The sequence below is a fragment of the Vogesella indigofera genome, assembly GCF_028548395.1.
In the GTDB taxonomy this organism is placed as follows: domain Bacteria; phylum Pseudomonadota; class Gammaproteobacteria; order Burkholderiales; family Chromobacteriaceae; genus Vogesella; species Vogesella indigofera_A.
On sequence record NZ_JAQQLA010000005.1, the window covers coordinates 110,283 to 166,269 of the forward strand.

The 55,987-nt window shown below is 66.9% G+C and carries 54 protein-coding genes and 1 pseudogene (1 of these 55 running past the window's edge); 34 read left to right on the forward strand and 21 right to left on the reverse strand.

All coding sequences use genetic code 11. The features are described from left to right. Together PQU89_RS11105 and PQU89_RS11110 are read left to right on the forward strand one after the other, a co-directional pair. On the forward strand, positions 1–679 hold the final stretch of the coding sequence (locus PQU89_RS11105) for a cbb3-type cytochrome c oxidase subunit I (protein WP_272757081.1). The gene continues 776 nt to the left of window position 1, outside the view; 679 of the gene's 1,455 nt are visible here — the last part of the coding sequence; its start codon lies beyond the left edge, outside the window; the stop codon is at positions 677–679. Positions 680–741: 62 nt separating this feature from the next. Beyond that, positions 742–1,326 (forward strand): cytochrome c oxidase subunit 3, encoded by a 585-nt coding sequence (locus PQU89_RS11110; protein WP_272765884.1) that lies wholly within the window; start codon positions 742–744, stop codon positions 1,324–1,326. Between the two features lie 6 nt (positions 1,327–1,332). On the opposite strand, the gene PQU89_RS11115 is transcribed toward PQU89_RS11110, so the two are convergent. Next, complete coding sequence (locus PQU89_RS11115) at positions 1,333–2,253, reverse strand: LysR substrate-binding domain-containing protein (RefSeq protein WP_272765885.1); 921 nt, start codon at positions 2,251–2,253, stop codon at positions 1,333–1,335. A gap of 147 nt (positions 2,254–2,400) precedes the next feature. On the opposite strand from PQU89_RS11115, the gene yfcF reads away from it, so the two are divergent. The 7 genes from yfcF to PQU89_RS11150 all read left to right on the forward strand — a co-directional run bounded on the left by yfcF (position 2,401) and on the right by PQU89_RS11150 (position 8,599). Next, on the forward strand, positions 2,401–3,033 hold the full coding sequence (yfcF, locus tag PQU89_RS11120) for a glutathione transferase (RefSeq protein ID WP_272757085.1): 633 nt from the start codon (positions 2,401–2,403) through the stop codon (positions 3,031–3,033). A gap of 79 nt (positions 3,034–3,112) precedes the next feature. Next, positions 3,113–3,979: an AraC family transcriptional regulator gene (locus PQU89_RS11125; protein ID WP_272765886.1), complete on the forward strand. Its 867-nt coding sequence runs from the start codon at positions 3,113–3,115 to the stop codon at positions 3,977–3,979. Between the two features lie 263 nt (positions 3,980–4,242). Then, positions 4,243–5,211 carry a DMT family transporter gene (locus PQU89_RS11130; RefSeq protein WP_272765887.1) on the forward strand — a complete coding sequence of 323 codons (969 nt, stop codon included), beginning with the start codon at positions 4,243–4,245 and terminating at the stop codon, positions 5,209–5,211. An 82-nt stretch (positions 5,212–5,293) separates the two neighbouring features. After that, positions 5,294–5,554, forward strand: coding sequence for a hypothetical protein (locus tag PQU89_RS11135; RefSeq protein ID WP_272765888.1), 261 nt, complete (start codon positions 5,294–5,296; stop codon positions 5,552–5,554). Positions 5,555–5,566: 12 nt separating this feature from the next. Then, positions 5,567–6,376: a CbbQ/NirQ/NorQ/GpvN family protein gene (locus tag PQU89_RS11140; protein WP_272765889.1), complete on the forward strand. Its 810-nt coding sequence runs from the start codon at positions 5,567–5,569 to the stop codon at positions 6,374–6,376. Continuing rightward, the gene (locus PQU89_RS11145; RefSeq protein WP_272765890.1) at positions 6,366–6,755 is read left to right on the forward strand and encodes a hypothetical protein; all 390 of its coding nucleotides are present in this window, start codon (positions 6,366–6,368) and stop codon (positions 6,753–6,755) included. Before PQU89_RS11140 ends, PQU89_RS11145 begins: the two co-directional genes overlap by 11 nt. A gap of 17 nt (positions 6,756–6,772) precedes the next feature. Then, positions 6,773–8,599, forward strand: a complete 1,827-nt coding sequence (locus PQU89_RS11150; RefSeq protein ID WP_272765891.1) for a nitric oxide reductase activation protein NorD — start codon at positions 6,773–6,775, stop codon at positions 8,597–8,599. Positions 8,600–8,674: 75 nt separating this feature from the next. Here PQU89_RS11150 and PQU89_RS11155 read toward each other — a convergent pair whose 3' ends face one another. Beyond that, positions 8,675–9,592 (reverse strand): bestrophin family protein, encoded by a 918-nt coding sequence (locus PQU89_RS11155; RefSeq protein ID WP_272757093.1) that lies wholly within the window; start codon positions 9,590–9,592, stop codon positions 8,675–8,677. 262 nt (positions 9,593–9,854) lie between these two features. Here PQU89_RS11155 and PQU89_RS11160 point away from each other — a divergent pair, with 262 nt between their 5' ends. The 7 genes from PQU89_RS11160 to PQU89_RS11190 all read left to right on the forward strand — a co-directional run bounded on the left by PQU89_RS11160 (position 9,855) and on the right by PQU89_RS11190 (position 17,151). After that, positions 9,855–11,549 (forward strand): nitrite reductase, encoded by a 1,695-nt coding sequence (locus PQU89_RS11160; protein WP_255907036.1) that lies wholly within the window; start codon positions 9,855–9,857, stop codon positions 11,547–11,549. Between the two features lie 42 nt (positions 11,550–11,591). Continuing rightward, a complete protein-coding gene (locus tag PQU89_RS11165; RefSeq protein ID WP_272765892.1) occupies positions 11,592–11,900 on the forward strand; it encodes a c-type cytochrome in 309 nt (102 codons plus the stop codon). Between the two features lie 109 nt (positions 11,901–12,009). Further along, entirely contained in the window at positions 12,010–12,375 is a 366-nt protein-coding gene (locus PQU89_RS11170) for a c-type cytochrome (RefSeq protein ID WP_272765893.1), read from the forward strand. After that, positions 12,372–13,553 carry a cytochrome D1 domain-containing protein gene (locus tag PQU89_RS11175; RefSeq protein ID WP_272765894.1) on the forward strand — a complete coding sequence of 394 codons (1,182 nt, stop codon included), beginning with the start codon at positions 12,372–12,374 and terminating at the stop codon, positions 13,551–13,553. The genes PQU89_RS11170 and PQU89_RS11175 overlap by 4 nt, the downstream gene beginning before the upstream one ends. Further along, a complete protein-coding gene (gene ahbB / locus PQU89_RS11180; protein ID WP_272765895.1) occupies positions 13,553–14,536 on the forward strand; it encodes a siroheme decarboxylase subunit beta in 984 nt (327 codons plus the stop codon). Before PQU89_RS11175 ends, ahbB (PQU89_RS11180) begins: the two co-directional genes overlap by 1 nt. Positions 14,537–14,549: 13 nt before the next feature. Further along, positions 14,550–15,590: a siroheme decarboxylase subunit beta gene (gene ahbB, locus PQU89_RS11185; RefSeq protein WP_272765896.1), complete on the forward strand. Its 1,041-nt coding sequence runs from the start codon at positions 14,550–14,552 to the stop codon at positions 15,588–15,590. A gap of 163 nt (positions 15,591–15,753) precedes the next feature. Then, on the forward strand, positions 15,754–17,151 hold the full coding sequence (locus PQU89_RS11190) for a GGDEF domain-containing protein (RefSeq protein WP_272765897.1): 1,398 nt from the start codon (positions 15,754–15,756) through the stop codon (positions 17,149–17,151). A gap of 239 nt (positions 17,152–17,390) precedes the next feature. On the opposite strand, the gene PQU89_RS11195 is transcribed toward PQU89_RS11190, so the two are convergent. Then, entirely contained in the window at positions 17,391–18,263 is an 873-nt protein-coding gene (locus tag PQU89_RS11195) for an EamA family transporter (protein ID WP_272765898.1), read from the reverse strand. Between the two features lie 333 nt (positions 18,264–18,596). On the opposite strand from PQU89_RS11195, the gene PQU89_RS11200 reads away from it, so the two are divergent. From PQU89_RS11200 to PQU89_RS11215, 4 genes are all read left to right on the forward strand, one after another. Continuing rightward, positions 18,597–18,803 (forward strand): hypothetical protein, encoded by a 207-nt coding sequence (locus tag PQU89_RS11200; protein ID WP_272765899.1) that lies wholly within the window; start codon positions 18,597–18,599, stop codon positions 18,801–18,803. Between the two features lie 99 nt (positions 18,804–18,902). Continuing rightward, on the forward strand, positions 18,903–20,114 hold the full coding sequence (nirJ, locus tag PQU89_RS11205; RefSeq protein WP_272765900.1) for a heme d1 biosynthesis radical SAM protein NirJ: 1,212 nt from the start codon (positions 18,903–18,905) through the stop codon (positions 20,112–20,114). Continuing rightward, the gene (locus PQU89_RS11210) at positions 20,111–21,658 is read left to right on the forward strand and encodes a nitrite reductase (protein WP_272765901.1); all 1,548 of its coding nucleotides are present in this window, start codon (positions 20,111–20,113) and stop codon (positions 21,656–21,658) included. Before nirJ ends, PQU89_RS11210 begins: the two co-directional genes overlap by 4 nt. Before the next feature lie 200 nt (positions 21,659–21,858). Further along, positions 21,859–22,539, forward strand: coding sequence for a Crp/Fnr family transcriptional regulator (locus tag PQU89_RS11215; RefSeq protein ID WP_047967256.1), 681 nt, complete (start codon positions 21,859–21,861; stop codon positions 22,537–22,539). 100 nt (positions 22,540–22,639) lie between these two features. Here PQU89_RS11215 and PQU89_RS11220 read toward each other — a convergent pair whose 3' ends face one another. Then, positions 22,640–23,842, reverse strand: a complete 1,203-nt coding sequence (locus tag PQU89_RS11220) for an MFS transporter (protein ID WP_272765902.1) — start codon at positions 23,840–23,842, stop codon at positions 22,640–22,642. Between the two features lie 97 nt (positions 23,843–23,939). Here PQU89_RS11220 and PQU89_RS11225 point away from each other — a divergent pair, with 97 nt between their 5' ends. Next, positions 23,940–24,833, forward strand: coding sequence for a LysR family transcriptional regulator (locus PQU89_RS11225; protein ID WP_272765903.1), 894 nt, complete (start codon positions 23,940–23,942; stop codon positions 24,831–24,833). A 241-nt stretch (positions 24,834–25,074) separates the two neighbouring features. On the opposite strand, the gene PQU89_RS11230 is transcribed toward PQU89_RS11225, so the two are convergent. From PQU89_RS11230 to tauA, 5 genes are all read right to left on the reverse strand, one after another. Next, positions 25,075–26,073: a sulfate ABC transporter substrate-binding protein gene (locus PQU89_RS11230; protein ID WP_272765904.1), complete on the reverse strand. Its 999-nt coding sequence runs from the start codon at positions 26,071–26,073 to the stop codon at positions 25,075–25,077. Positions 26,074–26,265: 192 nt separating this feature from the next. Further along, positions 26,266–27,099: a taurine dioxygenase gene (tauD, locus tag PQU89_RS11235; protein ID WP_272765905.1), complete on the reverse strand. Its 834-nt coding sequence runs from the start codon at positions 27,097–27,099 to the stop codon at positions 26,266–26,268. Between the two features lie 13 nt (positions 27,100–27,112). Beyond that, positions 27,113–27,973, reverse strand: coding sequence for a taurine ABC transporter permease TauC (gene tauC, locus PQU89_RS11240; RefSeq protein WP_272765906.1), 861 nt, complete (start codon positions 27,971–27,973; stop codon positions 27,113–27,115). Continuing rightward, positions 27,973–28,755: a taurine ABC transporter ATP-binding subunit gene (tauB, locus tag PQU89_RS11245; RefSeq protein WP_373322807.1), complete on the reverse strand. Its 783-nt coding sequence runs from the start codon at positions 28,753–28,755 to the stop codon at positions 27,973–27,975. The genes tauC and tauB overlap by 1 nt, the downstream gene beginning before the upstream one ends. A 12-nt stretch (positions 28,756–28,767) precedes the next feature. Continuing rightward, positions 28,768–29,751 (reverse strand): taurine ABC transporter substrate-binding protein, encoded by a 984-nt coding sequence (gene tauA, locus PQU89_RS11250; protein ID WP_272765907.1) that lies wholly within the window; start codon positions 29,749–29,751, stop codon positions 28,768–28,770. A gap of 248 nt (positions 29,752–29,999) precedes the next feature. Between tauA and PQU89_RS11255 the strand changes: the two genes are divergently transcribed. Then, positions 30,000–30,836: an EAL domain-containing protein gene (locus PQU89_RS11255; RefSeq protein WP_272765908.1), complete on the forward strand. Its 837-nt coding sequence runs from the start codon at positions 30,000–30,002 to the stop codon at positions 30,834–30,836. 122 nt (positions 30,837–30,958) lie between these two features. After that, positions 30,959–31,594: a peroxiredoxin gene (locus PQU89_RS11260; RefSeq protein ID WP_272765909.1), complete on the forward strand. Its 636-nt coding sequence runs from the start codon at positions 30,959–30,961 to the stop codon at positions 31,592–31,594. Positions 31,595–31,769: 175 nt separating this feature from the next. On the opposite strand, the gene PQU89_RS11265 is transcribed toward PQU89_RS11260, so the two are convergent. After that, entirely contained in the window at positions 31,770–32,909 is a 1,140-nt protein-coding gene (locus tag PQU89_RS11265; RefSeq protein WP_272765910.1) for an HD-GYP domain-containing protein, read from the reverse strand. Between the two features lie 350 nt (positions 32,910–33,259). On the opposite strand from PQU89_RS11265, the gene ycaC reads away from it, so the two are divergent. Beyond that, positions 33,260–33,886, forward strand: coding sequence for an isochorismate family cysteine hydrolase YcaC (gene ycaC / locus PQU89_RS11270; RefSeq protein WP_272765911.1), 627 nt, complete (start codon positions 33,260–33,262; stop codon positions 33,884–33,886). A gap of 75 nt (positions 33,887–33,961) precedes the next feature. On the opposite strand, the gene PQU89_RS11275 is transcribed toward ycaC, so the two are convergent. The 10 genes from PQU89_RS11275 to PQU89_RS11320 all read right to left on the reverse strand — a co-directional run bounded on the left by PQU89_RS11275 (position 33,962) and on the right by PQU89_RS11320 (position 43,964). After that, positions 33,962–35,014, reverse strand: coding sequence for an NADP(H)-dependent aldo-keto reductase (locus tag PQU89_RS11275; RefSeq protein ID WP_272765912.1), 1,053 nt, complete (start codon positions 35,012–35,014; stop codon positions 33,962–33,964). 31 nt (positions 35,015–35,045) lie between these two features. Continuing rightward, positions 35,046–35,798, reverse strand: coding sequence for a cysteate racemase (gene cuyB / locus PQU89_RS11280; RefSeq protein ID WP_272765913.1), 753 nt, complete (start codon positions 35,796–35,798; stop codon positions 35,046–35,048). Between the two features lie 5 nt (positions 35,799–35,803). Beyond that, entirely contained in the window at positions 35,804–36,820 is a 1,017-nt protein-coding gene (gene cuyA / locus PQU89_RS11285) for a D-cysteate sulfo-lyase (protein WP_272765914.1), read from the reverse strand. A 24-nt stretch (positions 36,821–36,844) separates the two neighbouring features. Next, positions 36,845–37,642: an ABC transporter ATP-binding protein gene (locus PQU89_RS11290; protein WP_272765915.1), complete on the reverse strand. Its 798-nt coding sequence runs from the start codon at positions 37,640–37,642 to the stop codon at positions 36,845–36,847. Further along, positions 37,639–38,478: an ABC transporter permease gene (locus PQU89_RS11295; protein WP_272765916.1), complete on the reverse strand. Its 840-nt coding sequence runs from the start codon at positions 38,476–38,478 to the stop codon at positions 37,639–37,641. The genes PQU89_RS11290 and PQU89_RS11295 overlap by 4 nt, the downstream gene beginning before the upstream one ends. 25 nt (positions 38,479–38,503) lie before the next feature. After that, on the reverse strand, positions 38,504–39,523 hold the full coding sequence (locus PQU89_RS11300) for a taurine ABC transporter substrate-binding protein (RefSeq protein ID WP_272765917.1): 1,020 nt from the start codon (positions 39,521–39,523) through the stop codon (positions 38,504–38,506). Positions 39,524–39,727: 204 nt separating this feature from the next. Beyond that, positions 39,728–41,530, reverse strand: coding sequence for a family 2A encapsulin nanocompartment cargo protein cysteine desulfurase (locus PQU89_RS11305; protein WP_272765918.1), 1,803 nt, complete (start codon positions 41,528–41,530; stop codon positions 39,728–39,730). Continuing rightward, positions 41,505–42,437, reverse strand: coding sequence for a family 2A encapsulin nanocompartment shell protein (locus PQU89_RS11310; protein WP_272765919.1), 933 nt, complete (start codon positions 42,435–42,437; stop codon positions 41,505–41,507). The genes PQU89_RS11305 and PQU89_RS11310 overlap by 26 nt, the downstream gene beginning before the upstream one ends. Before the next feature lie 45 nt (positions 42,438–42,482). Continuing rightward, positions 42,483–43,442, reverse strand: a complete 960-nt coding sequence (gene epsC / locus PQU89_RS11315) for a serine O-acetyltransferase EpsC (RefSeq protein WP_272765920.1) — start codon at positions 43,440–43,442, stop codon at positions 42,483–42,485. A gap of 27 nt (positions 43,443–43,469) precedes the next feature. Next, complete coding sequence (locus PQU89_RS11320; RefSeq protein ID WP_272765921.1) at positions 43,470–43,964, reverse strand: rhodanese-like domain-containing protein; 495 nt, start codon at positions 43,962–43,964, stop codon at positions 43,470–43,472. Between the two features lie 557 nt (positions 43,965–44,521). Between PQU89_RS11320 and PQU89_RS11325 the strand changes: the two genes are divergently transcribed. From PQU89_RS11325 to PQU89_RS11365, 10 genes and pseudogenes are all read left to right on the forward strand, one after another. Next, complete coding sequence (locus tag PQU89_RS11325; protein WP_272765922.1) at positions 44,522–45,544, forward strand: isopenicillin N synthase family dioxygenase; 1,023 nt, start codon at positions 44,522–44,524, stop codon at positions 45,542–45,544. A 32-nt stretch (positions 45,545–45,576) separates the two neighbouring features. Further along, positions 45,577–46,359, forward strand: a complete 783-nt coding sequence (locus PQU89_RS11330) for a MetQ/NlpA family ABC transporter substrate-binding protein (RefSeq protein ID WP_272765923.1) — start codon at positions 45,577–45,579, stop codon at positions 46,357–46,359. Positions 46,360–46,394: 35 nt separating this feature from the next. Beyond that, on the forward strand, positions 46,395–46,547 hold the full coding sequence (locus PQU89_RS11335; RefSeq protein ID WP_272765924.1) for a hypothetical protein: 153 nt from the start codon (positions 46,395–46,397) through the stop codon (positions 46,545–46,547). 48 nt (positions 46,548–46,595) lie between these two features. Continuing rightward, positions 46,596–47,327: pseudogene (locus PQU89_RS11340) on the forward strand (methionine ABC transporter ATP-binding protein); the annotation flags it as partial. A 57-nt stretch (positions 47,328–47,384) separates the two neighbouring features. After that, positions 47,385–47,606, forward strand: a complete 222-nt coding sequence (locus tag PQU89_RS17200; protein WP_441373051.1) for an NIL domain-containing protein — start codon at positions 47,385–47,387, stop codon at positions 47,604–47,606. Continuing rightward, the gene (locus PQU89_RS11345) at positions 47,606–48,283 is read left to right on the forward strand and encodes a methionine ABC transporter permease (RefSeq protein ID WP_272765926.1); all 678 of its coding nucleotides are present in this window, start codon (positions 47,606–47,608) and stop codon (positions 48,281–48,283) included. The genes PQU89_RS17200 and PQU89_RS11345 overlap by 1 nt, the downstream gene beginning before the upstream one ends. Before the next feature lie 114 nt (positions 48,284–48,397). Further along, positions 48,398–49,189: a MetQ/NlpA family ABC transporter substrate-binding protein gene (locus PQU89_RS11350; protein ID WP_272765927.1), complete on the forward strand. Its 792-nt coding sequence runs from the start codon at positions 48,398–48,400 to the stop codon at positions 49,187–49,189. Positions 49,190–49,512: 323 nt separating this feature from the next. Beyond that, complete coding sequence (locus PQU89_RS11355) at positions 49,513–50,952, forward strand: pyridoxal-phosphate dependent enzyme (RefSeq protein WP_272765928.1); 1,440 nt, start codon at positions 49,513–49,515, stop codon at positions 50,950–50,952. Between the two features lie 77 nt (positions 50,953–51,029). Then, on the forward strand, positions 51,030–52,178 hold the full coding sequence (locus PQU89_RS11360; protein WP_272765929.1) for a trans-sulfuration enzyme family protein: 1,149 nt from the start codon (positions 51,030–51,032) through the stop codon (positions 52,176–52,178). Positions 52,179–52,350: 172 nt separating this feature from the next. Further along, positions 52,351–52,593, forward strand: coding sequence for a DUF2325 domain-containing protein (locus PQU89_RS11365; protein ID WP_272765930.1), 243 nt, complete (start codon positions 52,351–52,353; stop codon positions 52,591–52,593). 54 nt (positions 52,594–52,647) lie between these two features. Here PQU89_RS11365 and PQU89_RS11370 read toward each other — a convergent pair whose 3' ends face one another. Then, positions 52,648–55,452: a sensor domain-containing protein gene (locus tag PQU89_RS11370; RefSeq protein ID WP_272765931.1), complete on the reverse strand. Its 2,805-nt coding sequence runs from the start codon at positions 55,450–55,452 to the stop codon at positions 52,648–52,650. Between the last annotated feature and the right edge of the window lie 535 nt (positions 55,453–55,987).

The following is a 55,987-nucleotide window of genomic DNA, read 5'->3' on the forward strand; positions in this document are numbered from 1 at the left end:
GCTGTACGTGATCATCGCCATGACGCTGATCTCCGGCATCATCGGTACCGGTCACCACTACTTCTGGATCGGCGCGCCGGCGTACTGGCAGGTGTGGGGTTCGGTATTCTCCGCGCTGGAACCGATTCCGTTCTTCATGATGACGCTGTTCGCCTTCAACGTGGTCAACAAGCGCCGTCGCGAACATCCGAACAAGGCTGCGGTACTGTGGGCACTGGGCACCGGCGTGATGGCCTTCCTCGGCGCCGGCGTGTGGGGCTTCCTGCACACCCTGGCTCCGGTCAACTACCTGACCCACGGCACGCAGATCACCGCCAGCCACGGCCACATGGCGTTCTACGGCGCCTACGCCATGGTGGTGATGACCATGATTTCCTACACCATGCCGCTGATGCGTGGCCGCGAGGCCAACAGCAATGCCGCGCAAGTGGTGGAGATGTGGTCGTTCTGGCTGATGACGGTGGCGATGGTGTTCATCACCCTGTTCCTGACCGCCGCCGGCATCCTGCAGGTATGGATGCAGCGCATGGGCGACACCCCGCTGTCGTTCATGGCCACCCAGGACAAGATCGCCTTCTTCTACTGGCTGCGCGAGCTGTCCGGTGTGGTGTTCTTCATCGGCCTGCTGCTGTACATCGTCAGCTTCTTTATCCGCGGCAACGAGCGCGCCAGCGCCTGATCCCGCCGCATCCGGCAACACGGGCGCCCCTTGCGGGCGCCTTTTTCACGACGGAGCCTGCCATGAACACAGCCGCACCCGGCCTTGCCGCCCCGCCACGCGTGCCCGGCGATCTGGCGATGTGGTTCTTCATCCTTGCCGAGCTGACGGTGTTCGGCATCTTCTTTGCCGTCTACGGCGTGGCGCGGCAGCGCGACGCGGCGCTGTTTGCCGCCGGCCAGGCACAGCTGCTGCTGTGGCCGGCGCTGCTGAACACCCTGCTGCTGATCGCCGGCAGCGCCACGGTGGCGGCGGCGGTGCGCGCCTTTGCGGCCAACCTTGTGGCGAGCGGCCGCCGCTACCTGCTGGCCACGCTGCTGCTGGGCGGCGGTTTTGTGCTGCTCAAGGGCTGGGAGTTCGCCACCAAGTTCGCCGCCGGCATCACCCTGTCCAGCAGCGACTTCTGGATGTTCTACCTGTCGCTGACTTTCTTTCACTTCCTGCACGTGATCCTCGGCCTGGTGATCGTGGCCGCGGTGTATCTCCACGCCCGCCGTGGCGCCTACGATGCGGCCAACCACGACGGCGTGGAAACCGCCGCCGCCTACTGGCACATGGTCGATCTGGTGTGGGTGGTGCTGTTCGCGCTGGTGTACGTGGCGCGCTGACCAGGCTCAGCCGCCGGGGGCGATGTCGTGCAGCGGCGGCGGCTGCAAGGCCGCGAGATAGCCGGCGGTTTCCGCATTGATCCAGTGGCGGAAATCCTGCTGCTTGGCGGCGGCACTCTCGCGTTGCGGCCAGACCAGCCAGTGCGGCGACAGGTGCGGCACGCGGATGTCGGTCAGCTGCACCAGCTCGCCGCGTTGCAGCGCGCTGGCCACCAGGCTGCGCCGCAGCAACGCCACGCCCAGCCCCTGCTGTACTGCCGCCAGCACCAGATTGCTGTCGTTGATCCACAGCGCGGCGTGCGCCGGCTCCGCCACCCCGGCGGCGCTGCACCAGCCGAGCCAGGACTCCACCGTGCGCACCACCGGGCAGGCCACCACCTCGGCGGCGGTGCGCGGCAGCTGGCCGCCGTTGAAGTGCGGTGCCACCACCACCAGCAGCTCGTCGTCGAACAGCCGTTGCTGCTGCACGCCCTCCCAGCCACCACGCCCCATGCGGATGCCGATATCGACCAGCCCCTGCTGCAGGTCCTGGATGTCGAGGCTGGCACGCAGCGTGACACGATAGTGGGGGTGGCGGGCGTAGAAGCGCGGCAGCCGCGGCAGCAGCCAGTGCTGGCCGAAGGAGGGCAGCACCGCGATCACCAGCTCGTCGCCGCGCGGCCGGGCGCGCACCAGCCGGGTGGCCTCGCTCAGTTCGCCCAGCGCCACGCGCACCTGCAGCGCGTACAGGCGGCCATCCTCGCTCGGCTGCAGGCCGCGGCCCTCGCGCAGGAACAGCACGCTGCCGAGCTGATCTTCCAGCAGCCGGATCTGCTGGCTGACGGCGGAGTGGGTGACATTGAGCTCGGCGGCGGCGAGGCTGACGCTGCCCAGTCGCGCCACCGCCTCGAAACTGCGTAGCGCCGCTAACGGTGGTAGGTTTTTCATGTAAGAAAATCTAACAGAAAACCCAAATAAATATCGATTTTCGCACGCAGCAATGGCCTTTATAGTGCTTTCTTCAATACCGGTCGGTGACGTGTGATGCAGTAGCGCTTACATGTGTGCCGTTCGGCCTCCCGCCAGGAAAGGAAGATGATGTCGTCGCCAGCCGTGTTCACCCTCTATGCCGATAGCCGTTTCACCAGCCCCTACGCGATGTCGGTGTTTGTCACCCTGACCGAAAAAGGGCTGCCCTTCACGCTGCAGACGGTGGATCTGGAGGCCGGCGCCAACCGGCAGCCGGCCTACGCCGCGTTGTCGCTGTCGCAGCGGGTGCCGTTGCTGCTTGACGGCGATTTCCGCCTTGCCGAATCGTCGGCGATCAGCGAATACCTGGAGCAGCAGTACCCGACGCCGGCGGTGTATCCGGCCGAGGTGCGGCAGCGCGCGCTGGCGCGACAGGTGCAGGCGTGGCTGCGCAGCGACCTGCTGCCGCTGCGGGCGCAACGCAGTACCGAGGTGGTGTTCTGCCGGCCGGTCGATTGCCCGCTGGATGCCGCCGGACAGCAGGCGGCCGACAAGCTGTTCGCCGCCGCCAGCCAGCTGCTGGCCCACGGTGGCGAGCACCTGTTCGGTGACTGGTGCATCGCCGACACCGACCTCGCGCTGATGCTGCAGCGGCTGCTGCAGAACGGCGACGCGGTGCCGCCGCGGCTGGCCGATTACGCGCGGCGGCAGTGGCAGCGGCCGTCGCTGCAGGGCTGGCTGCAGCTGCCGCGCGACTGAGCGGCAGCCTTCCGCGATCACGGCGCGGGGTGCATACTCTGTGCTTGCCGCCCGTGACCGCCGACCCGCCATTCCCGCCATGACTGTTGCCGCCGTTTCCGCTACCACCGCCACCCCGCTGCTGCAGCTGGCAGGGGTGCCGGAGGTGTTCGAGCACACCACCGACCGCGCCGAGTTCTGTCTGCCGGCGCCGGGGGTAGAGCTGTACCGCGCCCATATCGTGCGTCACGCCTTCGAGCCGCACACCCACCAGGCGTTCGGGCTGGGCGCGATCGAGGCCGGGGTGGAGCGTTTCCGTTACGGCGGCGGCGAGCATCTGGCGCCGCCCGGTTCCATCGTGCTGATGAACCCCGACGAGCTGCACACCGGCCGCGCCGAGACGGAGCACGGCTGGCGCTACCGCATGCTGTATCTCGATCCGGCGGTGCTGGCGCGCGTCAGCGGCGAGGACGGCTGGTGGTTCGACGAGGCGGTGCGGCACGATGTCGCCAGCGCGCAGCGCGTCAGCCAGCTGCTGGCCGCGCTGTGGCAGGCGCACGAGCCGCTGGCCTTCGACAGCCTGCTGTTCCGGCTGCTGGCCGAGTTCCGTCGCCATGCGCGGGTGCCGCAGCCTGCGCCCGCCGAGGCGGCGCACCGCTTCGCACCGGTACTGGACTATCTGCGCGCCAACCTCGCCGAAAAACTGACGCTGCCGCAGTTGGCGGCGGTGGCTGGTCTCAGTCCCTTCCATTTCCTGCGCCGTTTCCAGGCGCAATACCACGTTACGCCGCAGCAGATGCTGATGGCGCTGCGGCTGTTCGAGGCCAAGCAGCTGCTGGCGGCCGGCGTTGCGCCGGCGCAGGTGGCCGCCGCCACCGGGCTGGCCGATCAGGCGCACCTGACGCGCGCCTTCGTGCGCCGTTACGGCGTGACCCCGGCGCGCTACCAGAGGCAAGTGCGCACCTAGGGCGCGGTGCCAGGCGCTGTGGCGGCTGGGTCGCCATCGGGCGCTACGGCGTCAATAACAGCGTCTGCCTGCCGGTTCATCTCTGGATAAACGCCACTGGCGCCGCCGCTATGCCTGGCCTGGTCTGGCGTGAGCGCACGCGAGCCTGAATCGCGGCCATCGCCGCGCACCGGTGTTGTCGCGCCCAAGGTTGGCCGCAATCTGGTACAAGACGTCGCCTGCGCCGCGGGCTACCGTGGGCCTATTTGGCGGAGGGCAGGGTGATGGGAACGGGCGTGTTGTATGCACTGGCGGCGGGGCTGATGTGGGGGCTGGTCTTCGTCGGCCCCTTGCTGCTGCCGGAGTATCCGGCGGCGCTGCAGTCGGTGGGGCGCTACCTCGCCTTCGGTCTGATCGCGCTGCCGCTGGCGTGGCTGGACCGGGTACGGCTGCGCGAGCTGACGCGCGACGACTGGCTGGAGGCGCTGAAACTGGCCGCCATCGGCAACCTGTTGTACTACCTGTGCCTGGCCAGCGCCATCCAGCGCGCCGGTGCGCCGTTGCCGACCATGATCATCGGCACGCTGCCGGTGGTGATCGCGGTGAGCGCCAACCTGCGCGACCAGCGCCGCGACGGTCGCCTGCCGTGGCGGCAGCTGTGGCCGTCGCTGCTGCTGATCGGCGTCGGCATCGGCTGCGTCAACAGTGTCGAGCTGGTGGCGCTGCAGCGCGAAGAGGGCGGCGATCTCGGCCGCTACCTCAGCGGCGCCTTGCTGGCGACGGTGGCGGTGGCGTGCTGGACCTGGTACCCGCTGCGCAATGCCGACTGGCTGCGCCATCATCCCGGCCGCAGTCCGCGCAGCTGGGCCACCGCGCAAGGCGTGGCGACACTGCCGCTGGCGCTGCTCGGCTACGCGTTGCTGTGGGGCGGCATGACCGTCGCCGACAGCCCGTTCGCGATGCCGTTCGGGCCGCGGCCGCTGGTCTTCCTCGGCCTGATGGCGGTGATCGGCCTGTTCGCCTCGTGGCTGGGCACGCTGTGCTGGAACGAGGCCAGCCAGCGGCTGCCGACCGCACTGGCCGGGCAGCTGATCGTGTTCGAGACGCTGGCGGCGCTGGGCTATGCCTTCCTGCTGCGCGGCGAGTGGCCTGCACCGCTGACCCTGCTCGGCATCGCCCTCTTGGTCGCCGGCGTGCTGTCGGCGCTGCGCGTCAAGCCGCAAGCGGTGGCTACCACCGCCCACGCCGGCTGAGGCCGTAGCCCGCCGCGCAGGGGCGGGGTTTCCTTGTTTGTCATCAAGGTTGGCCGCAGCGGCGTTGCGGCATGATGCAGCCATGAACTCCTCCCGCATCTCCCCGCCGGTGTGGCCGGTCTGGCTGTGGCTGTCGTCGCTGACCCTGCTGCTGGCGCTGCTGAGCGAATGGCACGGCAGCGGCGCGCTGCTGGCGACGCTGGCGCTCGGCGGTGCCTGGCTCAAGGGCATCGCCATCGTCGAGTCGCTGATGGCGCTGCGCCATGCGCCGCTGTGGCTGCGCGGCATCGTCCACAGCTGGCTGCTGCTGGTGTGCGGGGGGCTGCTGATCAGCTTTGCCTAGGAACCCACCCCCATGAATGCACCCGTCCATGCCAAGCTGGCAAGCCAGCTTCCGTTCTACCAGCCGGTAGCCGATGAATGCACCGTTTTTGAGACCGCCTGGCGCCAGCAGTTGCCGGTGCTGATCAAGGGCCCCACCGGCTGCGGCAAGACCCGCTTCGTCGCGCACATGGCGGCGAAACTGGGCCTGCCGCTGTTTACCGTGTCCTGCCACGACGACCTGTCTGCCGCCGACCTGGTTGGCCGCCACCTGATCGCCGGCGGCGACACCCGCTGGTGCGACGGCCCGCTGACGCGGGCGGTGCGCGAAGGCGGCATCTGCTATCTCGACGAAGTGGTGGAGGCGCGCAAGGACACCACCGTGGTGCTGCACCCGCTCACCGACGACCGCCGCATCCTGCCGATCGAGCGCACCGGCGAAGAATTGCAGGCACCGCCCGGCTTCATGCTGGTGGTGTCGTACAACCCCGGCTACCAGCACGTGCTGAAGACGCTGAAACCGTCCACCCGCCAGCGCTTCGTGGCGCTGAGCTTTGATTTCCCGCTGCCGGAAGTGGAACGTGCGGTGGTGCAGCACGAGGGCGGCGTGGACGAAAAGTTGGCCGCACAGCTGGTGACCTTGGCCGGCCAGATCCGCCGCCTCACCGGCTACGATCTCGACGAAGCGGTCAGCACCCGCCTGCTGGTGTACTGCGCCAAGCTGATCGCCAGCGGCATGGCCGTGCGCCTGGCCTGCCGTACCGCGCTGGTGGAGCCGCTGTCGGACGAAGCCGACACCCTGGCGGCGCTGATGGCGGTGGTGGATACCCAGTTTGGTCACTGAGCTGGCGGAGGCGGAGCGGCCGCGGGCGATTGGCGCGCACGCGCTGTACCTGCTGAACCTGTTGCTGCTGCCCGGCCTCGCCTTTGTCGTGCTGTGGTGGTGCCGCCGCCACTGGGCCGCGGCCGCCAGCGCCGAACTGCGCCGGCATCTGGACCAGGCCTTCGGCGCGGCATTGTGGAGCGGGGCACTGATCGTGCTGGTCAGCCTGTTGCTGGTGCTGTTGGGCGGCCTGCAACAGCCGGCCACCTGGGTGCTGCTGATCCTGTATTTCACCGTGATCCATGCCGCACTGGTGTTACTGGGTGCCTACGCGCTGTCGCGCGCCATGGCCGGCTTGCCTTGCCGTTACCCGCTGCCCGGCCTGTGGCGGCAACCCTGATTTGAAAGACACACCCTATGGAAGACCTTGTTGGCGGCTGGTGGGACAAGCTGATCCGCCGTACCGCCTACCGCGGCTATCCGCAGGCGGCGGTGGCGCTAGCGGAGATTGAAAAGCAGGCGCCGCTGTTCTTTCGTGCCATGGGCGGCGACCCGGCGCTGACCCTGCGTACCGCCGTCGGCACCGCCCACGGCGCGCGGCGCCGGCTGCTGGAACGCATCGCCGGCACCGGCGAGCAGGTCGAACTGGCGTGGCGCGACGGCCAGTCGCTGTACCTGCCGGAGAAGATCGACCTGTTCCCCGACGCGGCGCGCAACCGCGAGCTGTATTTCTGGCTGATGGCGCTGGCGGCGCAGCCGCAGCACGGCGACGACGGCGACTGGCTGACGCGCAACCGCCGCGCCAGTGCCGCCTGCCTTGCCGCGATGCCGGGACTGGCCGCGCTATACCAGCGATTGGTGACGGCACTGCTGCCGCTGCGTGACACGCCGCGCGACGCCGCCGCCGCGGCGCAGGAGGCGGCGATCCGCCAGGCACTGCTGCAGCCGGACGCCGCCATTACACTGCCGCCGTGCCGCACCCCGCCACAGCCGGTGCTGCTGTGGCTGCACCCGACGCCACCGACCGCGCCGACCGCGAACGCCGACGACAAGCAGACGCCGGAGATGGAGGACAGCGACAGCAAGGAAACGAAGAAAAAGCGCCGCTACCGCGCGCGGCGCGACACGGCCGACGAACGCAAGAACGGCATGCTGCTGGTGTTCCGCGCCGAAAGCATCTTTACCTGGGACGAGTACGTGCGCGTCAACCGTCACACTGACGACGATGACATGGACGACGCCGGCGCCGCCGCCGAGGACATGAACACGCTGACCATCAGCCGCGACAACCGCCGCCGCGCCAGCCGGCTGAAGTTCGACCTCGACCTGCCGGCCGCCGCCTACGACGACACACCGCTGGGCAGCGGCATCCTGCTGCCGGAATGGGACTACAAGCGGCAACGGCTGGTGGCCGAGCACTGCTGCCTGAAGCCGATGCTGCCGCGCGACGCTACCCCGGCGCCGCTGCCGGACAAGCTGCAACCGCTGGCACGGCGTCTGCGCCGCCAGTTCCAGGCGCTGTCGCCGGAGCGCACCCGCAAGAGCGGCGAGGCCAGCGGCCCGGACATCGACCTCGATCGCCTGATCCGCTTTCTCGCCGAGAAACGCAGCGGTGTGGCGGTGGCCGAGCCGCCGCTGTACCAGGCGTGGCCGCCGGGTGGGCGCAACATGGCCTGCCTGCTGCTGGCCGACCTGTCGCTGTCCACCGAAAGCTGGCTTGGCGAAGCCGGGCAGGTGATCGGCGTGATCCGCGACAGCCTGCTGCTGTTCGCCGAGGCACTGTCCGCCTGCGGCGACGCCTTCGGCCTGTACGGCTTTTCCTCGATCCGCCGTGACGAGGTGCGCTACCTGCTGCTGAAGGATTTTGCCGAGCGCTACGACGACACCACCCGCGGCCGCATCCTGGCGCTGCGTCCCGGCTACTACACGCGCATGGGTGCGGCGATCCGCCAGTCCACCCGCATCCTGCTGGAACAGCCGGCACAGCGCCGCCTGCTGCTGATCGTGTCCGACGGCAAGCCCAACGATCTCGATCACTACGAAGGCCGCTACGGTGTGGAAGACACGCGCCAGGCGGTGCTGGAAGCAAAGCGGGCGGGGCTGATCCCGTTCTGCGTCACGGTGGACAAGGAGGCCGGCGAGTACCTGCCGCACCTGTTCGGCCGCCGCGGCTACAGCGTGGTGCACGACGCGCGGCGCCTGCCGCAGGTGTTGACCAGCCTGTACGCCAGCTTGACCGCCTGACGCGCGGTTGTCAGTAAAAAAGGTTGGCCGCAGTGTTGCGGCCAACCTTTTCTTGTTGATGCGCCAGGGCGCGGCTCAGTACAGGTAGACGCCGTTTGGCTGCGGTGCCGGTACCGGCACCGGCTGGCGCAGCATGTCGCACACCGCGGACTCGATGCCGTGGCACAGCGCGGTCAGCGGCAGGTCGTTGCCTTCCTTGCCGAACGGCTCTTCCAGCTCCTCGCCCAGCACGTCCAGTGCCATATAGGTGTAGGCGATGAACACCGCGATCAACGGCGTCAGCCAGCCGATGCTGGTGGTCAGCCCGATCGGCAGCAGCATGCAGTAGATGGTGACGGTGCGGTTGAGCAGCACGCGGTAGGTGAACGGGATCGGCGTGTTGCGAATGCGTTCGCAGCCGCCGACCACGTCGGACAGCGCGTCCAGGTTGCGGTCGACGCTCTGCCACTGCCACTGGTCGATGCTGCCGCTGTGGCGCAGGCTGGCGTTGAGGCGGTGCAGGTAGAGCAGGATCAGCCCCGGCTTGCCGGGTGCGTCGGCGATCGCCTGCCATTCCGCCGCCGGCAGCAGCCGCTGCAGGTGAGCGGCGACGTCGTCCTGGCGCAGCTGGCCTTTCAGCGCATAGGCAAAGGCGCAGATGCCGTGCAACATCTGCCGCGACTCCGGCCGCGCATCGGCGACCGCCAGCAGCTTGCCGGCCAGGGTGCGCGCCACGATCAGCAGCGTGCCCCACAGCTTGCGCGCTTCCCAGAAGCGCTCGTAGCTGACCGAGTTGCGGAAGCTGAGGAAGATCGCCAGCGACACCCCCATCAGTGTGAAGATGTAGATGTTCAGCGACGACTGCGCGTGCTGGCTGATCCACCAGTTGGTAGCGAAGGCGGACAGCAGCGAGATGAGGAACACCAGGCACAGCCGGGGCAGGATGCGTGGCAGCACCGAGCCGCGCCAGACGAACAGCAGCTCGAACCAGTTGTGACGAGAGTGGATGATCATGATGGGTAGCGGGGGCAGCGAGAGATAAGCCAGCCCGACATCATAGGTGCTGCCGGCCTGTGGCCACAAGGTGTGGCGGCGGCAACGGCGTCTTTTTTTGTGCGCTGCGGCAAACGGCCGCCGCCGCGGGCAAGGCCGGCGGGCGACAAGTTCACGCCATCCTGCACCGGATTCCGATCCGTTGATACGAATCAATGATGCCAATGTCACCACCGGCGGATGATGCGCGCATGAATTCCCTCATAGCGTGGTGGAGAGCATCATGAAAAGCTTCAGGATAAGTGCACTTGCACAGGGCGTATTACTGGCAACCTTGCCGTTCGCTGCATCGCTGGCGCTGGCGGACGCCGCCGGCAGTCCGGCGGCTCAGTCTCAGCAGGAGATGCACCAGAACATCAACCCCAAGGCACCGCCGATCACCAAGGTCGAATTCGAGCGTGCCAAGCAGATCTACTTCGAGCGTTGCGCCGGCTGTCACGGCGTGTTGCGCAAGGGTGCCACCGGCAAGCCGCTGACGCCGGACATCACGCTGGGCAAGGGCACCGACTATCTGAAGGTGTTCATCGCCTACGGCAGCCCGGCCGGGATGCCGAACTGGCAGACCTCCGGCGAGATGAGCGAGCAGGACGTGGACCTGATGGCGCGCTACATCCAGCAGGAGCCGCCGACCCCGCCGGAATTCTCGCTGGCCGACATCGAGAAGTCGCGCAAGATCTACCTGCCGGTAGAGAAACGCCCGACCAAGAAGATGAACAGCTACAACCTGGACAACATCTTCTCCGTCACCCTGCGCGACAGCGGCGAAGTGGCGCTGATCGACGGCGACAGCAAGCAGATCATCAACATCATCAAGACCGGCTACGCGGTGCACATCTCGCGGCTGTCCAAGTCCGGCCGCTACCTGTACGTGATCGGCCGTGACGCCCGCCTCAACCTGATCGACCTGTGGCTGCCGAAGCCGGACAACGTCGCCGAGGTCAAGGTCGGCCTCGAGGCGCGCTCGGTGGAGACCTCCAAGTTCAAGGGCTTCGAGGACAAGATCGCCGTCGCCGGCACCTACTGGCCACCGCAGTTCGTGATCATGGACGGCGACACGCTGAAGCCGCGCAAGGTGGTGTCCACCCGCGGCATGACCGTGGACAACGAGTACCACCCCGAGCCACGCGTGGCCTCCATCGTCGGCAGCCACTACAAGCCGGAATTCGTGATCAACGCCAAGGAAACCGGCAAGATCATGATGGTCGATTATTCCGACCTCAATAACCTGAAAACCACCACCATCGACTCCGCCAAGTTTCTGCACGACGGCGGCTTCGACAGCAGCGGGCGCTACTTCCTGGTGGCCGCCAACGCCTCCAACAAGATCGCGGTGGTCGACACCAAGGAAGACAAGCTGGCAGCACTGGTCGATGTCGGCAAGATCCCGCACCCGGGTCGTGGCGCCAACTTCGTGCATCCGAAATACGGTCCGGTGTGGAGCACTTCGCACCTGGGCAGCGAGGACGTGACGCTGATCGGTACTGATCCGGTGAAACATCCGCAGTACGCGTGGAAGGCGGTCAGCGTGTTCAAGGGCCAGGGTGGCGGTTCGCTGTTCATCAAGACCCATCCGAAATCGAAGAACCTGTGGGTGGACACCCCGCTGAACCCGGATGCCAAGGTCAGCCAGAGCGTGGCGGTCTACGACATCAACAATCTGGCCAAGGGGCCGCAGGTGATCGACGTGGCCGCCTGCGCCAAGCTCTCGGACGACGGTGCCAAACGCGTAGTGCAGCCGGAGTACAACAAGGGTGGCGACGAGGTGTGGTTCTCGGTGTGGAGCGCCAAGAACAAGGAATCGGCCATCGTGGTAGTCGATGACAAGACCCGCAGCTGCAAGGCGGTGATCAAGGACAAGCGCCTGATTACCCCGACCGGCAAGTTCAACGTCTACAACACCCAGCACGACGTTTACTAACCCTCAGCGCGGGCCGCGACCCGGCCCGCCACGGAGATCATCATGAAAACATCCCTGCTTACCGCGCTGCTGCTCAGTGGCGGCCTGCTGCTGGCATCCGCAGCCAACGCCTCGCCAGAGCTGGCGAAGAAGTACAACTGTTTCGCCTGTCACAGTATGGACAAGAAAGTGGTCGGCCCGGCGTTCAAGGACATCGGCAGCAAGTACAAGGGCCAGAACATGCAGGCCAAGCTGGAAGAGAAGGTGAAGAAGGGCGGCGCCGGCAGTTTCGGCCCGATCCCGATGTCGCCGAACCCGCAGGTGCCGGATGCCGACATCAAGTTGCTGGTGAAGTGGGTGCTGGCACAGTAAGTCCCGCTTCTTGCCGCGCGCCGGCCCGCTCCGGGCTGGCCGCCACGGCACGGACTTTGATCGCAGCAGGCGCCGCCTGCTGCCGTGAAAGCCTGACCGGAATCCCGCCATGAAACTGCCTGCCTGTTGCCGTACGCTGACTGCCAAGTGCCTGCTGCTGGGCTGTTGCGCCGCCTTGTTCATCTCCGAAGCCGTCTATGCCGACAGTGGCATCGTCTCCCCCGCACCGCAACGCGTCGCCGAGCTGCGCCACCTGCTGCGCGAAGACTGCGGCGCCTGTCACGGGCTGACCCTCAACGGCGGCCTCGGCAGCCCGCTGACCGCCGCCGCGCTGGCCGGCAAGCCGGGCGACAGCCTGGTCGCCACCTTGCTCGATGGCCGTCCCGGCAGCGCGATGCCACCGTGGCGGCCGTTCATGAGCGAGGCCGAGGCGCAGTGGCTGATCCGGCAATTGCAGCAGGGAATGACGCCATGAACGCGCGTACAAGGTTGGCCGCAATGGCGGCGGGGGCGGTCGTACTACTGGCCGCCTGCGCGACACCGGCGCTGCGCGGCAGCGGCGATCTTGGCGTGGTGATCGAACGTGCCGCCGGCAGCGTGCAGGTGGTCAGCAACAGCAGCAACACCATGCTGGCGCGTATCGGCGGGCTGGGCGACCTGTCGCACGCCTCGCTGGTGTACAGCCGCGACGCGCGCTACGTGTACGTGTTCGGCCGCGATGGCGGCATCAGCAAGGTCGACATCCTGGCCGGCAAGCTGGTGGCGCGGGTGCTGCAGGCCGGCAACAGCATCGGCGGCGCCATCTCCAGCGACGGCCGCATCGTGGCGGCGCAGAACTACAGCCCGGGCGGAGTCAAGCTGTTCGACGCCGACACGCTGGCGCTGCTGGCCGACATTCCGGCGCTGGACGACAACGGCCAGCCGTCCAAGGTGGTGGGTCTTGCCGACCTGCCGGGCAACCGCTTCGCCTTCAGCCTGTTCGAGGCCGGCGAGATCTGGGTGCTGGATGCCGCCCAGCCGCGCGCGCCGCAAGTGACGAAATACCGCAACGTTGGCCGCAACCCCTACGACGGCCTCGCCAGCAGCGACGGCCGCTACTACATCGCCGGCCTGTACGGCGACGACGGTCTGGCCTTGCTGGACAACTGGCAGCCGCAGGCCGGGGTGCGCCGCATCCTGCCGGGCTATGGCCAGGGCCGGGACAAGCAGCCGGTGTACAAGATGCCGCACCTGCGCGGCTGGAGCCTGGCCGGCGACTACGCCTTCCTGCCGGCGATCGGCCACCACGAGGTGCTGGTCGCCGATCGCCGTAGCTGGCAGGAAGCGGCGCGGGTGCCGGTGTACGGCCAGCCGGTGTTCGTGATGGCCGAGCCGTCCGGACGGCGGGTGTGGGTGAACTTCGCCTTTCCGCATAACGACACGGTGCAGGTGATCGACGTGCCGACGATGCAGGTGATCCAGACGCTGAAACCGGGCCGCGCCATCCTGCACATGGAATTCACCGCCCGTGGCGACGCGGTGTGGCTGTCCAGCCGCGACGATGACAAGCTGGTGGTGATCGACACCGCCACCTTCCAGACGCGGCGCGAACTGCCGGCGGCCAACCCTTCCGGCATCTTCTTCAGCTGGCGTGCCGGCCGGATGGGCATGTGATGGGCGCGCCGCAAGAGGTTGGCGAGCCACCCGCGCCGCTATTGGCGCTGCTGGATCGCTACCAGCGCGATTTTCCGCTGCAGCCGCGGCCGTTTCGCACGCTGGCGGAGCAGGCGGGCATGAGCGAGCACGCCTTGCTGGCAGCACTGGCGCAGGCGCGTGCCGACGGCCTGCTCGGTCGTCTTGGCGCGGTGTTCGCTCCCAATACCGTCGGCGTCAGTACCCTGGCGGCGCTGGCGGTGCCGTCGGCGCAGCGCGACGCCATCGCCGCGCAGATCAGCGCGCTGCCGCAGGTCAACCATAACTACGCGCGCGAACACCACTACAACCTGTGGTTCGTGCTCACCGCACCGGATCGTGCCGGCATCGACGCCGCGCTGGCGCTGATCGCCAGCCGCACCGGCTACGTGGCGCTGGACCTGCCGCTTGAGCGCGAATACCACATCGATCTCGGTTTTGCGCTGGGCGCCGGCGGCCCGTCGCGACGGACAACCCTGATCCCATCCGCGCCGCTGCTGGACGACGGTGACCGGCGCCTGATTGCGGCGCTGAACGAGGGCATCGCGCTGCAGCCGCGCCCGTTCGCGCTGCTGGCCGACGCCTGCGGCCTTGCCGAGTACGAGGTGCTGCAACGGCTGCAATGCTGGGTCGCCAGCGGCGTGATCCGTCGCTTCGGCATGGTGCTGCGCCATCACGAGCTGGGCTTTCGCGCCAACGCGATGTGCGTGTGGCAGGTGCCGCCAGAAACGCGCGACGCCATCGGCGCGGCGCTGGCCACCGACCCGGCGGTGACGCTGTGCTACGCACGGCCGCCGCAGGGCGCGCACTGGCCGTACAACTTGTTCTGCATGATCCACGCCCGCGATGCCGCCAGTGCCCACGCTGCCGCGCAAAAACTGTCCGACAGCCACGGCCTGGCCGCGCTGCCGCAGGCAGTGCTGATTTCCACCCGCCGCTACACCCAGCGCGGCGCACGTTACTGACCGGAGTCTTGCCATGAACGCACCACTGCCCCCCGCCATGTCCGCCGCCGACACCCCGCACGCGGCCGACGAGCCGGATGCGACGCTGGACGCGCTGGACAGCCTGATCATCGACACGCTGCAGGGCGGTTTCCCGCTGCTGCCGCGCCCGTACGCCGCCGTCGCCGACAGCATCGGCCTTACCGAGGCGGTGCTGCTGAAACGGCTGCAACGGTTGCTGACCGGTCGGGTGCTGACTCGTTTCGGCCCGATGTACCAGATCGAACGCATGGGTGGCGCCTTCGTGCTGGCGGCGCTGGCGGTGCCGGAGGCACGCTTCGACGCGGTGGCGGCGCAGGTGGGCGCGCTGCCGGCGGTGGCGCACAACTACCGCCGCGAGCACCACTTCAACATGTGGTTCGTGCTGGCCACCGCCACCCCCGGCGGCATCGCCGACGCCATCATCGACATCGAAAGCGCCACCGGCCTGCGCGTGTACGACTTTCCCAAGCTGCGCGAGTACTACGTCGGCATGCGATTTACCGTCGGCGGCCAGGCGCCGGTCGGCACGCTGCCGGACAGCACGCAGGGCAATCACGAGGTGGAGCTGGACGAGCGCGACCGGCAGCTGATCCGCGCCAGCCAGGGCGGGCTGCCACTGCTGCCGCAGCCGTACCGGCATTTGGGCGAAGCGCTGGCGATGACGGAAGACGAGGTCTGCCAGCGGCTGGGGCGCATGCTGCAAAACGGCGTCATCCGCCGCATCGGCGCGGTGCCCAATCACTACGCCATCGGCTACGCCGCCAACGGCATGGCGGTGTTCGATGTCGACGATGCGCACATCGACGCGCTGGGCGAACGGGTCGGCGGCCTGCCGTTTGTCAGCCACTGCTACCGGCGCCTGCGCCGGCTGCCGCAGTGGCCGTACAGTCTGTTCGCGATGTGCCACGGCAGCAGCCGCGACGAGGTGATGCAGCAGGTGGCCGCCATCCGCCAGCTGCTGGGCGCCGCCTGCCGCGGTCACGAGGTGCTGTTCTCCACCCGCATGCTGAAAAAGAGCGGGCTGCGTATCTGAATGCGCGTCGCGGTGCGTATCGCTGCGCTGGCAGGCATTTTTTTTGCCGGCGGCACTGGCAATTGTCACGGCTATCGCCAACACTGCAGCTAGCGGCAGTACAGATGCATGAACGGTTTGCAGGCACTGCCCGTCAATATCAATTGCCGGTATGCTTGCCGATATGGAAACCAAGACCTGTGCACCGCTGGGCAGTTTCATCGACCTGATGCTTGATGCCATCTGCGTTGTCGACGCCGAGGGCCGCTTCGTGTTTGTCAGCGCCGCCTGCGAGCGCATTTTCGGCTATGCACCGGAGGAGATGATCGGCAAGCCGATGATCGAGCTGGTGCTGCCGGAAGACCGGCCGCGCACGCTGCAGGCGGCCAGCCAGATCATGTCCGGCCAGCCCAAGCCCCACTTCGAGAACCGCTACGTGCGCAAGGACGGGCAGGTGGTGCACATCATGTGGTCGGCGCGCTGGTCGGAGCGTGAACAGGTGCGCGTGGCGGTGGCGCGCGACGTGACCGAGCTGAAACAGGCAGCCACCATGCAGGCGGCGCTGTACGCCATTTCCGAGGCGGCGCACGCGGCGGAGGACATGATGGCGTTGTTCCGGCGCATACACCGCATCATCGGCGAGCTGCTGCCGGCGCACAATTTCTCGGTGGCGCTGTACGACGCGGTGCACGACCAGCTGAGCTTTCCCTACCACGTCGATGTGCAGGAGCCGTCGCCGGTGGTGCGCAAGCCGGCTGCCGGCACGCTCTGCGCCGAGGTGATCCGCAGCGGCCAGCCGCTGCTGCTGACCCCGGAGACGCTGGACGGCTTCCCTGCGCATCTGCGCCAGATCGTTGGCCGCAAGTCGCTGTGCTGGCTGGGAGTGCCACTCAATTCCTCCAAGGGCACCATCGGCGCGCTGGTGCTGAAAAGCTACTCCGGCGGCGTGCGTTACGGCGAAAAGGACAAGGAGCTGCTGCAGTTCGTCTCCAACCAGGTTGCTACCGCCATCGAGCGTCACCAGCTGCACGCGCGGCTGCGCTACATGGCGCAGTACGACGAGTTGACCGGGCTGCCCAACCGTGGCCTGCTGTTCGACCGCCTGCACACCGCGCTGGCGAGGGCGCGGCGCGAACAGGGGCGGCTGGCGCTGCTGTATCTCGATCTCGACAAGTTCAAGCAGGTCAACGACACCCACGGCCACCCGGTGGGGGACCAGCTGCTGCGCGCGGTCGCCAGGCGGCTGCAGCAGTGCGTGCGCGAGGCCGACACCGTGGCGCGCATCGGCGGCGACGAGTTCGTGGTGCTGCTGGAAAGCCTGCAGCAGCCGCAGCATGCGCAGCCGGCCGCCGACAAGCTGCGCGGGGCGCTGGATCAGCCGCTGACCATCGACGGCCACAGCCTGCGCATCCTGCCCAGCATCGGCATCGCGCTGTACCCGGAGCACGGCGACACCGCGCAGGCGCTGCTGCGCCACGCCGACGACGCGATGTACCGGGCGAAGAAGGGTGGCGAGGCCTGCTTGCCGCCGCAGGAGCATCCCCTGTCCGATGACGGTGGTCGCGAACAGCAGCCGGCGTGAACGTCACGGCGGCGGTGCTCGCGGCTTGATGTGCCGGCAGAGCCGCAGCACGCGGCGCAGTCCGCCAGCCACACGCCCGCGCTGAGCGCACGGCGTCATTGTCCAAATCCCGAATTCCGAATCCGGCTAGCGTAAACCGCTCCGCCAGACAAAACGTTGGCCGCCACCGTCAGACGGTGGCGGCCAAGTGTTTACCTGCTGCCGCGCGGCAGGCGTGACCTGCCGGTGCGGGCGCTCGCTCAGTTGGCGGCAGGCGCCGACAAGCGCAGCCGGCCCCAGCGGTTGATCCACAGCGAGGCGAGGATCACCGTGCCGCCCAGCGCCAGGCGCGGCAGGTCGGCGTCGCGGTTCCAGATCAGTACATTGACCAGCAAGCCGGCCGGCACGTGCAGCTCGTTCATGATCGCCAGCGTGCCCGCGCTGACGCGGGTGCTGCCCTTCACCCACCAGTACATGCCCAGCGCGGTGGCGAACAGTCCCATGTACACCAGCACCCCCCACTGCATCGCGGTGTGCGGCAGGCGTGCCGGGTTGCCGAAGATCAGGTAGGACGGCAGCGCCAGCAGCAGCGCGCCGAGGAAGAAATGGCCGAAGAAACGGTGCAGCGGCTGCGATACCGGATACTGCTGCAACAGGCGGCGGCACAGCACCTGGCCGGCGGCAAAGGTGGCGTTGGCCAGCTGCAGCAGCAGGAAGCCGGTCAGGTATTCGCCCTCCAGCGGCTGGAAGCGGATGATGACGCCGCCGCCGACCGCCACCGCGGCCGCCAGCAGTGCCCAGCGGTTGAGACGGCGCGCCAGCGCGTCGTCGAGCAGGGTGACGTAGATCGGCGTCAGCACCGTGAACAGCAGCACCTCCGGCACCGTCAGCACGCTGAAGCTGCGGTACAGGCACAGGTAGGTGACGCCGAACTGCAGCGCGCCGGCCAGCCAGAAGCCGGCCACCAGCCGCGATGGCAGCCCGCGCCAGACGGTAAACGGCAGGAACACCGCGGCGGCAATCAGCACGCGCAGCAGCACGGCGAAGTCGCTGTCGACCTTGCCGGCCAGGTATTCGCCGATCAGGCTGAAGGAAAACGCCCACAGGATGGTAACGATGATCAGGTGACGCATGGGGTGGCTTTGCAATGTCAGGACGGGTGGCGATGATAGGCGATGGCGCGCCGCTTGGGAACGGCGGGTGCCAGCGTAAGACGCGGCAGGCACTACAATGAAGTAAGCACCTGTTCACGATCTGCTGCGACTTGATCTCAATGGGGCGATACGGCGTTAAAACGGCTTCGGCATGCTGGTTTATATCCGGATAAGCGCCGCTTCCTCAGCCGTTTTCGCCTTGTCTCGCGTGAGCATGTGGGATCGTGAACACGTTCTAAGCGCCGCAGGGCGCGAAACGGTATCGGCCTGTCCGCCGCCATGCGGCAGGGGCAGGTCGCGGAGGGACGCATCATGACATCCTTGCGCAAGCAGCGTGGCTGGTACAACGGCGCTTACTTATTCACCGCCATTTTCGTGCTGGTGCTGTTCATGTCGCAGCCGTGGTTGCCGCTATTGCTGCTGGCGGCGCTGGCCGGCGCCGGCATCGTGATCGGCATCGCGCGCGGCAGCCACTACCTGAAACAGTGGCTGAGCGAGCACCCGCTACACTGGCACTGAACGGCGCAGCCGGCCGGACTGGCAAGCCCTTGACTGCGGTCAAGGAGCGCGGGCGGGACAAGTCCGACGATGACGCCATCGTCATTGCCGGAGGCTGTCATGCTGCGCCTCACCCACTACCTGCAAAGCCTGCTGCAACCCGCCCCCGTCGCACCGCCGCGCCAGCCCAGCGGCCCGGTGCTGATCTGGAACCTGATCCGCCGCTGCAACCTGACCTGCCAGCACTGCTACTCCATCTCCGCCGACAAGGACTTCGCCGGTGAGCTGAGCACCGCCGAGGTGTTCACGGTGATGGACGACCTGAAGGCCTTCGGCGTGCCGGTGCTGATCCTGTCCGGCGGCGAGCCGCTGCTGCGCCCGGACATCTACGACATCGGCCGCCGCGCCAAGGAGATGGGCTTCTACGTCGGCCTGTCCAGCAACGGCACGCTGATCAATGCGGCCAACGTTGGCCGCATCGCCGACGTCGGCTTCGACTACGTCGGCGTCAGCCTCGACGGCATCGGCGCCACCCATGACCGTTTTCGCCGCCTGGACGGCGGCTTCGATCTGGCGCTGAACGGCATCCGCCTGGCGCGCGACGCCGGCATGAAGGTCGGCGTGCGCTACACCATGACCGAGGACAACGCCCACGACCTGCCGGCGCTGCTGCAGCTGGTGAGCGACGAAGGCATCGACAAGTTCTACTTCTCGCACCTCAACTACGCCGGGCGCGGCAACAAGCACCGCGACAGCGACGCCCGCCACGCGCGCACGCGCTGGGCGATGGAGCTGCTGATCGAGTCCTGTCTTGCCCACCTGCGTGCCGGCACGGCCAAGGAGTTCGTCACCGGCAACAACGACGCTGACGGCGTCTACCTGCTGCAGTGGGCGGCGCGACACTATCCCGAGCAGCTGGACGCCTTGCGCCAGCGCCTGACGCAGTGGGGCGGCAACGCCAGCGGCGTCAACGTCGCCAATATCGACAACCTCGGCAACGTGCACCCGGACACCATGTGGTGGAAGGTGACGCTGGGCAATGTGCGCGAGCGGCCGTTTTCCGAGATCTGGCCGGACGTGTCGCACCCGCTGATGGCCGGCCTCAAGCAGCGGCCGCGGCCGGTGCACGGCCGCTGTGCCGCCTGCGCCCATCTGGCGATCTGCAACGGCAATACCCGGGTGCGGGCGTGGGAGCTGAGCGACGACTTCTGGGCCTCCGATCCGGCCTGTTACCTCAGCGACGCCGAGATCGGTGTGGCGGACGGCGCCTATCCGCTGCCGCAGCTGACGCCATGGCAGCGCATCACGCCGCTGGCGGAGGGCAACCGATGAAACTCGCCAGCCTGTTACTGGCCGTCAGCGCCAGCCTGCCGCTGGCGGCCATCGCCGCCAAGCCGGCCGATCTCTACCAGCAGCACTGCCTCAGCTGTCACGGTGCCCAGCGCATGGGCGCGATGGCGCCGGCGCTGCTGCCGCAGAGCCTGGAGCGCATCAAGCCGGCCGAGGTGCTGGCGGTGATCCGCGACGGCCGCGCCGCCACGCAGATGGCCGGCTTTGCCGGCACGCTGTCCGACGCCGAGATCGGCGAGCTGGCAGGGTGGCTGGCCACGCCGCCGGCCACGCCGCCAGTGTGGCGCGAGGCGGATACCGCCGCGTCGCGCATCCAGTATCGCGATCCGGCCAGGCTGCCGCCGCGGCCAGGCTTTGCGGCCAACGTTGATCCGCACAACCTGTTTGTGGTGGTGGAGGCCGGCGATCACCATGTCACGGTACTGGACGGCGACCGTTTCACGCCGCTGACCCGCTTCAAGAGCCGCTTCGCGTTGCACGGCGGGCCGAAATTCTCGCCCGACGGCCGCTTTGTCTACTTTGCCAGCCGCGACGGCTGGGTGACGCAATACGACCTGTACACGCTGCAGCCGGTGGCCGAGATCCGCGTCGGGCTGAACACCCGCAACGTGGCGGTGTCCGGCGACGGGCGCTGGGTGCTGGCCGGCAACACCCTGCCGGAGACGCTGGTGCTGCTCGACGCCAACGGCCTGAAGCCGGTGAAGACCATCGCGGTAAAAGACCGCGCCGGCAAGCCGTCGCGGGTGTCGGCGGTGTACGACGCCGCGCCGCGGCAGAGCTTCGTGGTGGCGCTGAAGGACGCCGCCGAGCTGTGGGAAATCTCCTACAACCCGCAGGCCGACAAGATTTATCCCGGCCTGGTGCACGACTACCAGATGGGCGAGGGCCTGGCCGTGCCCGGTTTCCTCAACCCGCGGGTGACGCCGCTGGCGATGGTACTGGACGACTTCTTCTTCGATAGCGGCTATCGTCATGTAATGGCGGCCTCGCGCGACGGCCAGGCGCAGGTGATCAACCTCGACGCGCGCAGCAAGGTGGCGACGCTGCCGCTGGACGGCATGCCGCATCTTGGCTCCGGCATCACCTTCGAACAGGACGGTCACCACTACATGGCGACGCCGAACCTGAAGGGCGGCCGCGTGACGGTGATCGACATGGACCGCTGGCAGGTGGCGGCCAACATCGCCACGCCGGGGCCGGGCTTCTTTCTGCGCAGCCACGAAAATACGCCCTACGCCTGGGTGGACGCGATGATGTCGCCACGCCGCGACACGCTGTCCATCATCGACAAGCGCAGTTTCAAGGTGGTGCGCGAGCTGACGCTGCGGCCGGGCAAGACCAATGCCCACGTCGAGTTCACCCGCGACGGCCGCTACGCGCTGGTCAGCATCATGGAAACGCCGGGCGAGCTGGTGGTGGTCGATGCGGCGACGTTCAAGGAGGTAGCCGCGCTGCCGATGATGAAACCGATCGGCAAGTACAACGTATACAACAAGGTGACGCGTTCGGAAGGCACCAGTCATTAGCGCCGGCCAGGCTTGATTTGGCGACCGCGCCGGCCACCAAGAGCTGACCCTGCCGGCCAGGGTTGGCCGCAGGCGGCGGGGTACGACTAGCTCTTTCGGCTAGGGTGCCACCGCCTTTTGGCGCATGGTGGCGCGCACCGGCAGCGCGTAGCCTTGCGCCATCCCTTACGGGCGGGTGCGACATCCGCAGGAAAACAGCGATGAACCAGATTGATATTCGGACCTTTTTGCAGCATCAGCCACTGTTCCAGCAGCTGTCCGAGGCGCAGCGCGAGGCGCTGGTGCCGGGCACCCGCGAGGTGCGCGGCCAGAAGGGGCAGGTGATCTTCCAGAAGGGTGACCCCTGTGACGGCATGTATCTGGTGGTGTACGGCAAGGTCAAGCTGGCGCTGACCGCGCAGAACGGCACCGAGAAGGTGATGGAAATCCTGCACCCGAGCCAGAGCTTTGCCGAGGCGGTGATGTTCCTGCGCCGGCCGTGCCCGGTGATGGCGCAGTTCGTCGAGGACGGCCTGCTGCTGCACGTCAGCGCCGAGGTGATCTTCGGCGCCATCGCGCAGGACCCGGCCTTTGCCCAGCGCATGCTGGCCGGGCTGTCGCTGCGCCTGCACAGCCTGGTGCGCGACGTGGAACGCTACTCGGTGGAGAGCGCGGTGCAGCGCGTGGTCGGCTACCTGTTGCAGGTGGAAGACGACGCCAGCAGCGGCTCGGTGGTGCACCTGCCGGTCAACAAGAACCTGATCGCCTCGCGACTGAACCTGACGCCGGAAACCTTCTCCCGCGTGCTGCACCAGCTGGCGGACGAGGGCCTGATCGAGGTGCGCGGCCGCGATATCGTGCTGAAGGACCTGGAGGCGCTGCGCGACTTCGGCTTTGCCTGAGCCAGGCGCGGCCGTACTGAATTTGCCCTGAGCACACCGCCTCCGCCTACCGGCCGGGGCGGTGTTGCATTGCGGCCAACCTTGCCGCCCGTCGCCGGATTCAGTGCCCGCGCAATGGTGCTGACAGCGGCCGCGGCCCGATGCCTGCGCGGCGATCCAGCCGCCCGGACCAGCTGGTAAGCCCCACCGCGCCCAGCACCACCAGCGCACCGATCCACGGCGTGGCCAGCAAGCCCAGCTTGCTCACGATCAGGCCGCCACCCCAGGCGCCGCCGGCGATGCCGACATTGAAGGCGGCGATGTTGAGCCCGGAGGCCACGTCCACCGCATGCGGCGTTTCGCGCTCCGCCTGCTGCACCACGTACACCTGCAAGCCGGCGACATTACCGAACGCCACCGCGCCCCAGGCCAGCACCGTCAGCAGCACCAGCCACGGCGAGCTGGCGGTAAAGGTCAGCACCAGCAGCACCAGCGCCAGCAGCAGGAAGATGATCTGCAGCGCGCGCACCGGCCCGTGCCGGTCTGCCAGCCGCCCGCCCCAGATATTGCCGAATGCCACCGACACGCCGTACACCAGCATGACCAGACCGACACTGGACGGCGCGTAGCCGCTGACCTGCTGCAGGATCGGCGCGAGGTAGGTAAAGGCGACGAAGGAGCCGCCATAGCCCAGCGCCGTCATCGCGTACACCAGTAGCAGCCGTGGCCGGCCCAGCACCGCCAGCTGGGCGAGCAGGCCGCCGGCCGCCGGGGTGGCGATGTTGCGCGGGATCAGTAGCAGGCTGCCGACAAAGGCGATCACCCCCAGCAGCGACACCGCCAGAAAGGTGTTCTGCCAGCCAAAGTGCTGGCCGATCCAGGTGCCCAGCGGCACGCCGCTGACCAGTGCCACGGTCAGGCCGGAGAACATCAGCGCAATCGCGCTGGCCGCCTTGTCCTTGGGAACCAGGCTGGTGGCGATGGTGGCGCCGATGGAGAAGAACACGCCGTGCGCCAGGCCGGTCAGCACGCGGGCGGCCATCAGCGCCTGGTAGCCCGGTGCCTGCCACGCGACCAGGTTGCCGACGGTAAACAGCGCCATCAGCCCCAGCAGCAGTGGCTTGCGCGGCAGGCGGCTGCTCAGCGCGGTGAGTACCGGTGCGCCGATGGCCACCCCCAGCGCGTACAGGCTGACCAGCAGGCCAGCGGAAGGCAGCGATACCTGCAGGCTGGTGGCAATGGTCGGGATCAGCCCGACAATGACAAATTCGGTGGTGCCGATGGCAAAGGCGCTGAGCGTCAGCGCCCACAGGGCAAGAGGCATGATGTGCTCCGGTTGGTGGATGTGCGGCGATTGTCACCGCTTGCCAGCCGCGGAAAAACCGTCTCTACTGGCAAATACTTTTGATTGGGAGTCAACAATGATCGCCACCGACGCGCTGATTGCCTTTGTCGCCATCATCGATGGCGGCTCCTTTTCCGCCGCCGCGGCCCGGCTGCAGCAGACGCCGTCCGGCATCAGCCGCACCCTGTCGCGGCTGGAGGCGCAGCTGGGCGTGCGCCTGATCACGCGCACCACGCGCCGGCTGGAGCTGACCGAAGAAGGACGCTGGCTGCTGGAGCGCGCCCGCGACATCCTGGCACGCCTGGGCGACACCGAGGCGCGGCTGCAGGCCAGTGCCGCCGCACCGGCGGGCGTGGTGCGCGTCAATGCCGCCAGTCCGGTGCTGAACCACCTGCTGGCGCCGCTGGTGCCCGGCTTCCTGGCCGCCTACCCGCAGATCCGGCTGGAGCTGACCGGGGCGGAAGCGATTGTCGATCTGATCGAGGAGGGGGCCGATGTCGCCATCCGCGTCGGTGCGCTGGCGGATTCCACCCTCAACGCGCGCCTGCTCGGCAGCAGCCCGTTGCGGCTGGTGGCGGCGCCGGACTACCTGCAGCGCTGTGGTGAGCCGGCACAGGCGGCGGCGCTGGCACAGCACCGCCTGCTCGGTTTCAGCAGCCCGGTGGCGCTGAATGTGTGGCCGCTGGCACAGGCGGGGCAGCACGGTTGGCCGGTCGAGCCGGCGCTGAGCGCCAGCAGCGGTGAGACGCTGCGCCATCTGGCGCTGGCCGGCGCCGGCATCGCCTGTCTCGCCGATTTCCTGGTCGGCGACGACCTGCGTGCCGGCCGGTTGCAGCCGGTACTGGCCGCCGAGGTGCTGCCTTGGCGGCAGCAGGTCTGGGCGGTGTTCTACAAGCAGGGGCAGCTGGCACCCCGGGTGGCGTGCCTGGTTGACTATCTGGCCCGGCAGTTGCCGCTGCAGCGCAGCTAGGGCGGCGGTGGTCGTGGCCGGCGTCGTCACCGCGCACAGGCCGAGATGGGGCCGGCTGCCACATGTGGCACGCCGGGTTGCGGCCAACCTTGCCGCGAGGCATGTGGCAGCGCTACGCCCGGAGGCCCGGCCACGCGGATGCGAAGCGGCAAGCCAGGTTCCGGTGTTGAGCCACGGTATTGCCGGTGTAGTTTGTCATGCGCCGGGCCGGAACCCGTCCACCCCCGGCGCGGCGGCGGTTTCAACGGCTGATGATCTGGTCGAAGATCGCGCCATCGTCGAAGTGGGTTTTCTGCGCGCGGGCCCAGCCGCCGAATACCCGGTCGATGGTGAACAGCCTTACCTTGCTGAACTGGGCGGCGTACTTGGCGGCCACCTTTGCGTCGCGCGGGCGGTAGTAGTTCTGCGCCGCCAGCTCCTGCCCCAGCGGGCTGTACAGGTAGCGCAGGTAGGCCTCGGCCACCTTGCGCGTGCCGCGCTTGTCGACCACCTTGTCCACCACGCTCACCGGCGGTTCGGCCAGGATGGACACCGACGGCACGACGATGTCGAACTTGTCCGGCCCCAGCTCCTTGCTGGCGAGGAAGGCCTCGTTTTCCCATGAGATCAGCACGTCGCCGATGCCGCGCTGCGAGAAGGTGACCAGCGAGCCGCGGGCGCCGGAATCCAGCACCTTCACGTTGCGGTAGATCTTCTGCACCAGCGCGCGGGCACTGGCGTCGTTGCCGCCCGGCTGTTGCAGCGCGTAGCCCCACGCCGCCAGGTAGTTCCAGCGCGCACCGCCGCCGGTTTTCGGGTTGGGGGCGATGACTTCCACCCCGGGGCGGGCCAGGTCGTTCCAGTCGCGGATGGCCTTCGGGTTGCCTTTGCGCACCAGCAGCACGATGGTGGAGGTGTACGGCGTGCTGTTGTGCGGCAGGCGGCTTTGCCAGTTGGCCGGCACCAGCGCGCCGTTTTTGTGCAGTTCGTCGATGTCGTTGGACAGCGCCAGCGTCACCACGTCCGCCTCCAGCCCGTCGATCACCGAGCGCGCCTGCTTGCCGGAGCCACCGTGCGACTGCTTGACGCTGACGGTTTCGCCGGTCTGTGCCTGCCAGTGCTTGGCGAAGGCGGCGTTGAACTCCTGGTACAGCTCGCGCGTCGGGTCGTAGGACACGTTGAGCAGGCTGACATCGGCCATGGCCGGTTGGCTCAGCAGGCTGGCAAACAGCAGCGCGCCGGCAAGTGGTTTCAGTTTCATGGGTGCAGCTCCGGGTTGAATGTGGCTGTCATTGTCCGGGGGCGGCCGGCGGCGGTGAACCAAGCAAAATTCACAAGCTAATCAGCGCTGGTGCTTGGGGCCGAATGTCCCGCTGCGGCCAACGTTAGCCGGCGGCGACAACGCAACACAGGCCGCGCCCGCAGGCCGGCCTGTGTTGTGCCGCGTGGCCGTTCAGAACGGCTTGTCGCCCAGAATGGTGGCGCGGTGCATGATGCGGTGCGCCGGGCGGTAGTCGTCCACCGCGTAGTGCTGGGTGACGCGGTTGTCCCAGAACGCGATATCACCCGGCTGCCAGCGCCAGCGCACGCTGAATTCCGGCTTGGCAAAGTGGGCAAACAGGAAGGCCAGCAGCGCGTCGCTCTCCGCCGGCGGCAGCTCGTTGATGCGGGTGGTAAAGCCGTCGCTGACGAACAGCGCCTTGTCGCCGCTGACCGGGTGGGTGCGGATCACCGGGTGGTTCACCGGCGGCGTGCTGCGGCGGGTGGCCTCGTAATTGGCCAGCGCCTCCGGTGTCTGGCCGAAGCGCTCCAGCGGGAACGACTTGGTGAAGTCGTGCGTGGCGGTCAGCCCGTCCAGCAGTTGCTGCAGGCGCGGCGACAGCGCGGCGTAGGCGGCTGTGCCGCTAGCCCACAGCGTGTCGCCGCCATACTCCGGCAGCTGCCGCGCCACCAGTACCGAGCCCAGCGGCGGGGTGTCGATGAAAGTGACGTCGGTGTGCCAGATGGCGTTGTCGCGCAGGTCGTTCAGCGCGGTGTCCAGCACCATGATCTGCGGCGTGTCCGCTATCTTCGGGTACAGCGGGTGGATGTGCAGGTCGCCGAACCAGGCGGCGAAATCACGCTGTTGCTGCGGGCTGATGTCCTGGTTCCGGAAAAACAGCACCTGGTGCTGCAGCAGCGCGGCGCTGAGCGCCTGTTGCCGTGTGCTGTCCAGTGGCTGTGCCAGGTCGATGCCGCTGACGATGGCGCCCAGTGCCGGGCTGAGGCGGGAGAAGTGCAGACTCATGACGGTAATCCTTTCAATGGTTTTGGCCGTGCCACGGGGTAAGGCGCTGCTGTAGCCGGCGCAGGCCCAGCTCCAGCGCGAAGGCGACTAGCGCGATGACGATGATGCCGAGCACCACGACGTCGGTGACCAGGAACTGCGCGGCGGACTGGATCATGAAGCCCAGCCCGCGGGTGGCGGCGATCAGCTCCGCCGCCACCAGCGTCGACCAGCCGGCGCCAAGACCGATACGCACGCCGGTGATGATCTCCGGCAGTGCGCCGGGCAGGATCACGTGGCGCAGCAGCTGCCAGCGGCTGGCGCCCAGCGACAGCGCCGCCTGTTGCCGCAGCTGGCTGACGCTGGTCACGCCGTGGGCGGTGGCGATCAGCACCGGCGCCAGGATGGCGAGGAAGATCAGCAATACCTTGGACAACTCGCCGATGCCGAACCAGATCACGATCAGCGGCAGGTAGGCCAGCGGCGGCAGCGGGCGGTAGAACTCGATCACCGGATCGAGCAGATGCCGCGCCAGCGGAAACACGCCGATGACGATGCCCAGCGGGATGCCGACGACGACCGCCGCCAGCAGTGCCAGCAGCATGCGCTGCAGGCTGGCCAGCAGGTGCTGCGGCAGGGTGGCGTCCATGTAGCCGTTAAGCAGCAGCTCGTCGAACTTGGCCAGCACCGCTTGCGGCGGTGGCAGGAACAGCGGCGCAATTAGCCCGCTGGCGGTGAGCGCCCACCACAACAGCAACAGGCTGGCGATGCTGAGCGCGGCCCAGTGCGCCGCTTGTGGCTGCCAGTGGCGGCCGGCCGGCACGGGTGTGGCAGGCGGGGTGCCGAAGTCGAGGGTATCGGGCACCGCGATCAGGGCGGGTGGGGTGGTGGGCATCAGGCGGCCTCCTCGTGACGTTGCCGGAACAGGCTGTGCAGCAGCGATTCGCGCAGGGCGATGAATTCCGGATCGGACTTGATGGCGCGCACGTCCTCGCCGGCGCGGTAGCGCTGGTTAAAGGTTGGCCGCAAGCGCTGCACGATGCGCCCCGGCCCCGGCGACATCAGCACCAGCTCGGTGGCGAGAAACAGCGCCTCCTCGATGTCGTGGGTGATCAGGAAGATGCCGCGCTGCGACTGCTGCCACACGCGCAGCAGCAGTTGCTGCATCTGCTCGCGGGTGAACGCGTCCAGTGCACCGAACGGCTCGTCCAGCAGCAGCACCTGCGAGCGGCTGGCCAGCGCGCGGGCGATGCCGACGCGCTGGCGCATGCCGCCGGACAGCTGCCAGGTGCGCTTGCCGGCGACATCGGCCAGCCCGACCAGACGCAGGGTGTCGGCGACGATGCGCTCGCGCGCCGCCGCATCCGCACCCTGCAGCTTGAGGCCGAAGGCGACGTTGTCGTGCACGTTCAGCCACGGCAGCAGCGCGTCGTGCTGGAACACCACCGCGCGCTCCACCCCCGGCGCCGTCACCGGTTGGCCGGCAAACAGCACCCGGCCCTGGCTGGGCGGGATGAAGCCGGCCAGCACCCCCAGCAGTGTGCTCTTGCCGCAACCGGACGGCCCCAGCGCCACCAGCAGCTCGTCACGCGCCAGGCTCAGCGACACCTGGTGCAGCGCCGGCTGCGACTGGCCGGGGTAGGTGACGCTAAGCTTGTCGACTTGTAGCAGGCTCATGGTCGGCTCCGTCTAGCGCAGGGCGGCGTTGATGAACTGGTTGGTCACGTACGGCGTGTAGCTCGGCTGCAGGCTGTCGACCTTGCCCTGCGACTTGAGGAAGGCGGCGGTATCGCCGACCGCCTTCACCAGCGGCTGTTGCAGCAGCTTGCTCTGCTCGACCAGCGACGGGTAGAGATTGCCCGGCAGCAGCGCGGTGACTTCCTCCGGCTTGCTGCCGGTGAGGCGGGCGATCTTCGCCACGTTGGCCGCATTGCTGGCAAAGCCTTTCGGGTCCTTGTTGTAGCGCTCGAACACCTTGCCGGTGACGCTCACGAACTGCTTGAGGAAATCCGGATTCCTGGCGGCGAAGTCCTGGCGCACGATCCACAGGTCGTAGGTTGGCGCGCCCCATTTGCCGACTTCGGCGGAGCTGGTCAGCACCTTGCCGCTGGCGCGTACCTTGCCCAGTGCCGGCTCCCACACATAGGCGCCGTCGATGTCGCCACGCTGCCAGGCGGCGGCGATTTCGCTGGGGCGCAGGTTGAGGATGGTGACCTTGCCGGCATCCACCTTCCAGTGCTTCAGCGCCGCCAGCAGGCTGTAGTGGGTGGTGGACACGTATGGCACCGCGATCTTCTTGCCGACCAGATCGGCCGGCTTGCTGATACCGCTGCCGTTGCGCACCACCAGCGCCTCGGATTCGCCGATCACGCCGGTGACGAGGAAGGTCTGGATCGGCAGGCCGCGGCTGGCGGCGGCGGCCAGCGGGCTGGAGCCGATATTGCCGATCGGTACGTCGCCGGAGGCAACCGCGGCGATCACCTCGGCGCCGCTCTCGAACTTGCGCCAGTTGATCTTCTTGCCGGTGGCTTTTTCGTAGTCACCGTCGGCCTGCGCCACCTTGGACGGGTCGACGCCGGTCTGGAACGCGATGGTGACGCCGTCATCGGCAACGGCGGCGCCGGCAACAATGGCCAGCGAAACAAACAGGGAAACGAGGGTGGGGCGGGTCATGGCAATCTCCAGTGGTGAATCGTTTGCAATGACGCCATTAAAAAGAGAAACCAGCGGGCGGGGAAATAATAAAAGCCGCGCCCTATATTCATCACCGGCTGCGGTATTTATCGGTTAAATGAATAAGGCGGTAAATGAAATGGCAGGTGGCGTTGTGAATAAAGCAGATGGTGATATCGGTTTTATCTATAAGGCGGCGGTGAATTGGCGGGTAAAGTGCGCTCTGCTATTACTGATGAATATTGGCCATGAAACGCTTCAAGCAGTCGAAGGGTTTTCCGGCGGGATTCGACCCGCAACAATTAAGCTGTTGTCAGCAACTGCTGGCCGCCTTGCCTTATCCCGCGCAATTGCACTGGAACGAGCGCGAGGTCTTTGCCTGCTTTGACGGCTGGTGGCTGACCAGCGAGTTCTTCCCGGTGGCCAGCTTCTACCATGCGGCCCCGCAGCGGGCGCACTACGCGGCACGGCTGCGCATTCACGGCCGTTTCGGCCAGAACCTGCCGGCCAACTGGCTGTTCGCGCTGAACTACGGCGAAAGCAAGACCGTGTCGCTGCTGAAGCTGATCCGCGTGCTGCACCTGCTCAATCACCTGGGACGCAACGATGTCGCGCTGCCGCTGCGCATCGATCTCGATCCGCGCATCTGCCACGCCTTCAGCGACCGCATCATCGATTTCACCACGGCCCTGCTGGCACAGCTGGGGCTGGCCAGCCCGCAGGTGATGTTCCTGCTGTTCATCAACCAGCCCACCTCCGAGCTGGGGGTGGCACTGGTGCGCCGCTACCGCGAACAAGGCCATCTGGTGGGGCTGGGCGGCTTTGGCGACAGCGAGCACGACTTGTCGCGGCTATGGCGGCTGGAGCCGGACTTCGTCTGCCTATCGCCGCGCTTCATGCGCCGCGCCGTGATGTATCCGCAGGTGCGCGACCAGCTGCTGGCGCTGATGCCGCAGCTGGTGGCGCAGGGCTTCGTGCTGGGGGTGGAGGAAATCGTGTGCGACAACATGCTGGCCATGGCGCAGCAGATGCAGGCCCGCTATTACGCCGGGCAGCTGGTGTCGCAGCGGCTGGCGCCGGCCTGATATGCAATGCAGCGGGCACCGGATAAGCAATGCACTTTTGCTTGGTTCCCTGATGCCGGGCGGCTGCCTATAGTGGCCTCATCGCGTGATGACACGCAGCCACTCTTGCATCAGGAGCTACTATGACACTGCGTCTTGGCGACATCGCCCCCGACTTTGAACAGGCGTCCAGCGACGGCAACATCCGTTTTCATGACTGGCTGGGTAATAGCTGGGGCGTGCTGTTTTCGCACCCGGCCGACTTCACCCCGGTGTGCACCACAGAGTTGGGGCTGACCGCCAGGCTCAAGGATGACTTTGCGCGCCGCAACGTGAAGGTGATCGCGCTGTCGGTCGACCCGGTGGCGTCGCACCTGGAGTGGATCAAGGACATCAACGACACGCAGGGCACCACGGTGAACTTCCCGATCATTGCCGATGCCGACCGCAAGGTGTCCGAGCTGTACGACCTGATCCACCCTAACGCCAGCAGCACCCATACCGTGCGTTCGGTGTTCGTGATTGATCCGGCGAAGAAGATCCGCCTGACGCTGACCTATCCGGCCAGTACCGGCCGCAATTTCAACGAACTGCTGCGGGTGATTGATTCGCTGCAGCTGACCGAATACCACAGCGTGGCGACGCCGGCCAACTGGCAGCAGGGGGACGAGGTGGTGATCGTGCCTTCGCTGCAGGATGAAGACCTGATCCGGCAGAAATTCCCCAAGGGCTATCGCGCGCTGCGACCCTATCTGCGCCTGACACCGCAGCCGGGCTGATCCGATTTTTTGTTGTGGCTTTACTTGTTGTCTCTGCGTTTTCTCCTCTTGGGCTTTTGTTGGCCGGGCTTGTCAGCCCGGCCTTTTTTTTTGTGCCCACTGGCCGTGGCAGCGTGCCCGCTGAGTGCGTGGTCAGTGGCGGAGGCCATGACGCCCGCACCTGCTGCGCTGCGGCTCAGGACACGGCATCGATATCGGCGTAGCGCTCGTGGATCGCCATGATCTGGTCCAGGTGGTCGTGGAGTGCCTGCACGCAGTCGGCATCCAGTTTGCCGGCCTGAACCATGCGGTCCAGCTCGGCCAGCGCATTGCGCGGCGACCAGACCGGCTTGTACGGCCGGATCGCCGTCAGTGCATCGAAGATGTCGGCCACCGTCACGATGCGGGCCTCCAGCGGGATGGCGTCCTGCTGCAGCTGCCGCGGATAGCCGCTGCCGTCGAGGTATTCGTGATGGCAGTGCACGATGTTGCGCAGGATGGCGGAATCGGGCAGGCGTTGGTGCGCGCCGGTGCCCACGATGCGGTCAATGATCTGGATCCCCTTGTCGACATGGGTTTCCATGATGGCCCGCTCGGCCGGGTCGAGCCGGCCCGGCTTGAGCAGCACCTTGTCGGGGATGCCGATCTTGCCAATATCGTGCAGCGACGAAAACAGGTACACGCATTCTACAAACTCGTCATTGCGGCCGTAGCGCGGCGCGACGGCGCGGGCAATCACGCGCGAGTAGCGCGCCATGCGCTCCAGATGGGAGCCGGTTTCAAAGTCGCGCACCTCGGCCAGCTCGCGGGCCACCCGCGTCGCCTCCAGCACCGAGCGCACGGCGGACAGCTCGCTCGCAATCGCCATGCTGATCAGGCTGGTATACAGCACCAGATCGCGCTGCACCTGCGGGTTGAAGGCCGCCGCCTGCATCGAATCGAAGAATACGAAACCGGCGAGGCTGCCGCCATCGTAGAAGGGCACCGTGAACGACGAGCGGTAGCCCTGTTCGCGCAGCCAGGTGTTGTGCACGGTGTCGGACTGCAGCGCGTGCTCGATGTTGTCGAGTACGCGGAATTCGCCGCTGGCGGCCAGGGCGCTCAGCGCGTGGCTGTCGGACAGCTTGTACTCGTAGCCGGTGATGGCCTCGCCCGCGCGGGTGCTGTTGATGAAGGTCTTGAGTACGTCGTCGTTCTCGTCATACAGCGCGCAGGCGATGCGATCGACCACCGGCACCGTTTCCAGCAGGCGGTCGTGCAACTCGTTGAGACGATGGGTGAGGGTGTCGTCGTGAAGGTTCAGGGCCATCATCATGAACTGCGGGGTTACGGTCATCAAGACTAGCTTTCAAGGGTTAACGTCACAGCGGGGTAGGGGTCAGCGTTACCTTAATACGCATCACGGCTGCAAGCCATCCCTAATCCATTCCAGCGTGGTTTTATCCGCGATTCGCCGCGTATGGGCCGGCAGACGGCCGGTTGCGGCGCGATGATAGCGCGCTTTCCGCTGGCTGCTGTGTGCTGTCACCTGCGCTGCTATTAGCGGCTGGCGGCTGCGGCAGGGCAGACTATCCTGAACACAGACATTCCACGCGCCGCCTGCCACTAGAGGCCGGCGGCCGCGCCGCGTGTTTCCCCACCGCGCCGGCTGCATCCGGCGCATTCAGATGCCAGAAGGAGAATGTGATGACCACTCCCTACCAACGCCTGGACAAGAACAACGCTGCCGTGCTGCTGGTGGATCACCAGGCCGGGCTGCTGTCGCTGGTACGCGATATCGATCCCGACAAGTTCAAGAACAACGTGCTGGCGCTGGGCAATCTGGCCCAGTACTTCAAGCTGCCGACCATCCTGACCACCAGCTTCGAAAGCGGCCCCAATGGCCCGCTGGTGCCGGAGCTGAAGGCGCAGTTTCCGGATGCGCCGTACATCGCCCGCCCCGGCCAGATCAATGCCTGGGACAACGCCGACTTCGTGCAGGCGGTCAAGGCCACCGGCAAGCGGCAGCTGATCCTGGCCGGGGTGGTGACCGAAGTGTGTGTCGCCTTCCCGGCGCTGTCGGCGCTCGAAGAGGGCTTTGAGGTGTTCGTGGTCACCGATGCCTCGGGCACCTTCAACGACATCACCCGGCAGGCCGCCTGGGCGCGCATGTCGCAGGCGGGTGCCCAGCTGATGACCTGGTTCGGCGTGGCCTGCGAGCTGCATCGTGACTGGCGCAACGACATCGAGGGCCTGGGCACGCTGTTCTCTAACCACATCCCGGACTACCGCAACCTGATCACCAGCTACACCACGCTGACCGCTGGCAAGTAAGCTGCTACGACAAGGGCCACCTTGCGGTGGCCCTTGTCGTGTGCGGCGCGGTCGCCCCCCCGCGCGCCAGATGGCTCAGGGGGCCGGGTTGGGAATAGCCTGATGGATGGCGTCGATGGCGGCCAACGTTGCCGCATCCAGCGTCAGCTCGGCGCTGGTGATGTTTTCCTCCAGCTGCGCCAGCGTGGTGGCACCGATGATGTTGCTGGTCACGAATGGCCGGCTGTTGACGTAGGCCAGTGCCATCTGCGCCGGCGACAGCCCACTCTGGCGTGCCAGCGCCACGTAGCGCGCGGTGGCGGCTTCCGCCTGCGGGTTGGTGTAGCGGGTGAAGCGATCGAACAGCGTCAGCCGCGCACCCTGTGGCTGGGCGCCGTCCAGATATTTGCCGGACAGCACGCCAAATGCCAGCGGCGAATAGGCCAGCAGCCCAACCTGTTCGCGGTGGCTGAATTCGGCCAGCCCCACTTCGTAACTACGGTTCAGCAGGCTGTACGGGTTCTGGATGCTGGCCACGCGCGGCAGGTCGTAGCGCTCGGCCAGCGCCAGGAATTGCGCCAGCCCCCACGGCGTTTCGTTGGAGACACCGATGGCGCGCACCTTGCCGGCGGTGACGAAGTCCTGCAGCACGCGCAGGGTTTCCTCGATGGCGACGCTGCCCGGCGCGTCGTCCTGCCACGGATAGCCCAGCTGGCCAAAATAATTGGTGCTGCGATCCGGCCAGTGCAGCTGGTACAGGTCAACATGGTCGGTCTGCAGCCGGCGCAGGCTGTCGTGCAGCGCCTGGGTCAGATTGGCGCGGTCGAAGTGCACCTTGCCGTCGCGGATATGGCCGGGGCGTTTGGGGTCGCTGCTCGGCCCCGCCGCCTTGGTGGCCAGCACGATGCGCTCGCGCCGGCCGCCCTTGGCCAGCCAGCTGCCGATATGGCTTTCGGTACGGCCCTGGGTGTCGGCCTTGGGCGGCACTGGGTACATCTCGGCGGTGTCGATCAGGTTGATGCCGCGTTCCAGCGCCAGGTCCAGCTGGCTGTGGGCGTCGGCCTCGTTGTTCTGTTCGCCCCAGGTCATGGTGCCCAGCGAGATCAGGCTGACATTGATGCCGCTGCGGCCGAGTGGTCGGTATTCCATGGAGGGTCTGCCTTGTGGTTGGGTGGTGACGTTACGGTGCCACAGTGGCGCGGCCGGAGCCAGCGCCAGGTTCAGGCGCGGCGCTGCCGGCTTGCTGCCAGTAGCGCAATACCGCCTGCACCAGCGCCTGGGCCGGGTCGATGCTGATGGCTTGCAGTGGCGAGTTTACCGCAGCCAGCGCCAGCGGGACTTCGGTGCAGGCCAGGATCAGCCGCGTGGCGCCGTGTTGCCGCAGCGCCTCGCCGACCTGTTGCAGCAGCTCGCCGCCCAGCTGCAGCGCGTTGCGTTTTACCGCGTAGCAGCCGGGAGTGAAGGCCTGGGCAAGCACTGCTTCGCTGGGCAGCACATAAGGGATACCGCGTGCGGCCAACCTTTGCTGGTAGAGGCCGCTTTGCAGCGCGCCGCGGCTGGCGATGATGCCGACCGGTCCGTCGCTGGCGCCCAGCGCCGCCAGTGTGGCATCCGCGATATGGAGCAGCGGCGCCGGACTGGCGGCGGCCAGCGCGTCAAACCAGTGATGCGCGGTATTGCAGGGGATGACGATGCGGGTGGCGCCGGCGGCGTTCAGCTGCCGGATGCCGTGCAGCATGGCCGGCAGCGGGCTGTCGCCGTGGCCGGCCAGATAGTGCTGGCGGTCGGGGATCTGCGGCACGTTCCAGGTGACGGTCGCCACGTGTTCCTGGTCTCTGCCGGCCGGGGTGGCGAGGATCAGCTTGTGCAGGAAATCCACCGTCGCCAGCGGCCCCATGCCGCCCAGCACGCCGATCAGCGGAGAGTGCGGCACCGGGCTCACCGTACGCCGCCGGCCGGCTGCAGCAGGTCGCGGTAGCCAAACAGGCCGGCGGCGCCACCGGTATGCACGAACACGATGTTTTCGTCACGGCGGAAATGGCCGCGGCGGATCAGGTCGATCAGGCCGGCAAAGGCTTTGCCGCTGTAGACCGGGTCCAGCAGGATGCCTTCGTGGCGGGCCAGCAGGCGGATGGCTTCCAGCGTGCCCTCGGTGGGGATGCCGTAGCCGGCACCGACGTAATCGGCATTGACGCGCACCGCGCTGTCGTCAAACGGCTGGCGGATGTCGAGCAGATCCCAGGTCTGGCGGGCCAGCCGGGTCACGTTCTCGATCTGCTTGTCGCGCGCGGCGCGCACGCTGAAACCCAGCAGCGGGATGCCACTGTTGGCCGCCTGCAGCCCGACCACCAGCCCGGCCTGGGTGCCGCTGCTGCCGGTGGCGTGGATGACGTGGTCGATGCGCAGCGCCTGTTCGGTACTTTGCTGCAGCAGCTCCTGCGCCGACAGCACATACCCCAGCGCACCGATGGCGTTGGAGCCGCCACCGGGGATCAGGTACGGCACCTCGCCGGCGGCCTGCAGGCGCTCGCCCACCGCCAGCAGCTCGTGGTTCATGTCCAGCCCTGCGGGGCGGGTCTCGATGTCGGCACCCAGCAGCTGGTCCAGCAGCACGTTGCCGTTGCTGTAGTAGTCGGCGTGCGCGTCGCTGACGCGCTCTTCCAGCAGCACTGTGCTTGGCAGTCCCAGCTTGTTGGCCGCGGCGATGGTCTGCCGCACGTGGTTGGACTGGGTGGCGCCCTGGGTCACGATATGGGTGGCGCCTTTGGCCAGCGCGTCGCCAAGCAGGAATTCCAGCTTGCGCGTCTTGTTGCCGCCCAGCGCCAGGCCGGTGTTGTCGTCGCGTTTGATGAACAGCTGCGGGCCGTCCAGCAGGCGGCTCAGGTTGGGCAGCGCCTCCAGCGGCGTCGGTGCCTGCGTCAGGCGGAGGCGGGGAAAGCGGGCGAGGGTGGTCATGTCGTTATCCTTGTCGATGAAAGGTCAGGCTGGTTGGGTGCCCAGACTCTTGGCGGCTTCTTCGCGCACGATGTGCAACACGTCGCGCTTGAGCTGGCCGTAGGCCGGGTCGGTGAGCAGGTCTTCCGGCGAACGCGGGCGGGCAAACGGCACGCTGAAGCTTTCGCGGATGCGCCCGGGGCGCGCCGACATCACCAGCACGCGGTCGGCGAGGAACAGCGCCTCGTCCACGTCGTGGGTGACGAACAGGATGGTGGTGCGCGTGCGCTGCCAGATGTCGGTCAGCAGCTCCTGCATCACCAGTCGCGTTTGCGCGTCCAGCGCGCCGAAAGGCTCGTCCATCAGCAGGGTTTGCGGCTGCGGTAGCCAGGCGCGGGCCAGTGCGGCGCGCTGGCGCATGCCGCCGGACAGTTGCCACGGGTAGTGGCCGGCAAAATCCTGCAGCCCGACCAGCTGTAGATAGCGCTCGGCGTCGGCCTGCCAGGCGGCCTTGTCGCTGCCGGCCATGCGCGGGCCAAAGGTGATGTTGTCGCGGATGGTCAGCCACGGGAACAGCGTCGGCTGCTGGAACACCATGCCGCGCTCCGGCCCCGGCGCGCTCACCGGCTGGCCATTGAGCAGCACGCGGCCGTGGTCGGCCTGCTCGAAACCGGCGACCAGGTTCAGGATGGTGGACTTGCCGCAGCCGGACGGGCCCAGCAGGCAGACGAACTCGCCCGGCTGCACCTGCAGCGAGACCTGCTCCAGCACGCTGCTGTGGCTGCCGTCGGGGGCGGCAAACTGTTTGCTGACCTGCTCCAGCGAAAGGCGTGGCGTTGTCATGCGTCTCTCCCAGTCCATGGGGCATGGCGGCGCTGCAGGCCTTGCAGCAACCAGTCGAAGGCGTAGCCGGTCAGCCCCAGCAGCACGATGCCGAGCAGCACCACGTCGGTACGCAGGTAGCTGCCGGCGTTGATCACCATCCAGCCGAGGCCAGAGTTGGCCGCCACCATTTCGGCGGCGATCAGCGAGGTCCAGCCGATGCCGACCGACAGGCGCACGCTAGTAAACACCTCGGGTAGTGCATCGGGCAGCACCACATGCACAAACTGCTGGCGACGGCTGGCGCCCAGTGTCTGCGCCGCGCGCAGCCGGCCCTGACTCACGCCCTGCACTGCGGCCATGGCGCCGACCACGATGCTAAGAAAGCTGGAGATGAAGATCAGGAAAAATTTGGCGCCTTCGCCGATACCGAACCACACGATCACCAGCGGAATCAGCGCGATCTTGGGCAGCGGCCGCAGAAACTGCACAAAGGGGTTCAGCACCGCGGCGAACAGCGGCGACAGCCCCATGGCCAGCCCCAGCGGCACCCCCAGCGCAATGGCCGCGGCAAACGCCAGCAGCGCGCGGCCGCTACTCACCGCGAAGTGCTGCCACAGCGGGGTCTGCCGGTAGCCGCTGGCCAGCAGCTCCTGCACCGTCAGCCACAGGTCGCTCGGCGGCGGTAGCAGCAGCGGGTCGACCCAGCCGAGGCTGCCGGACAGCTGCCACAGCAGCACGAACAGTGCCACGCTGGCGGTGCTGAGCAGCGGCAAGCGGTAGCGGCGCAGCCGCGGCCATGCGGCCAACCTTGGCACGGTGACGGCGGCGGGCCGCGCCGCCGCCGGAAGAGTCAATTGGCTATCCGTCGACACGATGACCTCACTTGGCGGCTGCAGCTTGCTGCAGATAGCTGGTGTTCAGCGCGCTGGCGTAGGATGCCGGCACCTCCTGTTTGCGGATCTCGCCGATCTCGGCCAGGAAGTCGGCGGTCGCCTTGTAGGAATTCACGATGCGCGAGCCGTTCTTGGCGTTACCGGTGCCGATATAGGCCGGCGTCAGCTGCTCGCTGATCGACGGGTACTGCAGCCCGGCCAGCGTGCTACGCACGGTGTCCAGCGGGATGTTCAGATGCTGGGCGATCAGCTGCGACGAGCCTTCCGGGTCCTTCTTGTACTGGTTGACCTTGTCCTGTGCCACGCGCAGGAACTTGCTGACCAGCTGCGGGTACTTGGCGGCAAATTCCTTGCGCACCACGTAGTTGTTGAATACCAGCACGCCGTGTTTTTGCAGGTCGCGGGTGGCAAAGATTTCCTTGCCGCCGTCGGCCTCCAGTTGCTGGCTGAACGGGCCCCACACATAGGCGGCGTCGATGTCGCCGCGTTTCCACGCCGCCACGATCTCGGCCGGTTTCAGCGTCAGCACATTGATCTTGCTGCGGTCGGCCTGCGCCAGCTTGACGCCAACTTCAAACGCGTACTGCGAGGTGGAGTTGGCCGGATAGGCCACGGTCTTGCCTTCCAGGCTCTTGAAGCTGGCCAGGCTGTTCCTGGCGATCAGCCGCTCGCTGGTGGCGATGATTTCCGGGGTGCCGATCACCTCGATCGGCAGTTTGCGGGCAATGCCGGCGGCGGCCGGGCTGGAGCCGAAGCGGGCGATGTCGATTTCCTTGGCGGCGAACAGGGTCAGTACGTCGGCGCCGGAATTGAACGGCACCCATTTCACCGGGGCGCCAAAGGCCTTGTCGAAGGACTTGTCGATCTTGCCCAGCACCCAGACGCGCGGGCCGCCGGCGTAGGCAAAGCGGACTTCGTCGGGAATGGCTTCGGCATAGGCGGCGGCGGGCAGGAAAACCGAGGCGGCCAGTAGCAGGCCCTTGATGAAAGTGCGGCGTTGGTTCATGGGGGTGACTCCTATATTTGGAAACACCATATTAATTGCCGCCGGTTTTTTATTTAAATCATATTAATTTCGAATGAATGCCGGATTGTTCATTAGCAGTAATTGATATTTGATTGCCAGGATTAATTACCGGCGCTGGAAGTTAAATAAAAAAGGTTGGCCGCAATACTGCTGCGGCCAACCTTGGGTGCTACCCGGTCAAATTCAGCGCTTGGCCAGTTGCTGCACCACCGCCACCAGCGTGTCGATTTCCTCGCAGGTGTTGTAGAACGCCAGCGACGGCCGCACCGTCGCCTCCAGCCCGAAACGGCGCAGGATCGGCTGCGCGCAGTGGTGGCCGGAGCGCACCGCGATGCCTTGCTGGTTTAGCGCGCGGCCGATCTCCTCGGTGCGGTAGCCCGGCAGCACGAAGGACAGCACGCTGGCCTTGTGCTCGGCGGTGCCGATCAGGCGCAGCCCCGGCACGCTCTGCAGACCGTGCGTGGCGTAGACCAGCAGGTCGTGCTCGTAGCGCGCGATGTTGTCCAGGCCGATGCGCTCCACGTAGTCGATGGCCGCACCCAGTCCCACCGCGTCGGCGATGTTGCCGGTGCCGGCCTCGAACTTGTTCGGCGCCGGCTGGTACAGCGTCTTCTCGAAGGTGACGTCGGCGATCATGTTGCCGCCACCCTGCCACGGCGGCATCGCCTCCAGCAGTGCCGCCTTGCCGTACACCACGCCGATGCCGGTCGGCGCGAACACCTTGTGTCCGGAGAACACGAAGAAGTCCGCGTCCAGCGCCTGCACGTTGACGCGCAGGTGCGATACCGACTGCGCTCCGTCCACCAGTGCCTTGGCCCCGGCGGCGTGCGCCAGCGCCACGATCTCCGCCACCGGCGTCACCGTACCCAGCGCGTTGGACACCTGGGTGATGGCCACCAGTTTTGTGCGGCTGTTCAAGAGCTGGCGGTACTCGTCGAGCAGGATCTGGCCGCTGTCGTCCACCGGGATCACGCGGATCCTGGCGCCGACGCTGGCCGCCAGCTGCTGCCACGGCACGATGTTGGCGTGGTGCTCCAGGTTGGAGACGATGATCTCGTCGCCGGCGCCGATGTTCTGCCGCCCCCAGGTATTGGCCACCAGGTTGATCGCCTCGGTGGCGCCGCGCACGAAGATGATCTCTTCGGGCGTGGCCGCGCCGATGAAGCGCGCCACCTTGTTGCGGGCGGCCTCGTAGGCGTCGGTAGCGCGCGCGGCCAGCTCGTGCGCCGCGCGGTGGATGTTGGAGTTCTCGTGCTGGTAGAAGTACGCGATGCGGTCGATCACCGCTTGCGGCTTGTGGGTGGTGGCGGCGTTGTCCAGCCAGATCAGCGGCTTGCCGTTGACGCGCTCCGCCAGGATCGGGAAGTCGCGGCGGATGGCGTTGACGTCAAAGCCGTGCTGGCGGCTGGCGACGTGGCGGTCGAAATCCGGCGCCTTGTCCAGCTTCGCTGCCGGTTCCAGGAAGTAGAACTGGCCGCTGGCTGCGGTGGCCGCAGGCGCCGGTGTCGCAAGCTGTTGGCGGCTGTCGCCGGCCAGCAGCGCACGCAGCACGTCCTCGCCGGGCAGGCCGAACGACTGCGCGGTGACGCGATCGTCCACCCCGGGCAGCGGTGCGGCCGGGGTGCTGCCGGCCAGCTCGCCGTAGCGGCCGCCCTCGCTCACGAAGTAGTACGGTGACGAGGCCGGTGCACCGCCCGCCGTCGGGGCAGACGGCTGCGCTGCGGCGAACTGTGGCACGTTGGCCGCATAGCCTTGCGGCACGGCGTAGGCCGCCGGGTCGCGCAGGCCGCCACCGGCCGGGGTGGCCGGTGCCGCGGCCGGCAGCGGCTGGATCGCCGGCTGCGCCGCGCTGGATGGCGGAGTCAGCGTGCCGCTGTCCTGCGGCGTCTGGCCGGGCAGGCTGCTGAAGAAGGCGTTGGCCAGCCGCGCCAGCTCGCCCGCATCCGGCAGACCGTCGGGCTTACTTGTAAGTGTCTGGATAGTCATGGTACTTGCCAATCTCCACGTCTTCGAGCACCGCCAGTGCGTCTTCGGTCAGCACCGCCAGCGAGCAATACAGCGAAATCAGGTAGGAGGCGATGGCGTTGCGGTTGATGCCCATGAAGCGCACCGACAGCCCCGGGCTTTGTTCGCCGGCCACGCCCGGCTGATACAGGCCGACCACGCCCTGGCGCTTGTCGCCGACGCGCAAGAGCAGGATCTTGGTCTTGCCGTGTTCGTCGATCGGCAGCTTGTCCGACGGGATAATGGGCACGCCGCGCCAGGTGATGAACTGCGAGCCGAACAGGCTGACGGTCGGTGGCGGCACGCCGCGGCGGGTGCACTCGCGGCCGAAGGCGGCGATGGCCAGCGGGTGGGCGAGGAAGAAGCCCGGCTCTTTCCAGACCTTGGTCAGCAGCTCGTCAAAGTCGTCCGGCGTCGGCGCGCCGGTGAGGGTGCTGATGCGCTGCGTGTCGTCGACATTGGCCAATAGGCCGTATTCCGGGTTGTTGATCAGCTCGGATTCCTGGCGCTCCTTGATGGTCTCGATGGTCAGGCGCAGCTGTTCCTTGATCTGGTCGTGCGGACTGCTGTACAGGTCGGAGACGCGGGTGTGCACGTCCAGCACCGTGGTGACGGCATTGAGGAACAGCTCGCGCGGCTGGTCTTCGTAGTCGACGAAGGTTTGCGGCAGCTCGGCTTCGTCGCGCTGCGAGCACGCGACGCGCATATTGCCGGCGTTTTTCACGCGGTTGAGGCGGAAGATGCCGGCCTCGACCGGGGTCCACTGCAGCAGGTGCACCAGCCAGCGCGGGCTGATGGTGGACAGTTGCGGGACGGTCTTGGTGGCGTTCGCCAGCTGGCGGGCGGCGTTGTCGCCCAGTGCCAGTTGGGCATCCTGATGTTCGGCCATGATGGTTCCTTAGTGTGGCGTTGGTTGCAGAAAAAAAGGGGACGGCTAGCGCAGATGCTGCGTGCCGGTAATGTTCTGGCTGTTGGCCTGGGTAATGTGGCTGCCGGGCAGCACGTCGCGGGTGAGCCAGACATTGCCGCCGATGGTGGCGCCCTGGCCGATGGTGATGCGTCCCAGCAGGGTGGCGCCGGCGTAGATCACCACGTCGTCTTCCACGATCGGGTGGCGCGGCTGGCCTTTTTCCAGCTTGCCGTCGGCGTCGCTGTTAAAGCGCTTGGCGCCCAGCGTTACCGCCTGGTACAGCCGTACCCGCTCGCCGATGACGGCGGTTTCGCCGATCACCACGCCGGTGCCGTGGTCGATGAAAAAGCCCTTGCCGATCTGTGCGCCGGGGTGGATGTCGATGCCGGTTTCCGAGTGCGCGATTTCGGCGAGAATGCGCGCCACCAGCGGCACGCCGGCGCGGTATAGGTGGTGCGCCAGGCGGTGATAGATGATGGCGGTGATGCCGGGGTAGCACAGCAGCACCTCGTCCACACTGCGTGCCGCCGGATCGCCGAGGTAGGCGGCGTGCACGTCTGCATCCAGCACGCGGCGCAGTGCGGGCAGCGCGGTGGCCAGGCCCCTGGCAATCGCCACCGCCTGCGTTTCGCTGCGGCTATCACTCAGCCCCTGCAGCCGTGCCGAGTAGCTCAGCTCCAGCTGCAGTTGCCTGACCAGCGCGTCCAGTGCCTGCGCCAGGGTGTGGCCGACGTAAAAGTCTTCGCTGCTCTCGCTCAGCTCTGGCGGCCCCAGCCGCATCGGAAACAGCACGCCGCACAGCGCATTGGCGATGTCGCGCAGCGCATCGCGCGCCGGAAACTCGCGCCCGCCCAGCTCGCGGGTGCGGCCGTGGGCCTGGCGCCAGGCCTGGCGTGCGCTGCGCAGCTCGCGCACGATGCTCTCGATGCCCCAGCTCTGTTGATGACTGGCGAGGTTCAGCCAGCTTTTGGCACGATCATTCATGTAAGCCGCTCCAGTAAAAGGGTCTTGCTAGTCTTGCTGCCACGGCAGGCGGTGATGGCGCCAGCCGCCGACGTCGCCACGGCGGTTCTGCTCGTCCAGATCGCCTTCGAAGCCTTCCAGCACGTTGAATACCTGGCTGAAGCCGGCGCGGGTGGCCGCCTCGGCGGCGGCGGCGGAGCGCTTGCCGCTGCGGCACAGCAGCACGATCACCGCATCCTTGCCGCCGGCCTTGCCTTCCAGCTCGCGCAGGAAGCGCGGGTTCCTGAGCAGCGCGGTGCCGCTTTGCCACGCCACGTGCAGCGAGCCGGGCACGTGGCCGACAAACTTGCGCTCTTCCACGGTGCGCACGTCGACCAGCCGTGCGACGCCAGCCTCGACCAGCGACCACGCTTCCTGCGGGTACAGGCAGCCGGCGTAGGCGAGGCCGGCGGCCTGCGCCCGTTCACGGGCGGTGCTCAGCAACAGCGCGGCATCCGCCGTGCTGACAGCGGAGGGGTTAAGGGGTGTTTGGTTCTCTGGCATGACAATTTCCTGGTGAGCCGTGTTGCCGGGGTGGAGCCACTATACGGTTGCCGTTCGCGGCGACTAACCAAGAAAATCCGATTTGAATATCTGGTGGCCGGGTGCAATGCTTTGCAGAAAATCCGCATTGGAAAAGCTGCCAGCGAGGTGGCGGCTTGGGGAGTGCGGTGTCGATCCACGCGCCGCACGGCCGTCCTGGCCGCCGACTCCGAAGGCCCAATGCCACGCGCGCCGGTATTCACCATGACCGAGCCTTTCCACGGGGCGGTCTCCGTGCCGGCATTGCGGGTGGAGCGGGGCGCCAGTGTGGTCGGGCACTGCGGCATGACCCCACAACACATCGCCGCACTGGTCCAGGCGCTGCCGTAGGCGGCTGGGGGGCACCATGGCAGCGGAGGCTGCGGCGTGATCGTGGTGCTGAAATTCCATAGGGTAATAACAAAACCATTTTTAATCGTTTTTGGTTTTGTTCGGCCTTGGCTAGATTGGGGTGGTTCGCAGGCCGTTTGCCTGCGCTGTGGCAAGCAGCACCGCCCGCTACCCGTCAGGAGCCTCCCATGTCGCAATCCCCGTCACTCAATCTGCCCTTGCTCACGCTGAGCGATCTGGACGGCAGTCCCGCCCGGCGTGCCGCCTTCCTGCGCGACCTGCGTGCCGCGGCACGCGATGTCGGTTTTTTCTACCTGAACGGTCACGGCATCGCCGAGGAACAGGCGGCGCGGGTGCTGGCCACGGCGCGTGATTTCTTCGCCCTGCCGCAGGAGGACAAGCGCGCGGTGGACATGGTGCAGTCGCCGCATTTTCGCGGTTACACCGCTGCCGGCCACGAGATCACCCGCCAGCGGCCGGACTGGCGCGAGCAGTTCGACATCGGTGCCGAGCGCCCGCCGCTGGCCGCGGCCAAGGTGGTGCCGGTGTGGACGCGTCTGCAGGGGCCGAACCAGTGGCCGGCGGCGCTGCCGGCACTGCGCCCGGCCTTGCTGGCGTGGCAGGCGGAAGTGACCGCGGTGTCGATCCGCCTGCTGCGTGCCTTTGCCGAGGCGCTGCAGCAACCGGCCGACAGTTTTGACGACGCCTTTCTCGCGGCGCCGATCCAGCACCTGAAAATCATCCGCTACCCCGGCCAGGAGCAGACACCGAGCGATCAGGGTGTCGGCGCGCACAAGGACAGCGGTTTCCTGACCCTGCTGCTGCAGGACCGCGAAGCCGGGCTGCAGGTGGAGACCGCCAGCGGCTGGGTTGATGCGCCGCCGGTGGCCGGCACCTTCATCGTCAATATCGGCGAAGCGCTGGAGCTGGCCTCCAACGGCTATCTGCGCGCCACCGTGCACCGCGTGCTCAGCCCGGCGGCGGGGCGCGAGCGGCTGTCGGTGGCGTTTTTCCTCGGCCCGCGACTGGATGCCACGGTGCCGCTGCTGCCGCTGACGCCGGAGCTGGCGCGCGAGGCGCCCGGCCCGGCGACCGATCCGGCTAACCCGCTGTTCTACGAAACCGGTTTCAACATGCTCAAGGGCCGCCTGCGCTCGCACCCGGAGGTGGCGCGCCGCCACTACGCCGACGTGCTGGCCGCCAGCGCCTGAACCTCTTTGTGCCACTACCCGAAGGAAACACCATGAAACACCGTTCGCTGTTGTCCGCCACCGCCGTGGCGCTGCTGTTTGCCGTGTCGGCCCACGCCGAGGTGCTCACCATCGGTGCCGAGGCGGTGCCGCACGCCGAGATTCTCGACCAGGTCAAGGCCCGGCTGGCCAGGGATGGCGTGGAGCTGAAAGTCCGCGTCTTCACCAACGGCCTGCAGGAAAACTTCGCCGTCGCCAACAAGGAGATCGACGCCAACTACTTCCAGCACCAGCCCTTCCTCGACGGCTTCAACAAGAGCAAGGGCACGGCGCTGGTGACGGTGGCGGCGATCCATGTCGAGCCGTTCGGCGCCTACTCGCGCAAGTACCGCAAGCTGGCCGAGCTGCCGGATGGCGCGGTGGTCGGCATCCCCAATGATCCGTCCAATGCCGCGCGTGCCTTGTTGCTGCTGCAGAAGCAGGGCCTGATCACGCTGAAGGACCCCGGCAATATCCTGGCCACCGCCCGCGACGTGATTGCCAACCCGAAAAAACTGCAGCTGAAGGAGCTGGAGGCGGCAACATTGCCGCGGCTGCTGACGCAGCTGGATCTGGCGCTGATCAATACCAACTACGCGCTGCAGGCCGGGCTGAAGCCGACGCAAGACGCGCTGTTCATCGAGGACAAGCGCTCGCCGTACGCCAACATTCTGGTGTCGCGCGCCGACAACCGGCAAAGCCCGGCGCTGAAGAAACTGGTCGCCGCACTGACCACGCCGGAGGTGCGGCAGTTCATCGAGCAGAAATACCAGGGCGCGGTGGTGCCGGTGTTCTGAGTCGGAGCCGGGCGGGTATCACCCCAGGCGCTGCCGTGTGGCAGCGCCTGTTTTTTTGCCTTGGCTATGCGGCGATGCGTCTGGCCGTCGCGATTTTTGATATCACAAAAAGTAATGAAAAAATCAATTTATATCGTTTTTGGTTTTTAAGTGGGCGCACTACACTGGCCTCCTGCCAGCGCAAATGACGCGGCTGAACACTGAAACACCCACGCCGGGTCCGCGAGAAAGCCACCATGATCCAAGTACGAGGCCTGACCAAACACTACACCCACCACGGCCGCCGCGTTGCCGCCCTTGACCGGGTCAGCCTGCGCATCGGCGAGGGCGCCATCTTCGGCATCATCGGCCGCTCCGGTGCCGGCAAGAGCACGCTGATTCGCTGCCTCAACCTGCTGGAGCGTCCGGACAGCGGCGAGGTGCGCATCGGTGACGACGCGCTGACCGCCTACAGCGAACGCCAGCTGCAACAGCGCCGCCAGCGCATCGGTATGGTGTTCCAGCACTTCAACCTGCTGCGCTCGCGCACGGTTGCGGCCAACGTGCGCTTCCCGCTGGAGCTGGCCGGCGAGCTGGACGCCGCGCAGATGGATGCGCGGGTGGCCGAGCTGCTGGCGCTGGTCGGGCTGCAGGATCACCAGCACAAGCGCCCGGCGCAGCTGTCCGGCGGCCAGAAGCAGCGGGTGGGCATTGCCCGCGCGCTGGCCAACCACCCCGACGTGCTGCTGTGCGACGAGGCGACCTCGGCGCTGGACCCGGAAACCACCGACGCCATCCTGGCGCTGTTGGCCGACATCAACCGCCAGCTGGGGCTGACCATCGTGCTGATTACCCACGACATGCGCGTCATCCGCCAGCTGTGCGACGAGGTGGCGGTGCTCGATCACGGCCGCGTGGTGGAGCAGGGGCGGGTGATCGACGTGTTGCTGCAGCCGCAGCACGCGGTGACGCAGAGCCTGCTGGCGGAGACCGGCTTCGGCCAGGGCGCGCTGCAAGGGCAGTGGCGCGAGCGCATCAGCACGCCGGTGCTGAAGCTGACCTTTGTCGGCGAGCCGGCGCTGCAGCCGGTGCTGGACAAGGTTGGCCGCGAGACCGGCCTGCGCGTCAACCTGCTGTCCGGCACGCTGTCGGAAATCAAGGCCACGCCGTTCGGCCAGCTGCTGGCCGGTGTGGTGGCCAGCGATGTCGCGGTGTCGGCATTGCCGGACATTTTTGCCCGCGAGGGCGTGCGTTGCGAGGTGCTGTGATGGCGGATTTTGACTGGAACCTGTTGCTGAGCGTGGACTGGCCGGAGATCGGCGCCGCCACGCTGGATACGCTGACCATGCTGGGGGCGTCGCTGCTGGCCACGGTGGCGCTGGGGCTGCCGCTGGGCGTGCTGCTGTACGTCACCGCCCCCGGCCAGCTGCGCGCGCGGCCGCGGCTGTACGCGGTGTTGTCCTTCCTGGTGAACGTGCTGCGCTCGCTGCCGTTCGTGATTCTGCTGATCGTGCTGATTCCGCTGACGCTGCTGCTGGTCGGCACCTCTATCGGCGTCGCCGGCGCCATCGTGCCGTTGGTGGTGGGCGCGGTGCCATTCTTCGGCCGGCTGGTGGAAAACGTGCTGCGCGAGGTCGATCGCGGCGTGATCGAGGCCAGCCAGGCCATGGGTGCGCGCCTGCCGCAGATCGTGCTCAAGGTGCTGCTGCCGGAGGCGCTGCCCGGCCTGATCGGCGCGGCGACGGTGACCTCAGTGGCGCTGGTCGGCTACACCGCGATGTCCGGCGTCATCGGCGGCGGCGGGCTGGGCGACCTCGCGGTGCGCTACGGTTACCAGCGCTTCCAGACCGAGGTGATGGTCGTCACCGTGGCGCTGCTGCTGGTGCTGGTACAGCTGCTGCAATCCGCCGGTGACCGCCTGGTGCGCCGTTGCCGCTTTGACTGACGCTTTCTGATTTCTCCGCGGCCCTGGCGCCGCAACCCTTTCCCATGCTGTGCCCCTGCATGCCCTGGCCCGTCCGGCCCGGGCAGGGGAAGACTTACTCTCGAAAAGGAAACCATGATGACTCGCCTGACCAAACTTGCCCTTGCTTTCAGCCTTGCCGGTTTCACCTTTGCCGCCCAGGCGCAGAACGTGAAGCTGACCGTGGCCGCCTCGCCGGTGCCGCACGCCGAGCTGCTGGAGGCACTGAAGCCGACCCTCGCCAAACAGGGCGTGGATCTGGACGTAAAAGTGTTCAACGACTACGTGCTGCCCAACACCCAGGTGCAGGAAAAGCAGCTGGACGCCAACTTCTTCCAGCACATTCCGTATCTGGACAAGTTCAACAAGGACCGCGGCACCAATCTGGTGGTGGCCAGCAAGCCGGTGCACATCGAGCCGTTTGCCGCCTACTCGCTGAAGGTGAAGCGGGTGGCCGAGCTGAAGGACGGCGCCACGGTGGCGATTCCCAATGACCCGACCAACGCCGGCCGCGCCTTGCTGCTGCTGGACCAGGGCGGCGTGATCAAGCTGAAAAACCGCAGCAACATCTACCCGACCACCCGCGACATTGCGGCCAACCCCAAGCATCTGAAGATCAAGGAACTGGAAGCCGCCACCCTGCCGCGGGTGCTGAACCAGGTGGACCTGGCGCTGATCAACGCCAACTACGCGCTGGAAGCCAAGCTCAATCCGAAGAAGGACGGCCTGTTCACCGAGACCACCTCGCCGTACGCCAACCTGCTGGTGGCGCGTCCGGACAACAAGGACAGCGCCGCGGTGAAGAAGCTGGCGGCCGCGCTGAACAGCCCGGAAGCGAAGCGCTTCATTGAAAGCAAGTACCAGGGCGCGGTCGTGCCGGCGTTCTGAGCCGGGACGGCGGCCTGACCCCGTGGCGCCGCGGTTGCCGGCGCCACGGCCAGTGACAAGGAGCAAACATGTCTGCCAACCCGCATCTGCCGTCAGTGCCGCCGTTAGCGGCCGCGGCCCCGCGTGCCGAGCGCACTGCCGACAGCCGGCCCCCTGGTGTGCTGTTGCCCGGCACGCGCCCCTTGCCCGAGCAGGCACGGCGCAGCGCGCTGGCCTACCTGTGCCTGTGTTGAGCGCCACCACCCGCTGTCCCATGCCGACCGCGCCCGTCAATGAGGCACGGCGGTACCACCGAATGCCGGAATGTAATCCAAGGAAATACCATGACTGTCTCTTCCCCGGTGCTGGCCGCCGCCGCACCGTCCGTGGCGCCGCCACGCAGTAGCCTGCCGCCGCGCAGCCGTGGCGTGCTGGAAATGATCGGCAACACCCCGCTGCTGCGGGTGCGCCATCTCGATACCGGCCCCTGCGAGCTGTACCTGAAGCTGGAAAACCAGAACCCGGCCGGCTCGATCAAGGACCGCGTCGCGCTGTCGATGATCGAAGCCGCCGAACACGACGGCAGGCTGGCGCCCGGCGGCACCATCATCGAAGCCACCGCCGGCAATACCGGCCTGGGCCTCGCGCTGGTCGCCTCGCAGAAGGGCTACCGCCTGATCCTGGTGGTGCCGGACAAGATGAGCCGCGAAAAGGTGCTGCACCTGCAGGCGCTAGGCGCGCAGGTGATCCTGACCCGTTCCGATGTCGGCAAGGGCGATCCGGACTACTACCAGGACCGCGCCGCGCGGCTGGCCGCCACCATCCCCGGCGCCTTCTACATCGACCAGTTCAACAACGCCGCCAACCCGCTGGCGCACGAAACCGGCACCGGGCCGGAAATCTGGGCGCAGCTGGACGGCAAGGTGGATGCGGTGGTGGTCGGCGTCGGCTCCAGCGGCACGCTCAGCGGGCTGACGCGTTTTTTTGCGCGGGTGTCGCCGCACACCGAGTTCGTGCTCGCCGATCCGCAAGGCTCCATCCTGGCCGACCACATCGAACACGGCCATCACGGCGTCGCCGGCAGCTGGCTGGTGGAGGGCATCGGCGAGGACTTCATCCCGCCGCTGGCCGACTTCAGCAAGGTTGGCCGCAGCTACCGCGTCAGCGACCGGCAAAGCTTTGACAGCGCGCGCGAGCTGCTGCGCCACGAGGGCATCCTCGGCGGCTCCTCCACTGGCACGCTGCTGGCCGCCGCGCTGCAGTACTGCCGCGCACAGACCACGCCGAAGCGGGTGGTGACCTTCGTCTGCGACAGCGGCAACAAGTACCTGTCCAAGATGTACAACGACTTCTGGCTGTTCGACCAAGGCCTGCACCAGCCGCCGCAGGTGGGCAACATCACCGACCTGATCGCGCGCCGCCACGATCACGGCCACAGCGTGGTGTGCCACCCGGACGAACCGCTGACCGTGGTCTACCAGCGCATGCGGCTGCACGATGTGTCGCAGCTGCCGGTGATCGACGGCGAACGGGTGATCGGCCTGATCGACGAGTGGGACCTACTGATGTCGGTGCACGGCGAGCCGGAGAACTTCCACCAACCGGTGTTCACCGCGATGAGCAGCAATGTCGAGACCATCTCGCCGCGCGCCTCGCTGCAGGACCTGCTGCTGGTGTTCAACAACGGCCATATCGCGGTGGTGATCGAGCGCGAGCGCTACCTGGGCCTGATCACGCAGAGCGACCTGCTCACCTACTGGCGCCAGCGCGTCGGCGCCGCCTGAGGCATTTCCCTTGACCCGCAATGTATGGCGGCCGCTGCCGCCGCGCGTTGCGGCCAACCTTTTTGCAAGGACACAGCATGACGACCGATTTCCACACCCTGTCCGTGACCGCCGGACTGCACGATGACCCGTTCGGCGCGGTGATCCCGCCGATTTACGCCACCTCCACCTACCGCCAGCAGGCGCCGGGCGAGCACAGCGGCTACGAATACTCGCGCAGCCAGAATCCGACGCGCGAGGCGCTGGAGCGCGCCATCGCCGAGCTGGAAGGCGGCGGGCGCGGCTACGCCTTCGGCTCCGGCCTCGCCGCCATCGCCACCGTGCTCGACCTGCTGCCGGCCGGCAGCCACATCGTCGCCATCGACGACCTGTACGGCGGCTCGGTGCGGCTGTTCGACCGCGTGCGCAGCCAGTCGGCCGGGCTGTCCATCAGCTATGTGCCGTCCGACGACCCGGCGGCGCTGGAGGCGGCGATCCAGCCCAATACCCGCATGCTGTGGGTGGAAACGCCGTCCAACCCGCTGAACCGGCTGGCCGATCTGGCGCAGCTGGCCGACATCGCCCGTCGCCACCAGCTGCTGGCGGTGGCCGACAACACCTTTGCCTCGCCGGTGATCCAGCAGCCGCTGGGCTACGGTTTCGACATCGTGCTGCACTCGGCCACCAAGTACCTGAACGGCCACTCCGACGTGATCGCCGGGGTGGCGGTGGTGTCCAAAGACCGGCCGCAGCTGGCCGAGCAACTGGCCTTCCTGCACAACGCCACCGGCGCCATTCTGGACCCGTTTTCCAGCTTCCTGGTGCTGCGCGGCATCCGCACCCTGGCCTTGCGCGTCGAGCAGCACAGCCGCAATGCGCAGGCCATCGCGCAGTGGCTGGAACAGCACCCGCGCGTGACACGGGTGCTGTATCCGGGGCTGAAGAGCCATCCGCAGCACGCGCTGGCGCGACAACAGATGCGCCACTTCGGCGGCATCGTGTCTTTCTATCTCGACGGCGGCGCGGCGGAGGTGAAGGCGGTGCTGGGCAAGAGCCGGCTGTTCACGCTGGCGGAGAGCCTGGGCGGGGTGGAGAGTCTGGTGTGCGTACCGGTGGCGATGACGCACGCCTCTGTGCCGGCCGAACGCCGCGCGCTGCTGGGCATCAGCGACAACCTGATCCGCTTGTCGGTCGGCATCGAGTCGGCCGAGGCGCTGATCGCTGATCTGGCGCAGGCGCTGGCGTAGGCGCTTTGCCGCGCGGACGACACCTCGGTCACGCGCCGGGGTTTTTCATGGCGTTTGCCGCGGCCGGAATATGGACTGCAGCGGCGCGGTGATAAGTTGTGGCGATTTTCTTGGTTCTGCTGCGTCCGGGCGCCGGATAAGGTGGGCGAAACGGTGTGGAGGAGGGCCAGCGATGCGGGCGATGATAATCGGCGGTGACAAGGTGGAAACCACGCGGCGGGCGCTGCAGGCCTCGGGCTATGCGGACGTGCTGCACTGGAGCGGGCGCAAGAGCAGCGACCTGAAGCGGGAGTTTCCGTCCCGCGTGGCGCACATGGTGATCATCCTGGACTACGTCAATCACAATCTGGCGAAACGGATGCGCCTGATTGCACGCGAGCGGCGGATCAGCGTCGCCTATGTTGGCCGCAAGTGACGGGACGACAGCGGGTAACGGGCGGCCGCTTGCACGGCGGCGAGCGGTACGGCATCAGGGCAGCGTGGTCGAGCGCTGCTGCACGCGTTCCAGCAGCAGCTGGGCAAAGGCCTGCGCCGGCACCGGCGGGCTGATGATGAAGCCCTGGATGATGTTGCAGCCGTTGCCGCGCAGGAAGGCCAGCTGTTCCTCCCGCTCGACCCCTTCGGCGATGACGGTCAGCCGCAGGCTGTGGGCCATGGCGATGACGGCCTGGGAAATGGCGATGTCGTCTTCGTCGTGCGGCAGGCCGTCGACGAAGGACTTGTCGAGCTTCAGGCAGTCGATGGGGAACTGCTTGAGGTAGCTGAGCGAGGAGTAGCCGGTGCCGAAGTCGTCGACGTCGATGTGCAGGATGCCCTTGTTACGGATCTGCATCAGCATGTCGACCGCGCATTGCGGATCGTGCATCAGGATGCTCTCGGTCACTTCCAGCTCCAGAAAGCGCGGCTCGACGCCGGTTTCTTCGAGAATGTCGGCAATGGTGGTGGCCAGGTTGCTGCGCTGCAGTTGCCGGCCGGAGAGATTGACGGCGATGACCAGCGGCGGCAGGCCGGGGGTGTCTTGCCAGGTGCGGATCTGGCTGCACACGGTTTTCAGCACCCAGCTGCCGACCTGTTCGATCAGGCCGGTTTCTTCCAGGATCGGAATGAACTCGTCCGGGCAGATCAGCCCGCGGCGCGGGTGCTTCCAGCGCAGCAGCGCCTCGGCACCGGTAATGCTGTTGCTGGCCAGGTCGAGCTTGGGCTGGTAGTAAACGACGAATTCTCCCCGCTCCAGCGCGCGGCGCAGGCCGCTTTCCATTTCCAGACGGTCGGTGGCGAGGGTGTTCATTTCGGTGGTGAAGAAGCGGTAGCCGTTGCCGCCATCCTCCTTGGCCCGGTACATCGCGGTGTCCGCGTACTTGATGAGGTGGCTGCTGTTGTCGCTGTCCGCCGGGTAAATGGTGATGCCGATGCTGGGCGTGACAAAGGTCTCCTGGTGGCCGAGGCGGAACGGCGCTGCGAACACCTCGATGATCTTGCCGGCCACGCTGGCTGCGTCTTCGGCCTTGTTGATCTGCTCCAGAATAATGGTGAATTCGTCGCCACCGAGTCGCGCCACGGTATCTATCTCGCGCACGCACATCAGCAGGCGCGCCGACACCTCGCGCAGCAGCTGGTCGCCCAGGTCGTGGCCCAGCGTGTCGTTGATGGTTTTGAAGCGGTCGAGGTCGATGAACATCAGCGCCACCAACCCCTTGTTTCTTTCCAGACGGGCTAGCGCCTGGTTGAGGCGGTCGTGAAACAGCGCCCGGTTCGGCAGCCGGGTCAGGGTGTCGTAGTGGGCCAGCACTTGCAGCCGCTCTTCTGCTTGTCGCCGCTCGATGGCAATACGGACCAGGTGGGCGGCGACCCACATCAGCTCGCGGTCATGCGGCTGCTGTTTTGACGGGTGGCGGTAGTGCGCCACGATCAGCCCCAGCAGGTGGCCGTCGGTGGAGCGTACGGCCACGGCAAAACAGGCGTGCACGCCGTGGCTGGCCATCAGCCGGCAGTAGTCTGCCCAGATCGGATGGGCGCCGATATCCTCGATCACGCCGCTGTACTCGTCCGCCAGGCCGTGTTTCGGTGCGTTTTCCAGTTGCGTGATCTCGGCGAACACCTGGTCCAGCACGGCTTGCCCGTGGTGGACGATGCCGTCGACCACATTGCTTGGCAGGCTGCGGCCGGAGACGCACTCCAGCTCGGCGCCTTCGTTGTCCTTGCGGAACAGGATGGTGCAGAACATCTCGCCGGACAGCACTTCCACATGGTTGGCCAGCACACCCAGCGCGGCCTGCAAAGGTTGGCCGCAGACCACCATTTCCAGCACTTCATTTTCAATGGCTAGCAGCGCTTCCGCCTGCTTACGGTCGCTGACGTCACGGAAGCTGGTCACCCGTCCTACCACCTGACCATTGACGAACTGGGGTTGCGAGTTCCACTCGAAGTGGCGGCCGTCGCGCAATTCGAGGGTGGTGCCCTGGTTGACGTCGATGTGCTTGGTCAGATCCCGCAGCGTCGCCAGAAAGTCGGTCGGATCGCGCAGCTTGTTGGTCAGCTCGATCAGGGTTTCGTTGTTGTTGGCGTAGATGTCGGCCGCCTGATGCAGCGACCACATATTGCGGAAGCGCTGGTTGGCCACCACCTCCCGGCCGTGGATGTCGGTGACGAAAATGCCGTCGGCGGTGGATTCCAGCGTGGCGGAGAAAATGGACAGTGACTTGGCCAGTTTTTCCTCGGTCACCTTGCGGATGGCGATCTCCTGCAAGGTGCGGCGGAAGACGCGCATCGGCAGGTCACGCAGCGTGATGAAGGTGATGATGCCGAGTATCAGCCCGGGAATGGACATCAACAGGCAGTACAGCAGCAGCGGGCGGATGGAGCGGCTCACCGCCAGTTGCCCGGGGTGCTCGGCGCCCAAGTTCAGGGCGGCGCTGCGGGTCAGCTGCGGCCAGCGCGGCGTCGCATTTTGCCCGGCCAGCAGCTGCTTCCTGTCGTCGGTGATGCGGATGCTGGTGTGGCCCGGCAGCCAGTTCAGGGCGGCCAGCACCGCCGGTGGCGAGTGCAGTGCTTCCCGTGCCTTGCCGGCATGCGCGCGCGGCTGTTTGGCATTGCTGTAGACGCCGACCTGCAGGGCTGACTCCAGGCGCGCCACCTCGCTCTGGTAGCCAACCACGAAAAAGATCAGCGGCACCAGCAGGGTGACCAGCGTGCCGCCGCCCCAGGCCAGACGCGCGATCAGGGTCGGCATCTCCGGCGGGAGGTCCTGCAGCTCGGGAGGGGACTCGGATTTCATGGGTAGGCAGCAAATCCTGTTGTGCACTGTACCGGGTGGCCATCGCGGCAGCCTTGGCTGCCGCCTCCAGCCGGGCTGATCGCCCGCGTCCTCCTAACAATAGGCCATTCCTGAGCGATTATTTGTCATGTTTTTTCCCGCTACCCGGAAAGTCCGCGCTTTATCGCCGGCCGAGTCCGGAGACCGCATCAGCGTTGTGGTATAGGCATGCCGGCGGCGACGGGCGGGCAACCCGCCCTGGCCGCCACAAAGAAAAACCCCAGTCACATCGGTGACTGGGGTTGGCAGATCGGTACGGTTCCGTCTGAGGCTGACTCAGAACGGTTGTGCATACCTTGGCATGTAAATACCAGTGTAACACTATGATTTAAATGAGACTTCTTGAAAAACGTAAAGAAATATGTAAACAAAACCTGCTTTTTGGACGTGTTTGTTTACATAACATGCTGTATGAGCATGTATGGTACCTACTTGAAGGGGTAGGGTGTTGTGTGCCGTGTGGCACAACAAAACTGGTTGATAGGCTGGTGCGTAA

Coding starts and splice junctions, on each gene's coding strand:
- PQU89_RS11110 (WP_272765884.1), top strand. CDS start 742: ATGAACACAGCCGCACCCGGCCTTGCCGCCCCGCCACGCGTGCCCGGC.
- PQU89_RS11115 (WP_272765885.1), bottom strand. CDS start 2,253: ATGAAAAACCTACCACCGTTAGCGGCGCTACGCAGTTTCGAGGCGGTG.
- yfcF (WP_272757085.1), top strand. CDS start 2,401: ATGATGTCGTCGCCAGCCGTGTTCACCCTCTATGCCGATAGCCGTTTC.
- PQU89_RS11125 (WP_272765886.1), top strand. CDS start 3,113: ATGACTGTTGCCGCCGTTTCCGCTACCACCGCCACCCCGCTGCTGCAG.
- PQU89_RS11130 (WP_272765887.1), top strand. CDS start 4,243: ATGGGAACGGGCGTGTTGTATGCACTGGCGGCGGGGCTGATGTGGGGG.
- PQU89_RS11135 (WP_272765888.1), top strand. CDS start 5,294: ATGAACTCCTCCCGCATCTCCCCGCCGGTGTGGCCGGTCTGGCTGTGG.
- PQU89_RS11140 (WP_272765889.1), top strand. CDS start 5,567: ATGAATGCACCCGTCCATGCCAAGCTGGCAAGCCAGCTTCCGTTCTAC.
- PQU89_RS11150 (WP_272765891.1), top strand. CDS start 6,773: ATGGAAGACCTTGTTGGCGGCTGGTGGGACAAGCTGATCCGCCGTACC.
- PQU89_RS11155 (WP_272757093.1), bottom strand. CDS start 9,592: ATGATCATCCACTCTCGTCACAACTGGTTCGAGCTGCTGTTCGTCTGG.
- PQU89_RS11160 (WP_255907036.1), top strand. CDS start 9,855: ATGAAAAGCTTCAGGATAAGTGCACTTGCACAGGGCGTATTACTGGCA.
- PQU89_RS11165 (WP_272765892.1), top strand. CDS start 11,592: ATGAAAACATCCCTGCTTACCGCGCTGCTGCTCAGTGGCGGCCTGCTG.
- PQU89_RS11170 (WP_272765893.1), top strand. CDS start 12,010: ATGAAACTGCCTGCCTGTTGCCGTACGCTGACTGCCAAGTGCCTGCTG.
- PQU89_RS11175 (WP_272765894.1), top strand. CDS start 12,372: ATGAACGCGCGTACAAGGTTGGCCGCAATGGCGGCGGGGGCGGTCGTA.
- ahbB (WP_272765895.1), top strand. CDS start 13,553: ATGGGCGCGCCGCAAGAGGTTGGCGAGCCACCCGCGCCGCTATTGGCG.
- ahbB (WP_272765896.1), top strand. CDS start 14,550: ATGAACGCACCACTGCCCCCCGCCATGTCCGCCGCCGACACCCCGCAC.
- PQU89_RS11190 (WP_272765897.1), top strand. CDS start 15,754: ATGGAAACCAAGACCTGTGCACCGCTGGGCAGTTTCATCGACCTGATG.
- PQU89_RS11195 (WP_272765898.1), bottom strand. CDS start 18,263: ATGCGTCACCTGATCATCGTTACCATCCTGTGGGCGTTTTCCTTCAGC.
- PQU89_RS11200 (WP_272765899.1), top strand. CDS start 18,597: ATGACATCCTTGCGCAAGCAGCGTGGCTGGTACAACGGCGCTTACTTA.
- nirJ (WP_272765900.1), top strand. CDS start 18,903: ATGCTGCGCCTCACCCACTACCTGCAAAGCCTGCTGCAACCCGCCCCC.
- PQU89_RS11210 (WP_272765901.1), top strand. CDS start 20,111: ATGAAACTCGCCAGCCTGTTACTGGCCGTCAGCGCCAGCCTGCCGCTG.
- PQU89_RS11215 (WP_047967256.1), top strand. CDS start 21,859: ATGAACCAGATTGATATTCGGACCTTTTTGCAGCATCAGCCACTGTTC.
- PQU89_RS11220 (WP_272765902.1), bottom strand. CDS start 23,842: ATGCCTCTTGCCCTGTGGGCGCTGACGCTCAGCGCCTTTGCCATCGGC.
- PQU89_RS11225 (WP_272765903.1), top strand. CDS start 23,940: ATGATCGCCACCGACGCGCTGATTGCCTTTGTCGCCATCATCGATGGC.
- PQU89_RS11230 (WP_272765904.1), bottom strand. CDS start 26,073: ATGAAACTGAAACCACTTGCCGGCGCGCTGCTGTTTGCCAGCCTGCTG.
- tauD (WP_272765905.1), bottom strand. CDS start 27,099: ATGAGTCTGCACTTCTCCCGCCTCAGCCCGGCACTGGGCGCCATCGTC.
- tauC (WP_272765906.1), bottom strand. CDS start 27,973: ATGCCCACCACCCCACCCGCCCTGATCGCGGTGCCCGATACCCTCGAC.
- tauB (WP_373322807.1), bottom strand. CDS start 28,755: ATGAGCCTGCTACAAGTCGACAAGCTTAGCGTCACCTACCCCGGCCAG.
- tauA (WP_272765907.1), bottom strand. CDS start 29,751: ATGACCCGCCCCACCCTCGTTTCCCTGTTTGTTTCGCTGGCCATTGTT.
- PQU89_RS11255 (WP_272765908.1), top strand. CDS start 30,000: ATGAAACGCTTCAAGCAGTCGAAGGGTTTTCCGGCGGGATTCGACCCG.
- PQU89_RS11260 (WP_272765909.1), top strand. CDS start 30,959: ATGACACTGCGTCTTGGCGACATCGCCCCCGACTTTGAACAGGCGTCC.
- PQU89_RS11265 (WP_272765910.1), bottom strand. CDS start 32,909: ATGACCGTAACCCCGCAGTTCATGATGATGGCCCTGAACCTTCACGAC.
- ycaC (WP_272765911.1), top strand. CDS start 33,260: ATGACCACTCCCTACCAACGCCTGGACAAGAACAACGCTGCCGTGCTG.
- PQU89_RS11275 (WP_272765912.1), bottom strand. CDS start 35,014: ATGGAATACCGACCACTCGGCCGCAGCGGCATCAATGTCAGCCTGATC.
- cuyA (WP_272765914.1), bottom strand. CDS start 36,820: ATGACCACCCTCGCCCGCTTTCCCCGCCTCCGCCTGACGCAGGCACCG.
- PQU89_RS11290 (WP_272765915.1), bottom strand. CDS start 37,642: ATGACAACGCCACGCCTTTCGCTGGAGCAGGTCAGCAAACAGTTTGCC.
- PQU89_RS11300 (WP_272765917.1), bottom strand. CDS start 39,523: ATGAACCAACGCCGCACTTTCATCAAGGGCCTGCTACTGGCCGCCTCG.
- PQU89_RS11305 (WP_272765918.1), bottom strand. CDS start 41,530: ATGACTATCCAGACACTTACAAGTAAGCCCGACGGTCTGCCGGATGCG.
- PQU89_RS11310 (WP_272765919.1), bottom strand. CDS start 42,437: ATGGCCGAACATCAGGATGCCCAACTGGCACTGGGCGACAACGCCGCC.
- epsC (WP_272765920.1), bottom strand. CDS start 43,442: ATGAATGATCGTGCCAAAAGCTGGCTGAACCTCGCCAGTCATCAACAG.
- PQU89_RS11320 (WP_272765921.1), bottom strand. CDS start 43,964: ATGCCAGAGAACCAAACACCCCTTAACCCCTCCGCTGTCAGCACGGCG.
- PQU89_RS11325 (WP_272765922.1), top strand. CDS start 44,522: ATGTCGCAATCCCCGTCACTCAATCTGCCCTTGCTCACGCTGAGCGAT.
- PQU89_RS11330 (WP_272765923.1), top strand. CDS start 45,577: ATGAAACACCGTTCGCTGTTGTCCGCCACCGCCGTGGCGCTGCTGTTT.
- PQU89_RS11345 (WP_272765926.1), top strand. CDS start 47,606: ATGGCGGATTTTGACTGGAACCTGTTGCTGAGCGTGGACTGGCCGGAG.
- PQU89_RS11350 (WP_272765927.1), top strand. CDS start 48,398: ATGATGACTCGCCTGACCAAACTTGCCCTTGCTTTCAGCCTTGCCGGT.
- PQU89_RS11355 (WP_272765928.1), top strand. CDS start 49,513: ATGACTGTCTCTTCCCCGGTGCTGGCCGCCGCCGCACCGTCCGTGGCG.
- PQU89_RS11360 (WP_272765929.1), top strand. CDS start 51,030: ATGACGACCGATTTCCACACCCTGTCCGTGACCGCCGGACTGCACGAT.
- PQU89_RS11365 (WP_272765930.1), top strand. CDS start 52,351: ATGCGGGCGATGATAATCGGCGGTGACAAGGTGGAAACCACGCGGCGG.
- PQU89_RS11370 (WP_272765931.1), bottom strand. CDS start 55,452: ATGAAATCCGAGTCCCCTCCCGAGCTGCAGGACCTCCCGCCGGAGATG.